The 57,588-nt window shown below is 61.9% G+C and carries 51 protein-coding genes; 32 read left to right on the plus strand and 19 right to left on the minus strand.

Annotation, left to right across the window (positions count from 1 at the left end; genetic code table 11):
• The 3 genes from phnD to ACTIE1_RS12530 form a co-directional block, all read right to left on the minus strand.
• Positions 1-512 (minus strand): phosphate/phosphite/phosphonate ABC transporter substrate-binding protein (gene phnD, locus ACTIE1_RS12520; RefSeq protein WP_439563425.1); only part of this gene is annotated, 512 nt, incomplete at its 3' end.
• 300 nt (positions 513-812) lie between these two features.
• On the minus strand, positions 813-2,240 hold the full coding sequence (locus tag ACTIE1_RS12525) for a mannose-1-phosphate guanylyltransferase/mannose-6-phosphate isomerase (RefSeq protein WP_439562753.1): 1,428 nt from the start codon (positions 2,238-2,240) through the stop codon (positions 813-815).
• Between the two features lie 180 nt (positions 2,241-2,420).
• On the minus strand, positions 2,421-2,969 hold the full coding sequence (locus ACTIE1_RS12530; protein WP_439563426.1) for a hypothetical protein: 549 nt from the start codon (positions 2,967-2,969) through the stop codon (positions 2,421-2,423).
• On the opposite strand from ACTIE1_RS12530, the gene ACTIE1_RS12535 reads away from it, so the two are divergent.
• From ACTIE1_RS12535 to ACTIE1_RS12555, 5 genes are all read left to right on the plus strand, one after another.
• A complete protein-coding gene (locus tag ACTIE1_RS12535; RefSeq protein WP_439563427.1) occupies positions 2,968-3,327 on the plus strand; it encodes a hypothetical protein in 360 nt (119 codons plus the stop codon). The two genes, ACTIE1_RS12530 and ACTIE1_RS12535, sit on opposite strands and share 2 nt — an antisense overlap.
• Before the next feature lie 39 nt (positions 3,328-3,366).
• Complete coding sequence (locus ACTIE1_RS12540) at positions 3,367-4,098, plus strand: PIG-L deacetylase family protein (RefSeq protein WP_439562750.1); 732 nt, start codon at positions 3,367-3,369, stop codon at positions 4,096-4,098.
• Between the two features lie 14 nt (positions 4,099-4,112).
• Complete coding sequence (locus ACTIE1_RS12545) at positions 4,113-5,093, plus strand: VOC family protein (protein ID WP_439562749.1); 981 nt, start codon at positions 4,113-4,115, stop codon at positions 5,091-5,093.
• A 3-nt stretch (positions 5,094-5,096) separates the two neighbouring features.
• Positions 5,097-5,768 carry a 4-carboxy-4-hydroxy-2-oxoadipate aldolase/oxaloacetate decarboxylase gene (locus ACTIE1_RS12550; RefSeq protein WP_439562748.1) on the plus strand — a complete coding sequence of 224 codons (672 nt, stop codon included), beginning with the start codon at positions 5,097-5,099 and terminating at the stop codon, positions 5,766-5,768.
• 88 nt (positions 5,769-5,856) lie between these two features.
• Complete coding sequence (locus ACTIE1_RS12555; protein ID WP_439562747.1) at positions 5,857-6,945, plus strand: 4-oxalomesaconate tautomerase; 1,089 nt, start codon at positions 5,857-5,859, stop codon at positions 6,943-6,945.
• Between the two features lie 27 nt (positions 6,946-6,972).
• On the opposite strand, the gene ACTIE1_RS12560 is transcribed toward ACTIE1_RS12555, so the two are convergent.
• The gene (locus ACTIE1_RS12560; protein ID WP_439562746.1) at positions 6,973-7,851 is read right to left on the minus strand and encodes an amidohydrolase family protein; all 879 of its coding nucleotides are present in this window, start codon (positions 7,849-7,851) and stop codon (positions 6,973-6,975) included.
• A gap of 51 nt (positions 7,852-7,902) precedes the next feature.
• On the minus strand, positions 7,903-8,694 hold the full coding sequence (locus ACTIE1_RS12565; protein WP_439562745.1) for a crotonase/enoyl-CoA hydratase family protein: 792 nt from the start codon (positions 8,692-8,694) through the stop codon (positions 7,903-7,905).
• A 135-nt stretch (positions 8,695-8,829) separates the two neighbouring features.
• On the opposite strand from ACTIE1_RS12565, the gene ACTIE1_RS12570 reads away from it, so the two are divergent.
• The 11 genes from ACTIE1_RS12570 to ACTIE1_RS12620 all read left to right on the plus strand — a co-directional run bounded on the left by ACTIE1_RS12570 (position 8,830) and on the right by ACTIE1_RS12620 (position 21,061).
• Entirely contained in the window at positions 8,830-9,294 is a 465-nt protein-coding gene (locus ACTIE1_RS12570) for a MarR family winged helix-turn-helix transcriptional regulator (RefSeq protein ID WP_439562744.1), read from the plus strand.
• 51 nt (positions 9,295-9,345) lie between these two features.
• The gene (locus ACTIE1_RS12575; protein ID WP_439562743.1) at positions 9,346-11,130 is read left to right on the plus strand and encodes a feruloyl-CoA synthase; all 1,785 of its coding nucleotides are present in this window, start codon (positions 9,346-9,348) and stop codon (positions 11,128-11,130) included.
• Positions 11,131-11,220: 90 nt separating this feature from the next.
• On the plus strand, positions 11,221-11,739 hold the full coding sequence (locus ACTIE1_RS12580; protein ID WP_439562742.1) for a MarR family winged helix-turn-helix transcriptional regulator: 519 nt from the start codon (positions 11,221-11,223) through the stop codon (positions 11,737-11,739).
• Positions 11,740-11,798: 59 nt separating this feature from the next.
• A complete protein-coding gene (locus ACTIE1_RS12585; RefSeq protein ID WP_439562741.1) occupies positions 11,799-12,887 on the plus strand; it encodes a C4-dicarboxylate TRAP transporter substrate-binding protein in 1,089 nt (362 codons plus the stop codon).
• A 64-nt stretch (positions 12,888-12,951) separates the two neighbouring features.
• Positions 12,952-13,482: a TRAP transporter small permease gene (locus ACTIE1_RS12590; protein ID WP_439562740.1), complete on the plus strand. Its 531-nt coding sequence runs from the start codon at positions 12,952-12,954 to the stop codon at positions 13,480-13,482.
• Positions 13,479-14,795, plus strand: a complete 1,317-nt coding sequence (locus ACTIE1_RS12595; RefSeq protein ID WP_439562739.1) for a TRAP transporter large permease — start codon at positions 13,479-13,481, stop codon at positions 14,793-14,795. Before ACTIE1_RS12590 ends, ACTIE1_RS12595 begins: the two co-directional genes overlap by 4 nt.
• A gap of 306 nt (positions 14,796-15,101) precedes the next feature.
• On the plus strand, positions 15,102-16,142 hold the full coding sequence (locus tag ACTIE1_RS12600) for a hemin-degrading factor (protein WP_439563428.1): 1,041 nt from the start codon (positions 15,102-15,104) through the stop codon (positions 16,140-16,142).
• Positions 16,139-16,981 carry a heme/hemin ABC transporter substrate-binding protein gene (locus ACTIE1_RS12605; RefSeq protein ID WP_439562390.1) on the plus strand — a complete coding sequence of 281 codons (843 nt, stop codon included), beginning with the start codon at positions 16,139-16,141 and terminating at the stop codon, positions 16,979-16,981. The genes ACTIE1_RS12600 and ACTIE1_RS12605 overlap by 4 nt, the downstream gene beginning before the upstream one ends.
• A gap of 4 nt (positions 16,982-16,985) precedes the next feature.
• Positions 16,986-18,074 carry a FecCD family ABC transporter permease gene (locus ACTIE1_RS12610; RefSeq protein ID WP_439562391.1) on the plus strand — a complete coding sequence of 363 codons (1,089 nt, stop codon included), beginning with the start codon at positions 16,986-16,988 and terminating at the stop codon, positions 18,072-18,074.
• Positions 18,075-18,080: 6 nt separating this feature from the next.
• Entirely contained in the window at positions 18,081-18,869 is a 789-nt protein-coding gene (locus ACTIE1_RS12615; RefSeq protein WP_439562392.1) for a heme ABC transporter ATP-binding protein, read from the plus strand.
• Between the two features lie 89 nt (positions 18,870-18,958).
• Positions 18,959-21,061, plus strand: a complete 2,103-nt coding sequence (locus ACTIE1_RS12620; protein ID WP_439562393.1) for a TonB-dependent receptor domain-containing protein — start codon at positions 18,959-18,961, stop codon at positions 21,059-21,061.
• A gap of 81 nt (positions 21,062-21,142) precedes the next feature.
• Here the strand turns inward: ACTIE1_RS12620 and ACTIE1_RS12625 are convergent, their stop codons facing one another.
• Genes ACTIE1_RS12625 through ribA form a run of 5 tightly spaced genes read right to left on the minus strand, consistent with a single transcriptional unit; the run spans position 21,143 to position 25,276 of the window.
• Positions 21,143-21,967 (minus strand): RibD family protein, encoded by an 825-nt coding sequence (locus ACTIE1_RS12625; protein ID WP_439562394.1) that lies wholly within the window; start codon positions 21,965-21,967, stop codon positions 21,143-21,145.
• Positions 21,960-22,763 (minus strand): methyltransferase domain-containing protein, encoded by an 804-nt coding sequence (locus tag ACTIE1_RS12630; RefSeq protein WP_439562395.1) that lies wholly within the window; start codon positions 22,761-22,763, stop codon positions 21,960-21,962. The genes ACTIE1_RS12625 and ACTIE1_RS12630 overlap by 8 nt, the downstream gene beginning before the upstream one ends.
• A gap of 3 nt (positions 22,764-22,766) precedes the next feature.
• Entirely contained in the window at positions 22,767-23,162 is a 396-nt protein-coding gene (locus tag ACTIE1_RS12635; protein ID WP_439563429.1) for a 6-pyruvoyl trahydropterin synthase family protein, read from the minus strand.
• A gap of 15 nt (positions 23,163-23,177) precedes the next feature.
• Positions 23,178-24,128 carry a zinc-dependent alcohol dehydrogenase gene (locus ACTIE1_RS12640; protein WP_439562397.1) on the minus strand — a complete coding sequence of 317 codons (951 nt, stop codon included), beginning with the start codon at positions 24,126-24,128 and terminating at the stop codon, positions 23,178-23,180.
• Positions 24,125-25,276, minus strand: coding sequence for a GTP cyclohydrolase II (gene ribA, locus ACTIE1_RS12645; protein WP_439562398.1), 1,152 nt, complete (start codon positions 25,274-25,276; stop codon positions 24,125-24,127). The genes ACTIE1_RS12640 and ribA overlap by 4 nt, the downstream gene beginning before the upstream one ends.
• A 190-nt stretch (positions 25,277-25,466) precedes the next feature.
• Here ribA and ACTIE1_RS12650 point away from each other — a divergent pair, with 190 nt between their 5' ends.
• Positions 25,467-26,201, plus strand: a complete 735-nt coding sequence (locus ACTIE1_RS12650; protein ID WP_439562399.1) for an FkbM family methyltransferase — start codon at positions 25,467-25,469, stop codon at positions 26,199-26,201.
• 61 nt (positions 26,202-26,262) lie between these two features.
• Here the strand turns inward: ACTIE1_RS12650 and ACTIE1_RS12655 are convergent, their stop codons facing one another.
• The 4 genes from ACTIE1_RS12655 to ACTIE1_RS12670 are packed head-to-tail and all read right to left on the minus strand — an operon-like array spanning position 26,263 to position 30,399.
• Entirely contained in the window at positions 26,263-27,096 is an 834-nt protein-coding gene (locus ACTIE1_RS12655; protein WP_439563430.1) for an inositol monophosphatase family protein, read from the minus strand.
• Entirely contained in the window at positions 27,093-27,998 is a 906-nt protein-coding gene (locus tag ACTIE1_RS12660; protein WP_439562401.1) for a lysylphosphatidylglycerol synthase transmembrane domain-containing protein, read from the minus strand. Before ACTIE1_RS12660 ends, ACTIE1_RS12655 begins: the two co-directional genes overlap by 4 nt.
• Positions 27,995-29,608, minus strand: coding sequence for a sulfatase-like hydrolase/transferase (locus ACTIE1_RS12665; RefSeq protein WP_439562402.1), 1,614 nt, complete (start codon positions 29,606-29,608; stop codon positions 27,995-27,997). The genes ACTIE1_RS12660 and ACTIE1_RS12665 overlap by 4 nt, the downstream gene beginning before the upstream one ends.
• A 5-nt stretch (positions 29,609-29,613) precedes the next feature.
• Positions 29,614-30,399 (minus strand): CDP-alcohol phosphatidyltransferase family protein, encoded by a 786-nt coding sequence (locus ACTIE1_RS12670; RefSeq protein WP_439562403.1) that lies wholly within the window; start codon positions 30,397-30,399, stop codon positions 29,614-29,616.
• Between the two features lie 127 nt (positions 30,400-30,526).
• Here ACTIE1_RS12670 and ACTIE1_RS12675 point away from each other — a divergent pair, with 127 nt between their 5' ends.
• The 4 genes from ACTIE1_RS12675 to ACTIE1_RS12690 are packed head-to-tail and all read left to right on the plus strand — an operon-like array spanning position 30,527 to position 36,175.
• Positions 30,527-31,090, plus strand: coding sequence for a cytochrome b (locus tag ACTIE1_RS12675; protein WP_439562404.1), 564 nt, complete (start codon positions 30,527-30,529; stop codon positions 31,088-31,090).
• The gene (gene mdoH / locus ACTIE1_RS12680) at positions 31,090-33,552 is read left to right on the plus strand and encodes a glucans biosynthesis glucosyltransferase MdoH (RefSeq protein ID WP_439562405.1); all 2,463 of its coding nucleotides are present in this window, start codon (positions 31,090-31,092) and stop codon (positions 33,550-33,552) included. The genes ACTIE1_RS12675 and mdoH overlap by 1 nt, the downstream gene beginning before the upstream one ends.
• Entirely contained in the window at positions 33,549-35,108 is a 1,560-nt protein-coding gene (locus tag ACTIE1_RS12685) for a glucan biosynthesis protein (RefSeq protein WP_439562406.1), read from the plus strand. The genes mdoH and ACTIE1_RS12685 overlap by 4 nt, the downstream gene beginning before the upstream one ends.
• Positions 35,105-36,175, plus strand: a complete 1,071-nt coding sequence (locus tag ACTIE1_RS12690) for a glycosyltransferase family 4 protein (RefSeq protein ID WP_439562407.1) — start codon at positions 35,105-35,107, stop codon at positions 36,173-36,175. The genes ACTIE1_RS12685 and ACTIE1_RS12690 overlap by 4 nt, the downstream gene beginning before the upstream one ends.
• A 39-nt stretch (positions 36,176-36,214) precedes the next feature.
• Here the strand turns inward: ACTIE1_RS12690 and ACTIE1_RS12695 are convergent, their stop codons facing one another.
• Positions 36,215-37,744, minus strand: coding sequence for a gamma-glutamyltransferase family protein (locus tag ACTIE1_RS12695; protein WP_439562408.1), 1,530 nt, complete (start codon positions 37,742-37,744; stop codon positions 36,215-36,217).
• The gene (locus tag ACTIE1_RS12700; RefSeq protein WP_439562409.1) at positions 37,741-38,388 is read right to left on the minus strand and encodes a TetR family transcriptional regulator; all 648 of its coding nucleotides are present in this window, start codon (positions 38,386-38,388) and stop codon (positions 37,741-37,743) included. The genes ACTIE1_RS12695 and ACTIE1_RS12700 overlap by 4 nt, the downstream gene beginning before the upstream one ends.
• Before the next feature lie 216 nt (positions 38,389-38,604).
• On the opposite strand from ACTIE1_RS12700, the gene ACTIE1_RS12705 reads away from it, so the two are divergent.
• The 6 genes from ACTIE1_RS12705 to ACTIE1_RS12730 are packed head-to-tail and all read left to right on the plus strand — an operon-like array spanning position 38,605 to position 44,626.
• Positions 38,605-40,110: an ABC transporter substrate-binding protein gene (locus ACTIE1_RS12705; RefSeq protein ID WP_439562410.1), complete on the plus strand. Its 1,506-nt coding sequence runs from the start codon at positions 38,605-38,607 to the stop codon at positions 40,108-40,110.
• 56 nt (positions 40,111-40,166) lie between these two features.
• A complete protein-coding gene (locus ACTIE1_RS12710; protein WP_439562411.1) occupies positions 40,167-41,171 on the plus strand; it encodes an ABC transporter permease in 1,005 nt (334 codons plus the stop codon).
• Position 41,172: 1 nt separating this feature from the next.
• Positions 41,173-42,060 (plus strand): ABC transporter permease, encoded by an 888-nt coding sequence (locus ACTIE1_RS12715; protein WP_439562412.1) that lies wholly within the window; start codon positions 41,173-41,175, stop codon positions 42,058-42,060.
• A gap of 15 nt (positions 42,061-42,075) precedes the next feature.
• A complete protein-coding gene (locus tag ACTIE1_RS12720; RefSeq protein ID WP_439562413.1) occupies positions 42,076-42,441 on the plus strand; it encodes a RidA family protein in 366 nt (121 codons plus the stop codon).
• 2 nt (positions 42,442-42,443) lie between these two features.
• Positions 42,444-42,815, plus strand: coding sequence for a Rid family hydrolase (locus ACTIE1_RS12725; protein WP_439562414.1), 372 nt, complete (start codon positions 42,444-42,446; stop codon positions 42,813-42,815).
• 23 nt (positions 42,816-42,838) lie between these two features.
• Entirely contained in the window at positions 42,839-44,626 is a 1,788-nt protein-coding gene (locus tag ACTIE1_RS12730; protein ID WP_439562415.1) for an ABC transporter ATP-binding protein, read from the plus strand.
• Between the two features lie 51 nt (positions 44,627-44,677).
• Here the strand turns inward: ACTIE1_RS12730 and pheT are convergent, their stop codons facing one another.
• Both pheT and ACTIE1_RS12740 read right to left on the minus strand, forming a co-directional pair.
• Complete coding sequence (pheT, locus tag ACTIE1_RS12735) at positions 44,678-47,098, minus strand: phenylalanine--tRNA ligase subunit beta (RefSeq protein WP_439562416.1); 2,421 nt, start codon at positions 47,096-47,098, stop codon at positions 44,678-44,680.
• A gap of 52 nt (positions 47,099-47,150) precedes the next feature.
• Positions 47,151-47,933 carry a DUF1013 domain-containing protein gene (locus ACTIE1_RS12740; protein ID WP_439562417.1) on the minus strand — a complete coding sequence of 261 codons (783 nt, stop codon included), beginning with the start codon at positions 47,931-47,933 and terminating at the stop codon, positions 47,151-47,153.
• 145 nt (positions 47,934-48,078) lie between these two features.
• Between ACTIE1_RS12740 and ACTIE1_RS12745 the strand changes: the two genes are divergently transcribed.
• On the plus strand, positions 48,079-48,726 hold the full coding sequence (locus tag ACTIE1_RS12745; protein WP_439562418.1) for a ribonuclease T2 family protein: 648 nt from the start codon (positions 48,079-48,081) through the stop codon (positions 48,724-48,726).
• A 112-nt stretch (positions 48,727-48,838) separates the two neighbouring features.
• Here ACTIE1_RS12745 and ACTIE1_RS12750 read toward each other — a convergent pair whose 3' ends face one another.
• Positions 48,839-51,043: an ATP-binding protein gene (locus tag ACTIE1_RS12750; RefSeq protein ID WP_439562419.1), complete on the minus strand. Its 2,205-nt coding sequence runs from the start codon at positions 51,041-51,043 to the stop codon at positions 48,839-48,841.
• Between the two features lie 218 nt (positions 51,044-51,261).
• On the opposite strand from ACTIE1_RS12750, the gene carB reads away from it, so the two are divergent.
• From carB to ACTIE1_RS12770, 4 genes are all read left to right on the plus strand, one after another.
• On the plus strand, positions 51,262-54,594 hold the full coding sequence (carB, locus tag ACTIE1_RS12755) for a carbamoyl-phosphate synthase large subunit (RefSeq protein WP_439562420.1): 3,333 nt from the start codon (positions 51,262-51,264) through the stop codon (positions 54,592-54,594).
• A gap of 229 nt (positions 54,595-54,823) precedes the next feature.
• Positions 54,824-55,588, plus strand: a complete 765-nt coding sequence (locus tag ACTIE1_RS12760; protein WP_439562421.1) for a WecB/TagA/CpsF family glycosyltransferase — start codon at positions 54,824-54,826, stop codon at positions 55,586-55,588.
• Between the two features lie 93 nt (positions 55,589-55,681).
• Positions 55,682-56,674, plus strand: a complete 993-nt coding sequence (locus ACTIE1_RS12765) for a hypothetical protein (RefSeq protein WP_439562422.1) — start codon at positions 55,682-55,684, stop codon at positions 56,672-56,674.
• Positions 56,671-57,504 carry a glycosyltransferase family 2 protein gene (locus tag ACTIE1_RS12770; RefSeq protein ID WP_439562423.1) on the plus strand — a complete coding sequence of 278 codons (834 nt, stop codon included), beginning with the start codon at positions 56,671-56,673 and terminating at the stop codon, positions 57,502-57,504. The genes ACTIE1_RS12765 and ACTIE1_RS12770 overlap by 4 nt, the downstream gene beginning before the upstream one ends.
• Positions 57,505-57,588: the final 84 nt, after the last annotated feature.

A 57,588-nucleotide genomic window follows, 5' to 3' on the forward strand; every position in this document is an offset into this window, starting at 1 on the left:
AGCACGGCAATGACTGCCTGTTCATGCCCGCCACCAAAGCCGGTGCGGCTGAAGAATTCTTCTTCAACGATACCGGCACGGCGCAATTCAAAACGCGGGACGATATAGCCCGATGTCGAATTGGGGTCGGCATAGGCCAGTGAATGGCCTTCCATATCTTCCAGTGAATGGATGTCACTGTCGGCGCGCACATACATTGGCGCAATATAGCCCAGCGATCCGTCAGCTTCCTTGGTCACGAAGATCGGTTCGACCGCGTCCGCATCCTGAAGGTAAATGCCCGCATAGGCCGACGCACCCAGCGCTGCATATTCCAGCTGGCCTGCCAGCAGGCCCTGCATCACACCGGCATAATCGGGTGCGGGGAACATCTCGACCGGAACACCAAGGCGTTCGGACAGGGCGTTGGCCATACAATCGTTGTTGCGCAGGCGGTCGGCTTCATTCTCGCCGCCCAGCAGACCAATGCGGAAGGTGGGCATGTCAGCGCGCCAGTCGGCGCTGGCAGTCATGGGAAGGGTGCTGAGTGCGGTTGACGCAACAAGCAATGTAGCGAGGGCCTTGGTGGTCATATGTGTGATCTCCGGATCAAGGTGGCAGCTTTGGTCCCGTATTCGGGAGTGCCGCCCTGATCGCAGGAGTTTGTAACACTGCGGTGAGGGAAATATGAAATTTCATGCAATCACACGCGCCCGCCCCGCCCGAAACGGCGCCGACTGACGCAAAGCTGTTGCATTATGCTCGCGGCGACGATTGCCCGCACGCGGGGCACATGTATCAGTCACACGGCAGGTGACAGACCGCGCGCCCCGTCAGTCCCGCGCATAGACATCATCATAGCGGATGATGTCATCCTCGCCCAGATAGGCGCCGGTCTGCACCTCGATCAGGGTCAGGGGCAGTTTGCCGGGGTTTTCCAGCCGGTGCATGGCACCAAGCGGAATATAGACGGACTGGTTTTCGGTCACCAGACTGACCGTGTCATCCACAGTGACCTTCGCGGTGCCTTCGACCACGATCCAGTGTTCGGCGCGGTGGTGATGGCTTTGCAGCGACAGTGCCGCGCCGGGATGGACCACAATGCGCTTGACCTGAAACCGTGTGCCCAGCACCAGACTTTCATACCACCCCCAAGGGCGATAATCGCGCGGCAGGGTTTCCGCCTGCGCGATGCCCTGCGCCTTCAGGGTGGACACGGCCAGTCTGACCTGTTGCGCCTGATCCTTATGGGCAATCAGCACGGCATCGGGCATGGCCACAGCGACAATGTCGCGCAACCCGATACCAACCAGTTGCTGGCTGTCGGCCTCGGCGCGCAGCAATGTGTTGTCACATTCCAGCGCATGGGCAGGGCCATGGGTGACCACACCGCGCGCATCCGGCCCGCCTTCGCGCCAGACGGCTTCCCAGCCGCCAAGGTCGGACCACCCGCCACGATAAGGCATGACCGACAGGTTTGTGGCCTTCTCCATCACCGCATAATCAATCGAGATATCGGGGATACCTGCCCAAGGTTGCGGGGCCAGCCGTGTGAAGCCAAGATCCCTTTGCGCGGCGTCCAGTGCCGCGCGCGCACCGGCCAGAATTTCGGGCGCATGGGTTTCAAAAGCCTTCAGGATCGTCGCAACCGAGAACAGGAAAATGCCCGCGTTCCACAAATGGCGGCCCCCGTCCAGCATGGCTTGCGCCGCCACCGCATCTGGCTTTTCGACAAAGCGCTTCAACCCCAACGATTCGCCCGCCCCGTCCGGCGTGCCATCGGGTTCCAGCCAGCCATACCCTGTTTCCGCGCGGTCGGGTTGTATGCCGAATGTCACCAACCGCCCCTGCCGCGCGGCTGGCAGCGCATCTGCGATGGCCGCGCGAAACGCCTGCGCGTCAGGGATAACGTGATCGGACGGGGCCACCAGCATCACCGCATCCGGACTGGTGCGTTCCAGTGCCAGCGCTGCTGCACAGATCGCGGGCGCCGTGTTGCGCCCTTGCGGTTCAATCACAATCGCGGCCGGCGCAATTTCCATGGCTGCAAGCTGTTCGGTGACGACGAAGCGGAAATCCTGCGCCGTGATGACCATGGGCGCTGCAAAACCGGGGGCTGACAGGCGCTGTGCGGATGCCTGAAACAGACTGACATCATCCAGAATGCGCGCAAATTGCTTGGGATAGCTTTTGCGCGACAGCGGCCACAGGCGCGTGCCGGAACCGCCACATAACAAGACCGGATGAACAAGTGTCGACATTTACATATACCTTTGTCCAGAAGTGCAACAGCGCCCGCGCAGGTGGCTGCGTAACTATTGCACAGCTTCGGCCAATACAAAATCCTTTAAGGCTATGACCTTGCACATCATGCGACCTGTTTCCCGCCCGAAGGAACCAGCCTTCGTTCCAGGTTTTGCAATCGCACGCTCCCTTGCGCCCTAGCCGCAAGAAATGTCAATAATCCGCCCGTTTTCGGACAAGAAGAAGGTTATGCGGTCTGCGTGTTCCTGCGCTGCGTCCTCGCCGTGTTCGATGACACGGTAGGGACGCGAGAATGTCCGGTCGTCAATCGCTGAACGAGGCTGGTTCATGGTCTCCGCATAGGACGCCACATCGCAGCTGGCCTGATCCGGTGCCGCCGCCGGTTGCGGTTCATTCCGCCCCGACTGCGGCGCACGTCCGTCCGCCCTGCGCGCCTGCCGGTTTGCGGTTTCGGTATTTTGCTGGCGGTTCTGGGCGCTGGACGGGGCAACCTCTGGCGCGGGGGGTGCGGGAAAACTTATCACCTGCGGTTCAACCTGTGATGTGCCGGAATTGCCATTGATGCAACCGCCCGTAACCGCCAGCATCAGCCCCAAGAACATACCCTTCACGCCGGACCGGACAAAACCCGACACCCGCCCCCTGCCAGACGCGGCTGCGGCACACGCGGCGCGCGCCCCGCGTGTGCAAGGGACGGCAAGCGTTGGTTTGTCCGCCAGAACCATGGTGATCCGTTTCTTCCGCCTGTTGCCCCATGCCATCATGACTTCACTGTCCCGTTTGCACAATGCAATTTCTATCCCCCGAGCTGTCGCATTCAAGACGCGCGGCACCACTGACAACCTGTGCCCCCACCAACCCGCAGCCAAAGAGGGCAGCAGGCTTTTGATTTCAAATGGCTTTATTTATTCGATCCTGTCAACATGCTTGCAAACGCATCGCGGCAACCGGTCGGACCGGCCTGCCGGTTGCGCGCACAAGGGCCGCGCCGCGCCGCATGCCGGTTTCCAAGCCAGTCACGCGCCCAGCTATAGCCATTTATTATCCATGCAAACACGCTTCAAAATTGCATATGGGCCGTGAAAGTGGGATCACTAAAGCCCATTTTCCACGGAGGTTCCCATGACTGCGCCCAAAACCGCGCTTGTGATTTCTGCCCATGCCGCCGATTTTGTGTGGCGCTGCGGGGGGGCAATCGCATTACATGCCGAGATGGGCTATCAGGTCACTGTCGCCTGCCTGTCCTTTGGCGAGCGGGGCGAAAGTGCGCGGCTGTGGAAGGATGGCAAATCCCTTCAGGAGGTCAAGGATATCCGCCGCGCCGAGGCGGAAGCGGCCGCAGACGTGTTGGGCGTGCACCATCTGGAATGCTTCGATCTGGGCGATTACCCGCTGCATCTTGAACAGGCGGACAAGATGCGTCTGGTAGACCTGATCCGCAAGGTGCAGCCGTCCTTCATGCTGTGCCACAGCCAGTATGACCCCTATAATACCGACCACATGTATACCACCCAGATCGCCCTTGAATGCCGCATGATCGCACAAGCCTGGGGCCATAACCCGGGCGAGAAGGTTCTGGGCGCACCCCAGCTTTACCTGTTTGAACCGCACCAGACCGAACAGATGGGCTGGAAGCCCGACACGTTTCTGGACATCACGCCTGTGTGGGACAAAAAACGCGCGGCGATGGAACATATGAACGGGCAGGTCCATCTGTGGGACTATTACACCCGCGTGGCCCAGCAGCGCGCAAACCATTTCAAGCGCAATTCGGGGGGCATGTCAGGCGGGCGTGATTGCAAATATGCAGAAGGGTTCCAGTCCATATTCCCCCGCACTGTAGATGAACTTTGACAGCGGAGGGACGCATGAGCACGGCCACGACCCCAAGTTACGACATCGCCCATCTGGGCCATGTCGAAATGCTGACCGACAGGTTTGACGAAAGCCTTGATTTCTTTACCCGCATCTACGGGCTGAAACTGTCGGGTCAGGATGAAAACAGCGCCTATTTGCGGGCATGGGAAGATTATGAATATGCCAGCCTGAAACTGACACGCGCGGCCACCACAGGCGTGGGGCATATCGGGTATCGCGCCGCCAGCCCCGAGGCATTGGCGCGGCGTGTGGCGGTGATCGAGGCGTCGGGCTACAAGGTGCATGGCTGGGTTGAGGGGGATGACAGCCATGGCCGCGCCTTCCGTTTTGAAGACCCGTTCGGCCATATATTCGAGATCTATTATGACACGCGCCGCGCCGAACCCGACGCGGCCGACAAACCCGCGCTGAAGAACATGGCCAGCGCGTTCACGGGGGCCGCGCCGCGCCGGATTGACCACCTGAACCTTCTGGCCGCCGATGTGCGTGAATTCCGGAAATTCATGGAAACCTGTCTGGGCAGCCGTGTGACCGAATACATCCAGCTGGACAACGGCCGGATCGGGGGGTGCTGGTTCACCATCAACAACAAGACCTATGATCTGGCCTGCACCGAAGAACATGGCGGCGGGCCGTATTTTGAGGGCGGCGGGCGGCTGCATCATGTCACCTATGCCACCGACCAGCGCGAGGATATCTTGCGCGCCGCCGATATTTTCCTGCAAAACGGGGTACATATTGAAACGGGCCCGCACAAGCACGCCATTCAGGGCACGTTTTTCCTGTATGTCTGGGAACCCGCAGGCAACCGGGTGGAACTGGCAAATGCGGGCGCGCGCCTGATCCTTGCACCCGATTGGGAACCCGTCTGCTGGACCGAGGCCGACCGCAAGAAAGGGCAGGCCTGGGGGTTGAAAACCATCGAAACCTTCCACACCCATGGCACCCCGCCTGTGCCGCAGAAAGGCTGATCCATGTCCGTTGTCGTCCAGAACATCCCGCGCGCGGACAGCGCCGTTATCGACACGCTTGGCCGCGCGGGCGTGGCAACCGTGCACGAAGCGCAAGGGCGCACTGGCTGCCTAGCGTCCTATATGCGGCCCATCTGGCGCGGCGCGCGGATTGCGGGATCTGCCGTGACCATCAGCGCGCCACCCGGTGACAACTGGATGCTGCATGTCGCGATCGAGCAGTTGCAAACCGGCGACATTCTGGTGCTGGCCCCAACCAGCCCCTGCGACAACGGCTATTTCGGCGATCTTCTGGCCACCAGTGCCATTGCACGCGGCTGTCGCGGGTTGATCATTGATGCGGGCGTGCGCGATGTGGCCGATTTGCAGGACATGGGCTTTCCGGTCTGGTCCAAGGCAATTTCGGCACAAGGCACCGTCAAGGAAACACCGGGATCGGTGAATGTGCCCATTGTCTGCGCGGGTCAGGCCATACAGGCGGGGGACGTGATTATTGCCGATGATGATGGCGTGGTCGTCGTGCCCCACGCGCAGGCCGCCGGTGTGGCCGCCAAGGCGACGGCGCGGCTGGACGCGGAAGAGGCCAAGCGCAAGAGACTGGCGGCGGGCGAACTGGGGCTGGATATCTACGACATGCGCGCAAGGCTGGCCGAAAAGGGGCTGAAATACATCTGATGGATAAAAGGGGGGCTGTCTGCCCCCCTCTTGGGCTGCGCCCAATTCACCCCCCGTGAGTATTGACCTGCAAGATGAAAGGGTTGCCATGCACAAGGCCGAGCATCAGGGGATTCCCTGCCTGTGGATGCGGGGGGGCACATCGAAAGGCGCCTATCTGCTGGCCAGCGACCTGCCGGAAGACCCTGCCGCGCGCGATGCGCTGTTGCTGCGCCTGATGGGCAGCCCCGACCCGCGCCAGATTGACGGCATGGGCGGGGGGGACCCGCTGGTGTCGAAAGTTGCGATCCTTGCCCCGCCAAGCCGTGCCGATGCGGATGTCGATTATCTGTTCCTGCAGGTTTTTGTCGATCAGGCACTGGTGTCTGACGCCCAAGGCTGCGGCAATATTCTGGCCGGTGTCGGACCTGCCGCCATTGAGCGCGGGTTGGTTCGGGCGCAGGATGGCGAAACGCCCGTGCGCATTCACATGCGCAACACCGCAGAAGTTGCGCTGGCGCGCGTGCAAACACCCGAAGGCAAGGTTTCCTATGACGGCCGCACCGCCATAGACGGTGTTCCCGGCCGTCATGCCGCCCTGCCCTTGTTGTTTGAAAACATTGCCGGGTCCATGTGCGGTGCACTTCTGCCCACTGGAAATGCCGTCGATACGGTAGAGGGGGTAGAGGTCACCTGCATCGACAATGGCATGCCGATTGTGGTGCTGCGCGCCGCTGATTTCGGCATCACCGGACAGGAAAGCCGCGAGGAACTGGACGCCAATGCCGACCTGAAATCGCGGCTGGAGGGGATACGGCTGGCCGTTGGCCCGATGATGAATTTGGGCGATGTGCGCGAAAAATCCGTGCCCAAAATGACGCTGGTGTCTGAACCGGTTGCAGGCGGCGCGATTTCCACGCGCAGTTTCATCCCGCATCGGTGCCACGCGACAATCGGTGTTTTCGCTGCTGTATCGGTGGCCACGGCCTGCACCATTGCGGGCAGTGTGGCCTATCCTTTGGCGCGCAGGCCCGATGACGGCCAATACAGCATAGAGCACCCGACTGGTGCCGCGGATGTGTTGATCGAGACAGATGCAAACGGAACCGTGGCGCGCGCGGGCGTCATGCGCACGGCCCGCAAGATTTTCGACGGGCTGCTATTTCCCGCGCCGCCACGACAGGACGCCGACGGATGAGAAAAGGGGCCACAAGGCCCCTTTTTGCTACTTCAGTTTCAGCAGGCGCGCGGCGTTTTCCTTCAGGATCAGCGGGCGCACCTCCTCTCGGATGTTCAATTCAGCAAAGTCGCTTAACCAGCGGTCCGGCGTTATGGCGGGCCAGTCCGACCCGAACAGCATTTTGCGTTTAAGAAGCGTGTTGGCATAGTGGATGAAGATCGGCGGGAAATATTTCGGCGCCCAGCCCGACATGTCGATATAGACATTGGGTTTATGCTGCGCCACCGACAGCCCCTCTTCTGTCCATGGGAAAGACGGGTGCGCCAGCACGATTTTTGTGTCGGGAAAATCCACCGCCACATCATCGATATGCATGGGGTTTGAGTATTTCAGCCGCATGCCCATTCCGCCGCGCATACCGGAGCCGACACCTGTTTGCCCCGTGTGAAACAACATGACCGCATCTTCTTCGGCAATCGCCTCGTACAAGGGATAGGCCATGCGGTCATTGGGAAAGAAACCCTGCATGGTCGGATGGAATTTGAACCCCTTGACCCCGAAATCGCGCACAAGACGGCGGACTTCGCGCGCGCCCAGCTTGCCCTTGGCCGGATCGATCGAGGCGAAGGGGATCAGGATGTCGGAATTTTCGGCGCAATGCTGCGCGATTTCTTCGTTGCTGTGCCGATAAAAGCCGGTTTCACGTTCGGCATCGACCCCGAAAATCACCGCTGCGATCTTGCGCTCGCGGTAATAGGCGGCGGTTTGCGGCACGGTGGGCAACATGCCATCGACGCCTGCGGGGTTCTTGAAATAGGCCGCCATCCCTTGTTGGAATTCATTATATCCGTCATCGCGGTGGCAGTTGCAGGGTTCTTCTGCATGGGTGTGAAAGTCGATTGCGACAATCTCGTCCAGGTTCATGGGCTGATCCTTTGCAGGCAATTTGAATTTTCGCAGCACGCGCGGGGCGCGTTAGGGCGCGTCAGGGGCTTTCAGGCGGGCGGTGCGCTTTTCCAGAAAATCACGCAGGCGTTGCTTGGCTTCGGGTGTCTCCGATGTAAGCGCCGAGACAACCGATTCGGTGAACAAGCCATCCTCGACCGACATTTCGGCAATACGCGGCAGGGCGTTCAGCACTGCGTAGTTCGACATTGGCGCGTTCGATGCGGCCTTGCGCGCAAGATCCATGGCAGTGTCCAGCGCGCGCCCTTTTTCCACAACATAGGACACGCCGCCCCATTGTTCCATCTGGGCAGGCGACACGGTGCGTCCTGTCAGCATCATGTCTGTCATGCGCGCGGCCCCGATCAGGCGGCCCACGCGAACAGACCCGCCGCCGCCCACAAAAATACCGCGCTGCCCTTCGGGCAGGCCGAAGAAGGCGGTTTCATCCGCCACACGAATATGGGTTGCTGCGGCCAGTTCAAACCCGCCGCCGACCACGGCACCATGCAATGCAGTTATGAACGGGATTTCACCGCGTTCAAACTCGGTAAACACCGCATGCCAGCGCCGCGACCCCTGAATGGCCTCGAACAGGGGCTTTTCCCGATGCTCGGCCAGATCCAGCCCTGCGCAAAAATGATCGCCCGCGCCGTGAATGACCGCCGCGCGCGCTTCGGATCTGGCGCGTGTGGCGGCCACATGCAGCGCTTCGACCAGCCGGTCGGAAATTGCGTTGCGCTTCTCGGGCCGGTTCAGCCCGATGACGGCAATTTCGCCCTGAAGCTCATATGTCACAAGCGTTTGCGTGGTGCCGTCCATTACTCTCTCCCGTCTGGTCAGGTTTCATATTGCAGAAATACGTTACATAGTAAACAGTATTGTAAGGTAACTATCAACCTGCTAATCCTTATCCATCTTCAAATGCAATACCCGATGAAACCGCCGGAAAACAAAATGACCATCACCACGGGCCCAAAAGCAGATCACAGCATCGATTCGCTGTTCGGGTATAACCTGAAGCGCGCCTATATGATCTTTCGGGATGATTTCCGCCACGCGGTCGAGGGGGCAGGCATGTCACCACGTTCCATGACGGTTCTGGCCCTGATCGTTGACTGCCCGCAGATCACCCAAAGCGATGTTGCGCGGCAACTGGGAATCGAGCGGTCGGGCATGGTGGCCATCATCGACGATCTGGAACAAGGCGGTCTTGTGCGTCGCGAAGCCGTGCCGGGCGACAGGCGGTCGCAGGCGCTGCTGCCCACCGATGAGGGGGTCCGGAAACTGGACACCATCATGGCGCAGGCCCGCGCCCGCGAAGAAGATTTGCTTGCAACCTTCAGCCCGCAGGAACAAGCGCAGTTCCTTGATCTTCTGCTTCGCCTGCGACGCAGTTGCGAGGATATACAGACGTCCTGACCCGTACTGCACCCTGTTAGCGGCCCCAACACATCCGGAGAATGCCCGCATATGAACGTCAAACCCCAAGCCAAGGCCCGTTTCTGGTCACCTGTTTTCGACTATGAACACCGTCCCGACGGAACAATCCTGATGCGTCAGGTGGACCCGTTGCCAGACCATATGCCGCTGGTCGCGGATTATCTGGACCATTGGGCCGACACCACGCCCCAAGCCACATGGATGGCACGCCGTGAAGGTGGCGGGGACTGGCGGCGCATCAGCTACGGGCAGGCGCGCGACATGGCACGCCATATCGGGTCGGCGTTGCTGGGTTTGGGGCTGGGGCCGGATCGTCCGCTTCTGGTGCTGTCGGAAAACAGTCTGGAACACGCGCTTCTGGGCCTTGCCTGCACCTATGCGGGCATTCCCTATGCGCCCGTATCACCGGCCTATTCGCTGGTGTCCAAAGACCACGGAAAACTGCGCGACATTGCCGCGCTGCTGCAACCGGGCGCGGTATTCGCCGATGACGGCGCGGCATTTGCGCCTGCGCTTCAAGCCATTGCCGCAACGGGCCGCAAGGTGATTTCCCTGCATGGTGGCGGTCCGGAAACTGTTGCCTTCGAGACATTAATTGCCGCCGACCCTGCCCCCGCAATTGCGGCGCGTGCGGCCCTGACACCGGATACCGTTGTCAAATACCTGTTCACATCAGGGTCCACCGGCAGCCCGAAGGCCGTGACCAACACCAACCGCATGATCTGCGCCATGGCGGCAATGATGCGCGACTGCTACCGTTTCCTGACATGGGAACCGCCCGTTGTGCTGGACTGGGCACCGTGGAACCATACGGCTGCAGGAAACAAGGTCAATTATCTGGTGTTGACCAATGGCGGCAGCTACTACATTGACGATGGCCGCCCCGTTCCCGGCAAATTCTCCGAAACCCTGCGCAACCTGCAAGACATCTCCTGCACATGGTATTTCAACGTGCCCGTAGGCTATGACATGCTGATTGACGCGCTGGAACAGGACGAGGCGCTGGCGCAGAAATTCTATGCCAAACTGGGCATGCTGTTTTACGCCGGTGCGGGCATGGCACAGCACACATGGGACCGCCTGTCCGCGCTGGGGCGCAAGGTGACAGGGCGCGATGTGCTGCTGGCCACAGGGCTGGGCGCCACGGAAACCGCACCCTTCGCGCTGGCCTGCACCCATGTTCAGGACAAGGCGGGCAATCTGGGTGTGCCGTCACGCGGGCTGACGCTGAAACTGGTGCCATCGGGCGACAAGCTGGAAGCGCGCCTGAAAGGGCCGACCATCACGCCGGGATATTTCGGCGACCCTGCGCGCACCGCCGATGCCTTCGATGACGAGGGGTTCTATTGCCTTGGCGATGCGCTGCGTCCCGCCGATCCGCAAGACCTGTCCAAAGGGTTCTATTTTGACGGGCGTGTGGCCGAAAACTTCAAGCTGTCCACCGGCACATGGGTGTCGGTCGGCGCGGTGCGCGCGGCGCTGGTCGATGCCATGGGCGGGTTGATTCGCGATGCGGTGATCGTGGGCGAAAACCAGCCCGAACTGGGCGCATTGCTGTTGCTGTCGGACAAGGCCAAGTCCATGCCGGAAGGGGATCTGGCCGATATGCTGCGCGACCGCCTTGCAGCCTCCGCCAAACGCGCCACCGGATCGGCCAGCCGCGTGCGCAGGGTGCTTGTCGTGGACACAACCCCCAGCTTCGACAAGGGCGAGGTCACTGAAAAAGGCAGCCTGAACCAGCGCGCCATGCGTGACAGCCACGCCGGAAAAATAACAGAACTGTATGAAAACAAGGGCAAGGTTATCACTGCATAGAAAATCCGGAAGCCAGCAATATAATGCAAAAGAAACAGTTTGATTTGGAACAGTTAATAGCATAACATTTCTTGCAGAGGGGGGAGTGTCATGCTGGGACAGATCAGAAAACCGGGCATTCCGACGCAGGGCGGCAGCGCTGCGCCATCCCCGGAAGACGGGCTTAATTTCGGGGGGTTGCGCGACAATACCGGCTTTTTGCTGCGCATCGCATGGCTGCAAGTCCGCGAAGCGCTGGACCAAAGCGAACCTGCCCTGTGCCTGAGTGCGGCGGAATACACCATTCTTCAGGTCATCGCGCAGACGCCCGGCGTGCAACAAGGCCAACTTGCACGCGCGCTGTATATAAAACCTGCGGCCATGACCCGCCTGATACGCGGGTTTGAAGATCGCGGACTGGTGCGGCGCACGATACCGCCGAAAAACCGCCGCATCGTGAAACTGTCGATCCTGCCGGACGGGTTGGCAGCGATAGAAGGCACGCAGGCGCTATACGGGGCCGAAGCGCCCCATGAACGCGGCGGACTGACACGCGCGGAACAGAAGGATCTGAACCGCCTGCTTCGGAAATATTGCGGAATTGGCCCGATGGATGGGACCGGCACTTAAAGAACCGAACCACCCTGACGGACAATATATAACGGTCAACACCTGGGAGGAAACAGACCATGAAACTGACGAAAACACTGATGATGGGCGCGGCATTTGCCGTTGCCGCAACAAGCGGCGCACAGGCCCAGAACCTGCGCGGGGCCGCTGGCGCATCGCAGGCGCACCCCTCGACCTATATGTATGAAAAATTCGCCACCTATCTGGAAGAAGAAAGCGGCGGCAGCATGAGCCTGACGCTGATCGGCCCGGAAGTCGTGTCCCTGACGCAGGTACCCGATGCGCTGCAATCGGAACTGATCAATGTCGGCAACCTGCTGCCGCTGTTCTTCCCTGCGGATTTCACGCGCACCAATGTCGCCGGTGACATGGCGCTGATCGGGCGCAACTCTCATGCCATGGCGCTGGCGATGACCGAATTTGCGGTGAATTGCGAACCCTGCCAGCAGGAATTCAGCAGCAAGGGCATGGTGTTTCTGGGCGCGGGCGCATCCGACCCCTATGTGCTGATCACCACATCGCCCGTGCGCACCGCGGAAGACCTGCAAGGTCTGCGCCTGCGCTCTGGCGGGGCGCCCTTCTCGCGTTGGGCCGAAAATTTTGGCGCAACGCCTGTGAACATGCCTGTGGGCGAACAGTTCGAGGGTATGAACCAGGGCACGATTGACGGCTCCATGGCGTCCATCGTGGACATGCTGTCCTTCCGTCTGGTCGATGTGGCACGCTATACCACCAGCGTTCCGCTGGGCACATATCATGTGACCTCGAACTTCACTGTGAACCAGTCCACATGGTCCGGCATGAGCGAGGAAGACCGCGCAACCTTCGTGCGCGCAGCCAACCGCGCGAACCCGACACTGACCGACCGCTGGGGCTTCCAGCTGCCCGAAGCCGCGCGTAACGCTGTCGCGGACGCAGGGATCGAAGTCATTACGCCCGACGACTCGCTGCTGGAAGCGTCAAACGCCTTCGCCGAAGCAGATGCCGAAGCGCGTATCGCCGCAGACGATCTTGCAGGCCAGTTCGCGGAATATGTCGCGAAATGGACTGCCATCGTCGAGGAACTGGGCGACGATCCGGAAGCGCTGGCCGCCCGCGCGATGGACGAAATCTGGGCCAATGTCGATCTGTCCACTTACGGGCTTTAAGACCTGCGCATGATACTCTCCCCTTTGGCCATTTCCGGCCAAAGGGGTTTTCGGGGTGCCTGATATGATTTTACTGATCAAGCTGGCCGTGGGCCTGTGTCGGGGCCTGTCCCTGATCGGGGCAGCTGCTGTGGTCCTGATGATGCTGCATGTCAGTGTCGACGTCGTCTTGCTGAATGTGTTTCGCCTGTCCATGAACTCCACGCCCGAAATCGTGGCGCGGTATTACATGGTCGCAGTGGCCTTCCTGCCGCTGGGCTGGCTGACATTGCGCAACCAGATGATTGCGGTTGAATTGCTGGATTTCGCCATATCGCGCCCCGTGAAACTTGCCTCCGATTTCGTGATCTATATCGCCGCCGCCGGCATCTATGCTGTCATCACCTATGCCAACTGGACCAAGGCCCTGCGCGAAGCAAATTCGGGCACATTTGTCGAACTGGTCCGCTACCAGATGCCGGTGTGGCATTCCTATTTCATTGTACCGGCAGGCTTCGCCCTTGCCACTTTGGCCTGCGTGTTGATGGCGCTGGCGATCCTGTCCGCCAGCGTGCGCCATGCAATGGACACTATAACAAAAGGCGATGAAACATGAGCGTCGAAATCGGTCTTTGGGGCGTGGCCATCCTGATGGGGTTGCTGGTGCTGCGCCTGCCTGTGGCGCTGGCATTGATTGTGGTGTCCTTCGGGGGCATCTGGGCCATGATCGGCTGGAACCCTGCCATGGGCATCTTGTCGAACACCCCCTATTCCTTCGCGGCCAAATGGACCATGAGTGCGGTTCCCATGTTCCTGCTGATGGGGTTCATTGCCTATCATACCGGTCTGACAGGCGGGTTATTCGAGGCCGCAAAAGCCCTGCTTGCCAGATTGCCGGGCGGGCTGGCCATCTCATCCGTCTTTGCCTGTTCGGGCTTCGCGGCTGTGTCCGGCTCCTCTCTGGCCTGCGCGGCAGCAATGGGACGGATCGCCATTCCCGAAATGGTCAGGGCGGGGTACCGCCCCTCGATCGCATCGGGCTGCATCGCGGCGGGGGGGACCATCGGCGCACTTATTCCGCCCTCCATCCTGATGATCATCTATGGCGTGATCGCCGAAACCTCGATCATCGAGGTGTTTCTGGGCGGCATCACCATCGGGCTGCTGACGGCCCTGTCCTATTGTATTGTCGTGCTGATCATCGCATGGTTGCGCCCCGACATCATTCCGCGTCAGGCCCCTGTTGAATCCACCGACCTGTGGCGCTCTCTTGCACAGGTGGCCCCCATTCTGGCGCTGATCGTCCTGATCTTCGGCGGCCTGTTCTCGGGCTTGTTCACGGCAACACAGGCAGGCGCGGTGGGCGCATTGGGTACGGTCATTCTGGCCGCATCCATGGGGCGCCTGACCCGCAAGGCCTTCACGGATTCGGTGACAGAAACAGTCATCACCACAAGTTCCCTGCTGATCATCGGCATTGGCGCCACCATGTTCACGCGTTTTCTGGGACTGTCAGGCGTGTCCAACCTGATCTCCTCCTTCGTGGCCGGCTCTGGCATGACCTATGTGACCGTGCTGCTGGTCATCATCATCATTTACCTGATCCTCGGCACCTTCATGGAACCCTTCGGCGCCATGCTGGTCACCCTGCCCATCTTCCTGCCCCTGATCGACGCCCAAGGGCTTAGCCTTGTGTGGTTCGGGGTTCTGGTCGTCAAGCTGCTGGAGGTCGGCATGATAACGCCGCCGGTCGGCATGAATGTGTTCGTTATCAAGAATGTGGCCAGTAAGTATGTCACTGTCACCGGCGTATTCCGCGGGGTTCTGCCCTTTATTCTTGCAGATTTCGTCGTCGTGGCGCTGATCGTGGCCTTCCCCGCGATGGTCCTGTATCTGCCCGACCTGCTGTCCACCAACGCCACCAGATAGCACGCGCACGACCTTCCAGCGGCATCATCTTTCATTCTGGTACAAATATCCCGCAAACAGGGTTTCTCAAGGGGGCGGGATGCCCCCTTGAGGCGGGGGGCTCGGGGGGCAGCCGCCCCCCGACCCCGCTCCAAGGGGATCACCGCGACGCATCAAGCATCGACGGGGAATTTACCCTTGAACTGCGCGCGACAATACCCTAGTGAAACCATCAAGAATGAAGCGGCGCTGCCGTTTCGCGCCATCCAGCTTGCTGCCAGACACGCGCCAGACCCGAATATGACGCGCACTGACAGGAGCACTTCCATGACGCTTGACCTGGTGTCCCGCCCTACCCCTGCCGATTTGCGGCAGGCCCGCCTTGACCACCCCAAAACCCGCGCCCGCGATCTGGCCAACACCATGGCCGTGACCGAAGCGGCGCTTGTCGCCGCCCATGTGGATGGCACGCATGTGGTGCGTATTGATCCGGCGCTTGAACGGCTGGTGCCTGCGATCCAGACGCTGGGCGATGTCATGGCGCTCACGCGAAATGCGTCTTGCGTGCATGAACGCAAGGGCAGCTATGAGGCGTATCACGCAGGCGCACATGCCTCCATGGTGCTGGGCGCAGAGATTGACCTGCGCATGTTCCCGCGCCACTGGGTTCACGGCTTTGCCCTGCTGGACGGGCCGCGCCCGTCCCTGCAGGTGTTCGATGCCGCGGGCGATGCGGTGCACAAGGTCTTTCTGACCGAAGCCTCGGACCACGCGGCCTTTGAGACGCTGGTTGCCAGCCTGCGCCTGGCCGATCAGCCCGACACATTGGCGCTAGCGCCCCGCCCCCCTGTCGAGGGGGCAAAATCCCGCCCCGAGAAGCTTGAGGAGTTGCGCCGCGACTGGGCGGCCATGACCGACACCCATCAGTTCTTGCGCATCGCCTCCAGACTGAAGATGAACCGCCTTGGGGCGTATCGTATTGTCGGCGGGGACTGGGCGCGGCCCCTTGCACCCGATGCCGTGACCAGCCTGTTGCATCTGGCAGCGACCAACGCCGTGCCGCTGATGATATTTGTGGGCAATCAGGGCTGCATCCAGATCCATGGCGGCACCATTGAGCAGGTCAAGCCAATGGGACCGTGGATCAATGTCATGGACCCGCGCTTCAACCTGCATCTGCGCACCGATCACGTCGCCGAGGTCTGGCTGGTGTCCAAACCCACGCGCCACGGCATGGCCCATTCGGTCGAGGCATTTGACGCGGATGGCGCGCTGATTACGCAGATTTTCGGCAAACGCGACCCCGACACCGCCGCCTTTCGGGCGCTGCTGGACAAGCTGCCGCTGGCGCAGGGGGGCGGGGCATGATCCGCGCTGCCTTGCTAACCGCGCTGCTGGCCACCCCCGCCGCCGCACAGGACCGCGTGGTGGTCATAGGCGGCGGGCTGGCCGAGATTGTCTATGCACTGGAACAGGAACACCGGCTTGTGGGGCGCGACACGACCGCCAGCTACCCGCCCGCCGTCAATGACCTGCCCGATGTGGGCTACATGCGCGCGCTGTCCCCAGAAGGGTTGTTGCAGCTTGACCCCGATCTGATTCTGGCATCTGACGGGGCCGGCCCGCTGGAAACCGTCCAGATCATGCAGGCAGCGGATGTGCCCTTCGTCCAGATCCCCGAGACTGCCAGCATGGACGGCGTCCTTGAACGTGTGGAACAGGTCGCGCAGCACCTTCAGGCACAGGATGCGGGCGCGCAGCTGGTGGACAGGCTGCGCGCCGATTTCGCGGCGCTGGCGCAACAGACGGCACAGGTTACCACGCCCCGCCGCGTCATGTTCGTTCTGTCCGCACAAGGCGGCCGCATCAACGCGGCAGGCCGCGATACGGGTGCGGGCGCAATGATCCACATGGCAGGGGCGGTCAACGCCTTCGACGATTTCGCAGGCTACCGCCTGCTGACGGATGAAGCCATTGCCGCCGCTGCCCCCGATGCCATCGTGATGATGGACCGCGACGGCGATCACGCTCTAAGCGATACGCAGATCGCCAGCCATCCCGCCCTTGGCCTGACACCTGCGGCGCAAAACGGCCAGATCATCCGGATGAACGGGATTTACCTGCTGGGCTTTGGCCCGCGCACCGCGCAAGCGGCACAGGACCTGCACAAGGCAATCTATCCTGCACTGACGCATCAGGGGGGCTAGGGGCATGGTCGCGCTGCCCTTCACGGCCCCCCGCCGCCCCCCTTCAATGGCGGCCGCAGGCGACCGCGCCTTGCGTGCACGCGCCACAATGATCGCGCTGGTGGTGTTTGTGGCGGCCGTGTCCATCCTGTCGCTGGGTGTGGGCGCTGCAGGTGTGTCCCTGCCCGATGTCGTTCGGAAACTGGCCACAGGCGGGGCGCTGGATCTGCGTGAACGCGTGGTGCTGTTCGACATTCGCCTGCCGCGGTTGCTGACGGGCATTCTGGTCGGTGCGTCGCTGGCCGTGTCGGGCGCGGTCATGCAAGGGCTGTTCCGCAACCCGCTGGCCGATCCGGGCATTGTGGGCGTGGGGGCTGGCGCGGGGCTTGGCGCTGTGCTGGCCATTGTGCTAGGCGCGATGCTGCCCCCTGCGGTGCTGGCGGTTGCTGGCATGCATCTGGTGCCGCTGGCGGCGTTTCTTGGGGGCTGGGCGTCAACGCTGGTCCTGTATCGGGTGTCCACGCGGCGCGGGCGTACATCCGTTGCGACCATGCTGCTTGCGGGCATCGCGCTGGGGGCGCTGGCCGGCGCGCTGACGGGTATTCTGGTCTATATTGCGGATGACCAGCAACTGCGCGACCTGACCTTCTGGGGGCTGGGGTCGCTGGCGGGGGCAAGCTGGGCCAAACTGGCCGCTGCCGCACCGATCATGGTTCTGGCGCTGATCGCGGCACCTGTGCTGGCACGCGCGCTGAACGGGCTGGCCTTGGGGGAAGGGGCCGCCGCGCATATGGGCATTGCCGTGCAACGCATGAAAAACCTTGCCATTCTGACGGTTGCCGCAGCGACAGGCGCGGCTGTGGCCGTGTCCGGCGGGATCGGGTTTATCGGCATCGTTGTGCCGCATCTGCTGCGGCTGGTTATGGGACCGGATCATCGCTACCTTCTGCCAGCTGCGGCGCTGCTGGGCGCAGGGTTGTTATTGCTGGCCGATATGATTGCGCGGCTGGTCATTGCCCCTGCCGAATTGCCGATCGGCATTGTCACCGCAGTTCTGGGCGGACCGGTGTTTTTGTGGATATTGCTGCGCCGTCGCGGCATCGTGGATATGTGAACCGCCATGCTGGACGCGAAGAATATTGATGCAGCCCTTGGCGGAAAACCCGTTTTGCGCAATGCCAGCTTGCGCGCCCGCGCGGGCAGGCTGACGGTTATCGTAGGCCCCAACGGGTCGGGGAAAACCACATTGCTGCGCGCAATCACCGGCGATCTTGCGCATTCCGGTTCCGTGCATCTGAACGGGCAGGACACGCGCCGGATACCCGCATGGGCACTGGCGGAACTGCGCGCGGTGCTGCCACAGGCCAGCCAGCTTGCCTTTCCCTTCACCGTGCATGAAGTCGTGCGCTTGGGGCTAGTGGGCGCCAATGCCTTGCGCAGTGATTCCGCAATATTGCCTGTCCGCGCATTGGAACGGGTGGGGCTGGCAGGCTATGGCGGGCGGTATTTTCAGGAACTGTCGGGCGGGGAACAGGCCCGCGCGCAACTGGCCCGCGTGTTGCTGCAAGTCTGGCAACCGGTGGTGGACGGGGTGCCGCGCTGGCTGTTTCTGGACGAACCTGTTGCGGCACTGGATATCGGCCATCAGTTGCAGGTCATGGCACTGGCCCGCGATTTTGCACGCGCGGGCGGCGGCGTGATTGCTGTCATGCATGATCTGAACCTGACGGCCATGTTTGCCGATGACATAACACTGATGCTGGACGGGCAGGTTCTGGCGCATGGCGGCGTGCGTGATGTGCTGACCGATGCGAACCTGTCGCGCGCGTATGGCTGCGCGCTGCGCGTATCCACCCTGCCCCGCAGGGATGAGGCGTTTGTTCTGCCACAGGCGGCGGAAATTGCCTGAGCATTGTTGACTCTTTTACTAAGCATTAGTAACGAGCATGTCAGAACGCCAGCGGTATCGCCAGCCAGATAACCACCAAGGGGATACCGATGGACAAGACCAAAAGGCGCTACGGGCGCCTGCTGACCGCTATTGCCGTTCCGGCATTTATGGGCGTTTCACTACCGGCACAGGCGCAGACCAGCGCGGACCCGACCGCCGCGCCGGGGTCGTTTCTGGGCCGTGTCATTCTGGGCTTTGGCCGCGCGCGCACAGCGATTGACACGCCGCAAGCCGTCAGCACGCTGGAGCAGGACGACATCGACCGCGAACAGGCCGCCACACCCGGCGATCTGTTGCGCACTGTGCCCGGTGCCACAGTGCAGGGCGGCGACCGGATGACAGGCCAGCGCTACAATATTCGCGGCGTGGGCGGGGACGCCTCCGACCAGAACCGCATTATCATCAGCGTGGACGGCGTCGAAAAATACGGCGAGCTGTATCAGGTGGGCCAGTTCTTCGGCGAGCCGGAACTGTATCGCCGCGTCGAGGTTCTGCGCGGGCCGGCATCATCGGCGCTGTATGGGTCCGGCGCTTTGGGCGGTGTTGTCGCGTTCGAGACCAAGGACGCCGCCGATTTCCTGCAAATGGGCGAAACAACGGCATTGCGCGTGAAAGCGGGCGCAAACAGCAATGGTGGCGGCACGCTTGGGTCGGTCATACTGGCGCAGCGCTTCGGAGAGCGGGTCGAGGTGTTGGCCGCGCTGACCCATCGCAATGAAGGGGATTACAAATCAGGCGACGGCACGCGGGTCACCGGATCGGGCATGGCGGGAACGTCAGGCCTGCTGAAGGGCACCTACCGCTTCGGGGACGGGAATGAACAATCGCTTAGCCTGTCGCTGTCGCGCTGGCGCAGCGATGAGGATGGCGCGAATTATTCATCTGTCGCCGATATTCCGGATTTCGGCACCGTCGACCGCAGGGCACAGGATGACACCGCAACACTGGTCTGGACCAATCCGGCCAGCGGCAACCCGTGGCTGGACAGCCGTGTGCAGCTGTCCTATTCGCGCACGCTGATCGATCAGGAAAACGCGGTTCCCGGTAACCCGTTTCTGGCGAACAACCCGCTGTTCGAGGATGCGTTCTATCAATACCGCACACTGGCCCTGCGCGCGGAAAACCGCTTCACCTTTTCCGGCGAAGGGTGGGAAAACTACCTGACACTTGGTGTCACCGCATCCCGGCAAACACGTGCGGCGCAGCGCGAATCCGGTGCGATTGCCTTTCATCCCGAAGGGACGGACCGGCGCTATGGCGTGTTCCTGCAGAACGAATTCATCTGGGATGACCGGCTGACCGCCGTTCTGGGCCTGCGCGCTGACAGGATCACGCTGACACCGTCAGATGATGTGGTGGGCGGCGCACAGCGCAGCCATACCGCGCAGGTTGCCTCGCTCGCGCTGCATTACAGGTTCAATCAGGACTGGGCAGTGTTCGGATCACTGGCGCATACCGAACGCGCCCCGTCGATTGACGAGGTGTTTGACGTGGGAACCGGCGCGGGCAAGACGGCCTCGCTGGAGCTACGGCCGGAACGCGCGCGCACAGTGGATCTGGGCTTCTCCTATGCGGGGCGCGATGTTGTCGTTGATGGCGACAGTCTGGACCTGAAGCTGACGGTGTTTTCAAACCGCGTCCGCGACAAGATCGACCGCTTTTCAGGCCCTGGTCCCACCTATGCCAATATCGCGCGCGCGCATATTCGCGGGCTTGAACTGGAAGGGGGCTATGATGCCGGAAACCTGTTTGGCAAATTCGCCTATTCCCGCATTCTGGGCACCGACCAGATAACAGGGTTGCAGCTTACCTCCACGCCAGCGGATGAACTTGTGCTGGAACTGGGCGGGCGCGCGTTCGAGCAGACGCTGGAATATGGCTGGCGCGGCACATTTGCGCGCAAGTCAAAACGTTGGAACGCCAGCCCTGCGCCGGGCGCCTATGAACACCTTCCCGGCTACGGGGTGAATGACCTGTATGCCACCTGGCGCCCCGATCAGGGCGCGCTGGCCGGGGTAGAAGTGCAACTGGCAGTCAACAATGTGTTCAACAAGCAATACCGCAACATTCTTGACGGCGGGCTGGCCAATAACGAGCCGCGCCGCGGGCGTGACCTGCGCATGAGTGTCGGACGCAATTTCAGCTGGTAGGCGCACAAGCACCATCACAGCAAACGCCAGCGCATTGGCTTGCGCTGGCGTTTTTGCATTCCGTTCCGGCGCAAGCGGCCCTTACCGCATTTGGCGGGCAAGCCCGTGCCATGGCGCTGAAATAATGTCCTGCGCCGGACCCAGACCGCAATCGAACAGGATATCGGACCCAATATCGAACACGCGCGTATCAGGGCGCATGGCATCGGACAGCTGCGCCACCGGATTGGGGGTGTGAAACCCTTGCGGCCCGCCCCCGATCAGCAAGGGTGCGACCGCCACATGCAGCCGTGTCAGCAAACCGGCCTGAAAAAACCACGCCACGGTAATACCGCCGCCCTCGATCAGCACTGTGTTCAGCCCTGTGCCTTGCAGGGCGCGCAGGATCTGGCGGGGCGACATGCTGCCTTCGGCGACGGCTGGCAGGCGAATAACCTCCACACCGTCAGGGCGGGCCGTGTCGCCGTGCTGCAATACGATACGCCGCGCGCCATCATCGGCAAAGACCCGTGCATCATTGGGCAACCTGCCACGCGGGTCGATAACAACACGTGCTGGGTTGCCCCCCTCGCACAGGCGCACGGTCAGGCGCGGGCTGTCATGCAGCGCGGTGCGCACGCCAATGACGACCGCATCGCAAATGGCGCGCAGGCGGTGCAGGTGCTTTAACCCGTCCGGCCCCGATATATCGCGCGCATCGCCTGCAACTGTGGCCACGCGCCCGTCCAGCGACTGCCCGATCTGGCCAATGGTGACAGGCCCCATGTCACGGCGCGCAAGCGGCGCATATATGTCCAGCGCCGCGCGTTCCGCGGCGGTCCACTTCCCGCAGCACGCACATCCCGCCCCATTGCGAATGTCCAGAATGCGCTGCCATACGCGCGGGCTGACAAGGGCCTTATCCATCCGCACCCCCATGACCGTCCAGCAGCGCAACCCGACCTGTCGGCACCGCCAGAATATCCACATGGCCAATGGTGCAGGTCCCCTGTGACACCAGCGCCTGACGTGCGGCATTCCAGACATCCGCGCCGCCATGGCCCGCACGCGCGGCCGCGCCCGCAATCCCGTCCAGCAGGTCCGCCTGCAACTGCGCGTGCCGGTGCGTCAGCACCCACGGGGTTTGCGCCAGCATGACATGATAACCCGCCTGTTCAAAAAGCGTTTTTGCCATAATGCCAGATGCCGCCCCAAGTGCGGGGCCAAACCCCTTGTCCGTGCATTGGTCGCGGTTGAATGCCGCCGTGATGTCCGCATCATCCGCCAGTTCGGGCTGCCACTGCATGACCCCGTCATAAGACAGCGCCGCATAAAAGGGTAGCTGGTGACGGACCAGAATATCGATCAGGGCCCGCAACCAGCGTTCGGAGACAAGATCCAGCAGCGCGGATGCAGATACCAGCGTCGTATCATCAAGCGGCAGATCCGCAAGGCGGTTCAGATCAAGCTGGCAGGCTTGTGCATTGGGGTGGTTTGCCACCGCAAGCGCCAGCAGCGCTGCATCATTGTCCACCAGATGCCAGCGCGCGGCATCGGGCAAATGGCCGGTCAGCGCCCGCACGGTCGCGCCAGTGCCCGCACCCAGATCGACAACGACAGGCGCCGCCCCTGCAAGACGTGCTGCGGCCGCAAGCAGCGCATCATCGCGCGCTGCGCGATCTGCCGCTTCCCTTAGGGCCAGCCATTGCGGCGCGAACCCCATGGATTACACCTCGCCCTCGAACCATGCGCGGGCCATATGGCTTTCGTGCAAGGTGATGCGCAACCGCCGCACGCGGCCACCATCCTTCAGCGTGTCCGCAACGATTTGGGCGCGCATCCGGTCAAAGATATGCTTGCACAGGAATTCGGTCGTGGTGAATTTTCCGGCAAATTCGGGGATTTCATCAAGGTTCTTGTAGCGCAACGGGTTCAGTGTATCGGCCAGCGCCTCAACGGCCAGCCCGATATCGACGACAAGGCCATGCGCGTCCAGATCCTCGGTGAAGAACGCGGCATCGACGGTGAATGTCGCACCGTGCATGCCTTGGGCTGGCCCGAATACAGGCGATGGCAGCGAATGGGCGATCATGATGTGATCTTTGACTTCGACGGCGAACATTGGGGTCCTTTCTGTTCAGTCATAACGGATGCGGTGACACAGCGTGTCCGGCGCATTCAGGATACGGGGGTAATCACGGGGCAGGTCATCAAAGGCGCTCTCGCCGGAAACCAGCACATCAAGGCGGTCATCGCATAGCAGGTCCAGCGCCTTGGCCAGTCGGCGGCGGTAGTCCCAGCGCGGCAGGCGCGCGGGCGGCAGATTGCCGACCTGCGAACTCAGCAGCCGCAAACGCTGGCTGTGAAAGGCACCGCCCAGCGGCAAGGCGACCATGCCATCACCGTGCCAGCTGGCCTCGACCACCGTCGCACCCATGCCTGCAACCGCCAGCGCGCGTGCAAGCCCCTTGGCCGATGCGCTGGTGTTGATGACCACGTCCTGAGCTTCGGGCAGGTCCTGCGGCGCGGCAAAGGCACCGCCCATGTCCTGCGCCAGCGTAGCGCGGGTTGGGTCGATATCACTTAACGTCACCTCGCAGCCGGGGATGCGCGCACACACATATGCCACCAAGGCCCCGACCACCCCTGCCCCGATCACACTGACCCTGTCACCTGCCGAAACACCGCTGTCCCAGATGATGTTCAGCGCCGTTTCCATATTCGCACCCAGCACGGCACGCGCGGGCGGCAGCGCTGCGGGCAAGGGGGTGAACTGCCCTTCCGGCAGGCAAAACCACGTCTGGTGCGGGAACAGCGCGAAGACGGGCCTGCCTGCCTGCGGGCCTTGTTCTATCTCGGCTATTGTGCAATAGCCGTATTTGACCGGATAGGGGAAATCACCTTCCTGATGGGGCGCGCGCATCCGGTCGTGTTCGCGCACCGGCACCTTCGCGCCAAGAACCAGCCGTTCAGTCCCGCGACTGATGCCGGAATACAGGCTGCGCAAGCGGATACCCGCGCCGGCCGTTGCAGGCCGTATTTCTGCACAATCGGGGGCCACCACCCACAAGGCACGCGGGTCTGTCATGTCAGGATATGCCCGGATTTCAGCGCTTTCGTCGCAAGGTAATGCGCGTTCTGACGGGTTTGCCCGACCTGAAGCGGAACGCGTTCGACGACTTCGACACCGTGACTTGCCAGAATGCGCATTTTGGCAGGGTTGTTTGTCAGCAAGCGCACTTGCCGGACACCCAACATGGACAGCATGGTGGCGCCCACGCGGAAATCCCGCTCGTCATCCTCAAAACCAAGCTGGTGGTTGGCCTGCACCGTATCAAGGCCCGCATCCTGCAAGGCATAGGCGCGCATTTTATTGGCGAGCCCGATGCCGCGCCCTTCCTGATTCAAGTAGATCAGCACGCCCCCACCGGCCTGTGCCATCGCATCAAGTGCCGCATGCAATTGCGGTCCGCAATCGCATTTCAGACTGCCCAGAACGTCACCGGTGAAGCAGGCGGAATGCAAGCGCGTCAAGACCGGCTGGTCAGGGTCCACGTTGCCGATTGTTATGGCGTAATGCTCTGGCCCGCCATTGTCGGGGCGGAATATCTGCACGGCCCCCGCATCCGAGCAGACCATGGGCAAGGCCGCAGCACTGACCGCGCCGAAATCGCGGGCGCTGGACAATTCGTCAAGCGCAACCTGTGCCGCGACATAGGCCAGCCCCTGCCGCAGCAATGTATCGCGTGCGGATACCGGAATGCGCCACAACATCATGGCGGGCAACAACTGCGCGGCTTTCGACAAGGCCAGCGCCGCATTCATCAACGGCGCGGCGCATGTGACGGGGGCTACATCAGCAGGCACCACGCCCTTGCCAATATCCGCGCCACCCGCAATCTGGCGGATCAGGTCCAGCGGGGTGCCCGCGCCCAACCCAAGCGCATATGCCGACGCCTCAACCGACGGCGCATCGGGCATGAGTGCGGCATATCTGCGCGCAGACAGGACAAGGCAAGGCGCGCCAAACGCCTGAAGCTGTGCAAAGCGGTCCGCGCGCAGCGTCTCGACGGGTGCAATTACAGCCATGTCGACACCATCACCAACCAGAACCGGCAAACCAAGGCGCGTGTCACAGACCAGCCGCGCCACTTTTTCGCTGGTATCCAGACCAAGTGTGTCCGGCCCAAGGCCGGTCGCTGTCTTTGCGGAGTTGATAGCAATGGGGATCGTCACGGCACCTACCGAAGCTGGGATTGAACAGGCAATGTTTCAAACCCAACTAGGGCTGTGCGATAGAAAACAAGTGTAACACAGTTTTTTCCTTCAATGCATGCCGTGCCTTAGGAAGATTTTCCTGCGCGCGCTCTGGAAAGCTGTCTGACTGCGCTATTTGTCGCAAAGGCGTTGTTTGAAAGGTGTTAGAATGTCTTTGCGCGTGGCCTTGGGTGTGTGCCGGTCGGTTTTGATCTATTTCAATCCTGCACTGATGCGCCGGACAAGACAGCTTTATAACGGAATTTTGAACACGGGTGATCTGGTCTTTGACGTGGGCGCGCATGTGGGCACGCGTGCGCGGGTCATGCGCAAATGCGGCGCAAGGGTGGTTGCCTTTGAACCGCAGCCAGCCTTCGCCCGCTTCTTGCGCAAAACACTTCCGCGTGACGTGGTCCTTGTTGAGGCAGCCCTTGGCCCGACCGAGGCCCGCGCGCAGATGGCAGTGTCCTTGCGCCACCCGACAGTGTCATCCTTGCGCACCAGCCTGCCCGATGAAGCCCGCGCCATGCCGGGTTTCGAACATGTGCAATGGGACGCAAGCGCCGATGTCGCCATGACGTCACTGGACCGCATGATCGCGCAGCACGGGCTGCCGCGCTACATCAAGATTGATGTCGAAGGGTTCGAGACAGAGGTTCTGTCAGGGCTGTCGCATCCGGTCGCGCTGATCTCGGTCGAGTATCTGCCGGGCCTGCCCGATGTCAGCCAGCAGGCCATCGCCATGATAGCGCAGCTTGGCACATATGAATTCAATGTCGTGCGCGGTGAAAACGCGTGTTTTGAATGGACACAATGGCGCGATCTGGGCGCAATGCAGGACTGGCTGGCGGCCCTTGCCCCCGATGCGGGGTCGGGCGACATTTACGCGCGGCTGCGCGCGTAGGGCTGCACAAACGCGGCGCGGGCCAAGCTGGCGCGCGCCCTGCGGCGCGATATGCGGGACGCTACACGCCGGTGTTGCGCAAGATTCTGGCAAACGGGTCAAAAAGCAGCGGTGTCGCCGCAAGAACCGTTCCGGTTTCCTCTGGCCGCTCGGCCGGGTCCAGCCCCTCGATGCGCACACCGGCTTCGTGCAGCAGAACCAGCCCGCCCGCAATATCCCACGGCTGCAACCGCCGTTCCCAGAACCCGTCCAGCCGTCCGCAGGCCAGATAGGCCAGATCCAGCGCCGCAGCGCCCATCCGGCGCACACCGGCGCAATGCGGCATAAGTCGCGCAATATCGGCCGCGTGGTCATCAATGCCCGCCATCCCGCCGAAGGGAATTCCCGTGCCGAACAGCGCATCTTGCAGCCGCGGGGTCGATGCCCCCTGAATTCCGGCCCCGTTCAAATAAGCGCCCGCGCCCCGCAACGCAAAGAAGGTTTCCTGACGCACCGGATCATGCACGACGCCCAGAACACGCACACCACCCACCTGCAAGGCGACGGATACCGCCCAATGCCCGATTCCGCGCAGGAAATTCGTTGTCCCGTCCAGCGGGTCAACGATCCATATGCGGCGCGCGGTATCAAGGCTGTGTGCGCGCGCCGTCTCCTCGCCCAGCCAGCCGTCACCTTGCTGGCACAAGCTGTCGCGCAACAGGTCTTCGGTGCGTTTGTCTGCCACGCTGACAAAATCGCCCGCGCGCTTTTGCTGAACAGTCAGGGCGGCGCGATCCGACCAGAAGTCCATCAGACCATTGCCCGCCTGTGTCACTGCGCCAATCACACGGACCAGTTCGGGACCATGCGCAAGACCGTGCAGATGCGGGGGAACGAATACGGGTGTCAGGGTCATTTCCTTTCGCGATCAGGTGTGGCTGGCAGGGGTTGGCGTCCGAACCCAAGCTGCACAGCCCAAGGAAAAACTGCAAGCAGCGCCGCACCAAGGGCCGCAAGTCCGAAACTGATACTGGCGGCCACCGCTTGTGGACCGGCAACCCCCACCAGTGGCCACAACGCCAGCGCCACCCCTTCGCGCAACCCCCAGCCATTGACGGATACAGGCAATAACATCGCCAGCAAGGTCAGCGGTATCACGAACAACGCCGCCGCAAGGTCAAGCTGGACCCCCACCGCCTGCGCCGCGGCCCAGACCCCACCCAGATTGCAGCACAGGATCACACCGGTATAGGCCAGTTGCGGCACGATCACACGCGGCGACAGCCAAGCCGCCGCCAGCGCATCGCGCACCGCAACCGGCAGCCAGCGTGCCCCCGCCACGACCAGCGCCAGCACAGCCGCCCCCGAGGCCGCGACAACCCCCGTCAGCGCCACGCCGTAGCCAGCCATCGCCCACCACGCAACCCCCGCAATCGCGGCACAGGCCAGCGCGACCTGTCCCGCCAGCCGTTCGATCACCACCGACCCCACCGACAGACCCCAGCCGCCATAGGCGCGCATCCGGGCAACGCGCCCGACATCACCCAACACGCCCCCCGGCAAGACCGTGTTGCCCAGAACCGACAGATGGTATTCGCACAAGGCCCACAATGTCGGCAACCGCACACCAAGTGCGCCCGCCGTCAACTGCCAGCGCAGCGCCGAAACGCCCACCTGCGCGCCCAGAAGTGCAACCGCCAGCGCCATCCAGCCCGCATCCAGCCCGCGCAGATGCGGATGCAGGGACGCAGGGTCCACAAGCCAGACCACCCCCGCCAACGCAGCCAGCGACGCCAGCAACCGCAAGCCGCGTGTCACGGCGCAGCCCCGCTGCCAAGGCGCGACAGCAACACGTCACGCAGACGATCCATGCGCATGGACGGGATATCGGGCTGCGGGATCATCCCTTCGGTCCAGCCCAGATCGGCGAACTGCTCGACCAGATCGGCAGGGCCTATGACATGGACAGGCACATCGAACCCGTCCACCCCCGACACGAACCGCGCAGGTTCATGGTCCCCCAGCACGACCATCAGCGGCGGGTCGCCCGCATGACGCGCCGCCCATGCCCCCACCGATTGCAGGCTGTAATCCACCGCCTGCCGGAACTGGTCGCGCACACGGTCATGATCGCGCCAGACCACCTCGGGCGGGTCGCCCGACAGGGCCCATTGGTCAAAAATGGTGCCGGTGCCGATATCATCCCAATCCACCAGTTCGGGAATGGGCACCCAAGGCGCATGCGACGACACCAGCGCCACCTGCACAACCAGCGGCGTGCGGTCGGGATCGCTGCGTTCCAGCCTGTCCAGCGCATGTAGGGTGAACTGGTCGGGCATAGTCACCCAGTTGAAAGGTTGCCCTTCATAGCCCAGATCAGCGGCGTTATAGATCGCATCAAAGCCGAAATAATCCCCTTCCGGCCAGGGAAAGACATGCGCGGGCTTGATGGCGACAGTGCGCCGCCCCGCATCCTGCGCATAGTGGAACAGCGTCCGGCGCGGACTGGCAATCAGCGCACGGTAGCGCGCCTGTGTGTCAAGCCACAGTCCCGATGCGACACTGCCATGGGCAAGCCAGCTTTGGCCGCCCACCATCGGCGCGCGCGCCCAGCCCGACCGCATGGCCAGACCACGCGCGGCCAGATCCCCCTCTATGCGTTGCAACGTTGCCGTATGCGTCGGAATATATAGCGGGTTTTCGAAACTGGACCGCCCGTAACTTTCGACATAGACCAGCACAAAGTCGCGATTGCCCAGCCTGTCGAACATGGGCGCCACATTGCGCATGCTGTCTTGTTGCGCGGCGGTCCGGAAATTCGCCAGATCGGCGCGGGTGGTGCGGATCTGCTCCACACGTTCCAGTCCGACACGCGCGGTGAATGCCGCCCCCGGAATGGCATTCGACAACGCGGGCGGCAGAAACCACGCCCGCCGCGCCTGCCCGATCTCGGCCACGGCAAGGGCCAGCGCGGGCAGCAACAGCACAGCCGCCGCAATGCGCGGGCGCCTGCCCGCCATGGTCCCTGCGATGACCCCTGTCGCCCACCATAAGGCCAGCGCCAGCAAGACAACCAACCCAACCGCCCCAGCCACCGCAAGCCCCGCCATCGGCAGACCGAAACTGCCACGCGCCAGTTCCCATGCCGCAGGCAGAAGGTTATAATCGGCAATAAGGTTGAAACCGCGATTGAACGCGATGAACGTGCCGAAATCAGCAAGTTTCAGCAAGGCGATAACGATCAGGGCCAACACAAGCACAGCCCGCAGAACCGCACCTGCCCGACCTGCACCCAGGACAACCAGCGCCGCCACAATAACCGGCAATTCCAGCGGAAAAACCGCCAAAGCGCCCCATGTCATCGCCGCAGGGTGGTTCGGCTGGATCAGCACAAGATACAAAAGGCAAACCGCAAGGGCGATGCGCATGACCCTCATTCCTGACGCTTCCCTTTGGATATGGCCGCACGGATATCGACCGCAAAGGACCACAGCACCACCGCCAGAACCGCCGCGCCCAGCATACCGGACACGGGGGGCACAAGCACTGGCGCAAGCAAGGCCACCTGTGCGCCCATCTGCGCCCCCGCAACAAAGCGGCGGCGCTGCGCAGGCGGAAGCGGCGCTGCCAGAACCGGCCACAGCCGCGTTGCCAACAAAAAGGACGGGCGCATCAGCCCCAGCAATAGAAACCACATTCCGACCTTGCCGGCAGCGACCGCCAGTGCCGCCATGACAAGCGCGAAGGCCACGTCGGTTTCCACATCCAGCCGCGCACCGAAGCTGGATATAAGCCCCGCGCGGCGCGCCGCCCATCCGTCAACAGCGTCCAGCGCAAGTATGGCACAAGCCAGCGCGACCATCGCCCAGCCCACACCCTGCGCCAACAGATGCGGCACCGCCAGCAGACCCGCCATAGCGGCAATGCCCGCAGCGCGCAGGATGGTGACGACATTGGCACTGCCCAAACGGTCATGCGGGAAATATTCAGCCCGCAGCCCCGACATGATCATCACTGCGCCTGCGATCCACAAACACCCGGCAAGTGCCGCGCATAAAAGCGCCTCATTCGCGGATGCACCCGCAAACTGCCCCAGCGCAAACGCACCCGCCACCGCTCCGCCACCGGCACCAGCCAGCAGCGTGACCGCGTGGGCGCGCACACGAGAGATGGAGACAGCGTGTTTTGAAATCGTTACATGGACCATGCGTGCGGACATAGCGTTGTTCAGGCCAAGTCAAATCATTTCAAGATTTGCGCTGCTTTCATGACGGGTGTTTTCTTGCCTTTTGCACAATCGCCCTATGATTTGGGAATATGCGTGTTGTTCACATGAAAGTCGCCAGATGAGTGCCGGACCAAAAAAACTGCAGCGCTATGCGCCTGTCACACGCCTGTTGCATTGGGTCGTGGCCGTGATGGTTCTTGCGACTTTCCCCGTAGGCGTCATCATGCTGGCAGAAGGGCTTGCGCGTCCGACGCAGGATCTGCTGTTCATCCTGCACAAGAACGGCGGCGTCATAATCCTGTTGCTGGTGCTGCTGCGGCTTGTCTGGCGGGTAATTTCCCCTGCGCCCCCGATGCCCGCCACAATGCCGCCCCTTCAGGCCAGACTTGCACGCGCCGCGCATTGGGCACTTTATACGCTGCTGCTGGTAATGACGATCAGCGGCTATGTCCGTGTGCGCGCAGGCGGCTTCCCCATCGAGATGCTTGACGCCATGGGCGTGCCCGTTTTCGTGCCCCGATCCGACACGCTGGCAGAGACCGCGAAATTCGTGCATGCCAATGCGCGGTTTGCACTGGCGCTGCTGATTGTGGGGCATATCGGGGCAGGAGTGCATCATTTGCTGCGCAAGGACGGGGTTTTTGCGCGCATCTGGCCGCCCCTTGGCAAAGGGCCGCAGTGATGTTGACCCCGTTGCGGCGGTTGCATGTGCTGGCCAGTCTTGGCCTTGGCGGCGCACTTAGCGCGGTCTTGTGGTACGGGCTGGATATTGCGGCGACAAACCCCGTGCTGGCTGGCCTTGTCATAACCTTGTTCGCCGCAAATGCGCTGTGGCTGTCTGCGGCGGCTGTTGCCGCGCTGATCGGGTTCTGGACACTGCGCCAGCCTGCCGCCCCCCAAGGCCAGATGGACAGCGTGCAGGACATGAACCGCCAGCGCTGCGCGATTTTATGGCTGGTCTGCGGCGAGCCGCCGGAACCCATGGCAGAACGCATTGCCGCCATGTTGCGCGGGCTGGACCACACCGGACAGGCGCAATCCTGCACAGTATTCGTATTATCCGACACGCAGGGGCATGATGCCGTCGCGCGCGAACGCGCCGCGCTTGCGCCGCTGGGGGACCGCATCATCTGGCGCAATCGCACAGCCCCCGAAGGCCGCAAACCGGGCAATCTGCTGGACTGGCTGCAAGGCTACGGGCAGGATTTCGACACAATGCTGGTTCTGGATGCCGATAGCAGTTTCAGCGCCGCGCGACTGGCCGCGATGCGGGGCTGCATGGCCGGTGATCCGCGCCTCGGGCTGGTTCAGGCGGCAATCAGGTTGCGCCCCGGCACCAGCCGGATGGCCGCGATGCAACGCCTGTCAGCGCGGCTGTGCGGTCCTGTGTTCGTGCACGGGCTGGCACGGCTTAGCGGGGATGCGGGCAATTACTGGGGCCATAACGCCCTGTTGCGGGTTCAGGCGTTTTCGCAGGTCGCAAGGCTTGCGCCGCTTTCCGGTCGCCCGCCCTTCGGCGGCCCGATCCTGAGCCATGACTTCATCGAGGCCGCCTTCATGCGCGCGGCGGGCTGGCATGTCCGGATCGTGCCGGATGCGCGCGGCAGTTTCGAGGATGCCCCCGAAACCGTGTCCGGCCATCTGCGTCGGGACAGGCGTTGGGCACAGGGCAATTTGCAGCATCTTCGCCTGATCGCGCGGCGCGGGTTGCACCCAGCAAGCCGCCTGCACCTGCTGGCGGGCATTCATTCCTACCTGTCGGCCCCGATCTGGCTGGCGCTGGTTGTGCTGATGGGATCCGGTGCCGTTCATGCCAGTGCTGCGGCCATATGGTCGCTGGCAGGTGCCCTCTCCTTGTTGATGGTGCCCAAATTCGCGGGGCTGGTGGCGCATCGCCGGACCCTGCGCAGCGCTGGTCGCAAACGCATCCTTTGGCGCGCATTATGGGCTGAATTATGGCTGACAACGCTGTTTGCCCCCATTGGCATGATCCGGCGCAGCGGCTTCCTGCTGGCGCTGGTGGCGGGCAGGGATGCGGGCTGGAAACCATCGGGCCAGATTGGCCGGCGCGCAGCGTTCACGGGGCGCGGCGAGCAGATTTCCGCGCTTGTCATCCTGACGGCGGTAATTTCACCCCAGTTGCTGATCGGCACAAGTGCAACAGCGCTGCTATCGGCGGCGATGGTGATGCCGGTTACGGGACCGCTGCTGGCGGCGCCATGGCTGATACGCTGGCTGGATGCCGCACCAAAACAAAACGCGGTCGCGCAATATTACGATGCAAGTACCGCGCGTTTTCTGGCCGTGGGGGGCAGTGGCGCGGCACTGGCCATCCACCGCCCGCTTTGGGCCGAGGGGATCACCACCCCCGAAGCCGCCGCCGCCCATGCCAACGACCTGATTGCCAAGGCTGCGCTGTCCGCATTGGGGCGCGCGCCCGATCATGTCTGTGATCTGGGTTGTGGCGTGGGGGGCAGCGTGTTCCATCTGGCGGCATTGTGGCCAAACGCCCGTATGGCAGGCATCACGCTTAGCGCGCAACAGGTGCGACTGGCACGTTTGCATGCCACCGCGCGCGGGCTGGGGGACCGCTGCCAGTTCATACAATCGGATTTCACCCTGCCCACCACGCTGCCACGCGCAGATCTGGTTCTGGCGATTGAAAGCCATGTCCATATCGACAGCGCTGCGCGGTTTCTGGATGCGGCGCGCGCGCATCTGGCCCCCGGCGGGGTGCTGGTGGTCGTGGATGACATGCTGGCGCGCGCCGACACCAAGCTGTCAAAACGCGAACAGGCGCTGGTGGGCGCGTTCCGGCGCGGCTGGCGGCTGGGGCATGTGACCCCGCGCAGCACCTTCGTCACGCAGGCGCAGGAACTGGGCTATGACACGCTTGCCCAACACGACCTGAACGCGCTGCTGCGGCTGGACCGCATGCGTGACCGCGCCTTGCGCTTTGCCGGTCCGGTGGCGGACTGGCTGGGCCTGACACGGTTTGCCGTCTTTGCAAATATGGTGGGGGGGAATGCCCTGACCCAGGCCTACCGCGCGGGTATCATGAGCTACAGCATGGTGGTTTTACGCGCCCCCGATCCCGGCCAAAGCGGACAGGGCCAACAGCCACACCGAAAGGACGCCGCATGAACCGACGCCATTTCCTGAACGGTGTTTGCGCCGCAGCCCTTGCGCCTGTTCTTATGCCCCGCCCTGCACGGGCGGGCGCATCATCCGGCCCGACCACGCCCGACGCGCTGATACAGGCCGCGCGCGATCTGGCCAGACACCCCTATGCGCCGCGTCCGCAGGTTCTGGCCCCGCCCTTTGACGGGTTAAGCTATGACAGCCATCGCGGCATTCGCCCGCGGTCCGGCTATGCGGCCGATCTGGCGCTGGGGCCGGAATTCGTGGCGGATCTGCTGCCGCCGGGCTGGCTGTTTGCCGACCCTGTCAGCATTGCGCTGCCCGGCCATGACACTGATTTTTCTGCGCAGATGTTCAGTTTTGACCCGCGCTATTTCAGCCCGCCGCCGGAACAGGGCCATTTGCCTGACATGGGGTTTTCGGGGCTGCGACTGCGCCATCAACTGAACAGCGCGGGAAACTGGGACGAGGTTCTGGTGCTTCAGGGGGCAAGCTATTTCCGCGCATTGGCGAAAGATACGGTCTATGGCCTGTCCGCGCGCGCGCTGTCCCTTGGCACAGGTGGCCCCACAGCCGAAGAATTCCCCGTCACCCGCTATATCGCGGTATTCGAGGCGGGCAAGCGCCTGCACTTCGGTTGCCTGATCGACAGCCCGCGCGCGTCCGCCGCACTGATCGCCACGCTGGAGCCCGGCCAGACAACAAGTATGGAGTGCAGCTTGCACCTGTTTGCCCGCACCCGCATCGATGATGCGGGAATTGCGCCGCTGACCTCCATGTTCCAGCACAACGCCCTTGGGCCGGCAGCCATAGATGATTTTCGCCCCGCAGTGCATGACAGTGATGTGCTGGTCATTGACAATGGCGCGGGCGAGCGGCTGTGGCGGCCGCTGGCAAACCCCGCGCAGGTGCAGATATCGGCCTTTGTCGATACAAACCCGCGTGGGTTCGGGCTGGTCCAGATGCCCACGGCATACAACGATTTCCACGATCAGGAAGGGGCCTATCACCGCCGCCCGACAGCATGGGTCATTCCACAAGGGGATTGGGGCGCGGGCGCGGTGACATTGCTTGAAATCCCCACACCGAATGAATTCGCCGACAATATCGTCGCCTTCTGGCGTCCTGCTGCCGCGCTGGATGCGGGCGAGCACCGCTTCGACTACCGGCTGGACTGGTGCGCGCCCGGCCCTGCATCGCTGCCCGCGCAGGACTACCCGCTATTGCCGCTGCGCAGCGCATCGGGGATTGAGCCCAATCTGGCCGAAGGGCGGTTGTTCGTCATCGATTTTGCCCCTGTCGTGGCAGGTTTGGACGGTATTGCGCCTGCGCTGGTGCAACTTGACTTCGGGGATGACGACACGGGCACATATATCACGGGCGCTGCGTTCTACCGGCTGCACGCGGATGATCCGGCGTTGCGGGCCAGTTTTGTATTCACCCCGCCAGACGATATGGATGTGGCGGAACTGCGTTTGCGCCTGCGCCAGCCCGATGGCGCATTGCTGGCGCCTGTGTGGCTTTACCGCTGGACGCGCAGCCGCGAGGGGGGCGTATGACGGGGGGTGCGGCGCAGCGCGCTGTTGCCTTCGCCCTGCCCGGCGATATCCACACACGCAGTGGCGGCACCCATTACGACCGGCGGGTGATCGAGAGTCTGCGCGCCTGCGGCCAGCCGGTGCAGCATGTCGCCCTGCCCGCAAGCTGGCCCGCACCCAGTGCTGATGACACGCGCGAAACACTTGCCCGCCTGCATGCCCTGCCAGCAGGGATGCCCCTGATCATTGACGGGCTGACATTCGGCGCGATGCAAACCCGCGATGCGGCCAGCCTGAACAGGCCCGTCATCGTGATGCTGCACCACCCGCTGGGTTTGGAAACCGGACTTGCGCCCGCGCGCGCGGCGGAACTGATTGCGCGGGAGACGGCCAATCTGGACCATGCGCAGCATATCATCGTCCCCTCCGGGCATATCGGGGGGCTTTTGCAAGACCGCTTCGGGGTTGATGCCGCGCGTATTACAGTTGCGCCGCCGGGGTTTGACCGCACTGACCCTGCCCCCCCGCCCCTGCCGCCTATGGACCCGCCCCTGATACTAAGCGTCGGGCTGATCTGTCCGCGCAAGGGGCATGATATTTTACTGCGCGCTTTGGGGCAGGTGACCGACCTGAACTGGCAATCCGTGATCGTCGGCATGGTGCAGGACATGGGGTACCTGAAACAGCTGGAAGATTTACGTCACAGCCTGACGCTACAGGATCGTGTCCTGATCGCGGGGGAGTTGTCGCAGGCCGCGCTGTCACAATATTACCGCTGCGCCCATATATTCGCACTGGCCACCCGCTATGAAGGCTATGGCATCGTGCTGGGCGAGGCGCAGTTGCATTCCCTGCCCGTGGTCAGTTGTGACAGCGGCGCAGTGGGCGAAACCCTGCATGGCGCTGGTTTGCTGGTCCCGCCCGATGATCCGGATGCCTTCGCCCATGCCCTGCGCGATCTGCTGTCCGACAAGACGCTGTATGACGATTTGTCCCGCAAAAGCCATCTGGCGGGAACCGCCCTGCCCTGCTGGCAGGACACCGCGCAAATCTTCCGGCAGGTTCTTGCACGCTACATCACCCTGTAACAGGTCGGCTGTTGCGCGCCCCTGCGCCGCATACAGACCTCAGACGCGCGGATCATGCCATGCGTGAATTCCATCCACGCCGCTTTGCACCACACCGGCCAGCCCCGCCATTGGGCTTTGCGCGGGGATCACAAGGATTTCATGGCCACGCGCGGCCAGCTGCGTGCGCGTTTGCGGGTCCACATCCGCCTCCAGTTTCAGGCTGTCGCGACTGTCCGAGAAGGTGCGCCCCAGAAGAAACCGCGGACCGGCCAGCGCATCTGGTGGCGACTGGTCAAAATCGATCATCCGCGTCAATAGCATGGCAAGGGTCTGGGGCTGCCCGTCTGCGCCTTGGGTGCCGTAAACCAGTTTTGGAACGCCATCTTGCAGGGCCATCCCGGGGTTCAGGGTATAGAAAGGCAGTTTGCCGGGCGCGAAGGCATTGACATGGGCCGGATCAGCGCTGAACGCAGCCCCGCGATTTTGCCACACAATGCCGGTGTCACCCGCCACCACGCCACTGCCCCAGTCGAAATAAGTGCTTTGCAACACGCTGGCGGCATTGCCCATCTCATCAATCGCGCCCAGAAACACTGTATCCCCATGCGCCCAGACATGCGGCCATGGCAGGGCATGGGACATGGATATGTCCTGCGCCCAGCCGTCCAGCCGCGCGGGGTCAAGGTGGCGGTCTGTATCCATGGGGTGGGCGGCGGGATCGGCGATCTGGCCGCGCTGCAAGAACGCGCGTTTCACGGCCTCGACACATAGATGTATATGATCGGCGCTGCCCGCCTGCATGCGGGTCAGATCCAGCGCGCGCAACTGCCCCATGATTTGCAAGGTCGTCAGACCCTGTGTGGGCGGCGGCGGGGCCAGCAGGGTCATGCCACGATAGGACAGCGACAGGGGCCGCGCGTCGCGGCAGGTGGTGCGTGCAAGGTCTTGTTGCGATATCTGCACGCCAGCGGCGCGCAACCCGTCAACGATCTGGCGAGACAGCGCGCCTTGATAAAACGCCCGCGCGCCATCCTCGGCCAGTGCCCGCAGCGAACCCGCCAGACCTTGCTGGCGCAGCAGCGCACCTGCCTGCAAGGGCTGGCCGTTTTCCATGTAAAGCGCGGCAAAGCCCGGCCATGTCACGGCCTCCTGTGCCCTGAACCGTGACCAGAATTCCTGCGACGGGGTGACCGCAAAGCCGGTATCGGCATGGGCAATGGCTGGCGCAAGCAAATCGTGCCATTGCGCCCGCCCCCCCAACCTAGCGCGCGCGAAATCAAGCGCATGCGCCCAGCCTGCGAGCACGGCCGCACTGGTCAGGACCGATTGCGGCCCGCGCAACGGGATGGGGCCGCGCGGAAACGGACGCTCCAGCCCCTGCCCTATGGCCAGAAAGCTGCGCGCGGCCCCTTTGGCGGGGGCCACCAGCCAGACCGCATCACCGCCCAGACCGCAAAAATGCGGCATCACCACTGTCAGAACCGCGCCTGCGGCGATCAATGCCTCGGGCGCGGTGCCGCCTGCGCGCAACACCTGCATGCCCGCCGCAGTTGCCAGCGGGTGCGGCGTGGACACTGCGCCACTCATGCTGCGCCCTGCTGCAAGGACGCCAGAATAATGCCAACCACTTCTTCACGGCGCGCGGCCAGAAAATCAGGGCTGGACAGGTCACGCCCCATGACAACCTGCATTGTATGGCGGTTTGCGATATGGATGGTGCACAGGCCCAGAATGGACAGATACAGCGCACCTGCATCAGGGCGCTGCCCGAAGTCACCGTTGCGCAACCCCTGATCCAATACAGTGTTCATACGCCCGAACAGGCTGGCCGCGCGGTCATTCACATCGGCCACGGCGCGCACATGTTGTCCGTCGGCCATATTCTCGACGCGCATCAGGCCCTGAAATTCGGGGTGCTGTAGCATATAGTCGAAGGTAAAGCGCACAAGTTCCGCAATCGCGTCGCGCGGGGGGGCGTTCCAGAAATCCGCCTGCGCTTCGGCATCGCGCAAATGGCGGTAGGCGCGGGCGATACAGGCGCGATACAGGCCCAGCTTGTTGCCGAAATAATGATAAACCATGCGCACATTGCATTGTGCAGCAGCCACAATCGTTGAAATGCTGGCGCCCTGAAACCCGTGGCGGACAAATTCCGCCGTGCCTGCGACCAACAGCCGTTCCTGAACGCCAAGGGCCGAATCGTCTGGCCTGTCTAATGTCGTGCTTTCCACAATTCCCGTCCCAATTTTGCGCAGAACTAAGGCGCTTTGTTTAAATCATGGTCAACATTGCCGTGACCAGCCCAGTCTTGTCGATGAAACTGTTTTATCGCTTCCCTGTAGGTAAGTAAACGTTCACTTATTACGAGACCGCGCAAATTCGGGCGAACGGTCACTGAATAAGCAAACGCCTTGTCTGAACGACTGGCCCCAAACGGGATGACCAAGATGCGAAAAACAACTTTATCCAGCTTGAGCGTGGCTGCACTGGCCGCAACGGCCGCCCCCTTGGCCGCACAGGATTACACCGATGCGCGCGTTGCCATTGCCACAACCGAAACAATTTCGGGCTACAACCCCTATGCCGACCCTGTGGTATTGATGGGCAGCGTCTGGTGTCAGGTCTATGGCTGCGTCACGCGCTATGACTTTGACGCGGGCGAATTCATTCCCTATCTGGCAGAATCCGTCCGCGCGATTGATGATCTGACATGGGAAATAACCCTGCCCGAGGGGCTGACACGTCATAACGGTGATCCGGTTCTGGCCGCCGATATCGTGCATTCCATAGACTATATGGCCAATAACCCCGGATCGGGCAAATCCTTCCTTGTCAGTGATTGGGCCAATGTCGAGGCGATTGACGACCTGACCGTGCACATCACCACCCAGACCCCTGATGCCACGGTGCCCGACAATCTGGCCGGTGTGCAGGTCACATCCAAGGCGCTGTTTGACGAACTGGGCGACGACATGTTCCGTCAGGCCCCATACGGTGCAGGCCCTTACAAGCTGGTCGAGGTCAGCATCGGCCAGCACATGATCATCGAACGCGATGACGCCCACCCGATGACAGCACCGAACAACCCCGCGCAGATCATGTACCGCATCATGCCCGAACCCGAACAGCGTGTGACGGCCCTAGCCAATGGCGAGGTGCAGATTGCCCAAGGGGTTCCCCCGCAACTGATGCAGCGCGTGCGCGACCTGCCCAATGCCGATATTGCGACAACCAATTCGGTCGAGATGATGTTTCTGGCCATGTCGCCCAACACCCACCCGTGGGATGTGCTGGAAGCGCGGCAGGCGGTTGTTCATGCCATCAACCGCGAAGCGATTGTCCGCGCCATTTTGCAAGATCAGGCAACCATTCTGCACGGCCCCGTAAGCGAAGGTCAGATCGGCTTTGACCCAGACTTCACCACACCGTTCGACTATGACCCTGCGAAAGCGCGCGAATTGTTGCAATCGGTCGATCTGGAAGGGGTAGAAGTGACCCTGTCCACACCTGTGGGCCGCTACACTGCCGACCGCCAGATAGCCGAAGCCATGGTGCCCATGCTGGAAGAAGCGGGTTTCACTGTCACGCTGGACACGCCGGAATGGGCAACCCTGTGGGCAAATGTGCAGCAAGGCAATGTGCCCTTCTACTATATGGGGCGCGGGTCCATGATCGACCCGTCGCGTGCGCTGCACCAGTATTTCGCCACTGGCGGGTCGCCGCGCATCGGCTTTTCAGACGCGGAGCTTGACGAACTGCTGGGCGCTGAACGGTCCGAATTCGACGCGAACGAACGCGCGCTGAAGATGCAGGCCGCAATTCGCAGGCTGGTGGATCAGGCGCCGGCGGCGTTCATGTGGCAGCACCAGATGGGCTGGGGTGTGTCCAAGGACATATCGTTCCAGCCGCGCCCTGCTGACCGCGCCGACGGTTGGGAAATCTTCGTGAACTGAACATGAAACCACAGGCCCGAACCTGTTTCGGGCCTGATTTCAAAAGGAAGGCGCGTATGCTGCTATATTTCATCAAACGCCTTGCGGGTGCGGTGCCGGTGCTGATTGTCGTGTCCGGTATCATCTTCACCCTGATGCAACTTGCCCCCGGCGATGCGGTGACCATGCTGATCTCGGACGAGGCATCAGAGGCTGACAAGGCGCGCATCCGCGAGGCATGGGGGCTGGACCGCCCGCCCTTCATCCAGTTTCTGAACTTTCTGGGAAATGCCCTGACGGGCGATTTCGGCATGTCCTTCCGCTATAAAATGCCGGTCATTGAAATTGTCATGGAACGCCTGCCCGCCACCATAGAACTGGCGGTTGCGGCCACGCTGATCGCGGTGGGCGTCGGTGTGCCCTTGGGCGTTCTGGCGGCCGCCCGCCCCGGCACGGCATGGGATGCGATTGCATCGGCCTTCAGCTTCGCGGGCATATCCATGCCGAATTTCTGGCTGGGCATTTTGCTGATCCTGTTATTTGCGGGCTATCTGAATATCCTGCCATCGGGCGGGCGCGAACCCTGGGGGCTTGGGGTCGAGAGTATCACGGGGTTTCTGATCCTCGATTCCATTCTGGCAGGGCGTTGGGATGCACTGGGCGCGGCCCTGAAACACCTTGCCTTGCCCGCGATTGTTCTGGGCACCAACATGACGGGCATCATCACCCAGATGACCCGCGCACAGGTTCTGGACGCCCTGCGCGAGGATTTCGTGATGACCGCGCGGTCCAAAGGCGTAAGCGAGGCCCGCGTACTGTGGCGCCATGCCTTTCGGAACGCCATGGTGGGCGTTGTCACCATCATCGGGCTGGAATTCGGCACATTGCTGTCGGGCGCGATGATCGTGGAAACCGTCTTTGCATGGCCGGGCATTGGCAGCCTGCTTATCAACGGGATTTCATCGCGGGATTTCCCGCTGATTATCGGGTTGGTGCTGGTCTATACCGGCATGTTCATCGTGATGAACCTGCTGATCGACCTGCTGTACACCCTGATCGACCCGCGCATACGGATGAACTGACATGCAAGACGCTTCCCGAACCGCAATCCCCCTGCGCGACCGCTGGCATGGCCTGCGCACACAATACCGCCACCTGACAGGGTTCAAGGGCATCTATGGGGGTCTGACAATCGTGTTGCTGGTCGTCTTCGGCCTGTTTGCGGACCTGATTGCCCCGCATGCGCCCAACCGGCAGGACCTGATGCTGGCCCTGACGCCACCGGACTGGCGCGGCCCGCATGTGCTGGGCACCGACCATGTGGGTCGCGACATCCTTAGCCGGATCATTCACGGCGCGCGTGTGTCGCTGATCATTGCAACGGCCGTCGCCCTGCTGGCCAGTGTGGCGGGGGTGTTTCTGGGCATCGTATCGGGCTATTTTCGCGGGCGCATTGACAGTGCGATCCAGAAAGTGGCGGAAATCTTCTGGTCCTTTCCGCCGCTGATGCTGGCGATTGCAATCGTGGCCTTTATCGGACAGGGGCTGACCATCGTGATTGTCGCGCTGACCGCGCAGCGCTGGATCCCCTATTGCCGTGTAACCCGCGCCGAGAGCATGGCCCTGCGCGAACGCGAATTCATTCTGGCCGCGCAATCGCTGGGCGCGGGGCACTGGTTCATTCTGCGCCAGCATATCCTGCCCAATGTCATGCTGTCGGTCATTGTCATGACCAGTTTTGCGATGGCAAACGCCATCATCTCGGAATCATCGCTCAGTTTTCTGGGCCTTGGGGTGCCACCAAGTATTCCAACCTGGGGCGGCATGTTGTCAGATGCACGCTCCTACATCTCCAGTGCGTGGTGGATGGCGCTGTTTCCGGGGCTGGCCATTTTCCTGACTGTGCTGGGGCTGAACCTGCTGGGGGACGCATTGCGCAACCAGTTCGACCCTAAATTGAAATCCCACTAACCAAAGGACGTATTCATGATCACACGCAGCCACACCGAAACCATGGACGGCGCACATCGCGCGCTTTTGTGCAAAAGCGGCAACTGGGTTCATATGACGGGCATCCAGCCACGCAATCTGGATGGGGACATCAAGGCGCAGGCGCAAGATGCGATCGACAAGCTGGACGAATTGCTGCGCGAGGCGGGGCTGACACAGGCCGACCTGTTCACAGTGACCATCTGGCTGAAGGATATGCGCTACTTTTCCGGTCTGAATTCCGTCTGGAACCAGTGGGTAGACCCCGCCAACCCGCCCGCCCGCACCTGTGTGTCCGGCGAATTGTATCGCCCCGATCTGTTGCTGGAAATCGTGGCCGTCGCCTACAAGGCCGAGGTGTAAGCATGAGCATTCAGAAAACAGGGCGTATCGACAGTTGGGGGCCGAAAATCTTTCTTGGGTCTGCGGCGGGCGATATTGCGTCGGTCTGCCTGACCGCGCCGGACAAGGCCGCCGATTTTACGGGGCAAAGCCGCGATATTCTGGGCGTGATCGACGATTTGCTGGAACAGATGGGCAGCGGGCGTGACCGGATCGTGCAGGTTCAGGTCTGGCTGGCCGATATGGGCGACTGGCCTGCCTTTGTGCCCGTCTGGAACGAATGGGTTGACCCCAACGCCCCCCCCGGCCTGTCGGTTGTGCGCATGGATGCGTCGCGCCGCGATTCCCTGCTGGAAATCCGCGCATGGGCCATGCGCACACCCGTTTCCGCCTGAAACCGCCCCAGAAAGGACCCACCATGCCCGCTGCAAACCCGCTGCTGACCCTAGAGGGGCTGAATGTCCATTTCGGCAATGCAGCCGCACCCGCTGTCAAGGATGTGTCACTGTCCCTGTTCGAGGGCGAGGTTCTGGCACTGGTGGGCGAATCCGGTTCGGGCAAGTCGGTGACGGTCAAATCCATCATGCGGCTGATCGACCATCAGGGCGGGCAGATCAGCGCGGGCCGCATCATGCTGCACCAGCCGCAAGGTGCGGCCCCGCTTGATCTGGCGCAACTGTCACAATCGCGCATGCGCGCCCTGCGCGGGGCGCGTATCGCGATGATCTTTCAAGACCCGATGACATCGCTGAACCCCGTCATGACCATCGGCGCACAACTGGAGGAGGCGATTCACCAGCACCAGCCGGACAAGACCGACACGGCCCGCGCCACCGCCATCGCAATGCTGGAAAAAGTGCGCCTGACCGACCCCGCGGGCCGTATGCGCCAGTATCCGCATGAATTGTCGGGCGGCATGCGCCAGCGTGTCATGATCGCCATGGCATTGGTCTGCCGCCCGCAAATCCTGATTGCGGATGAACCCACCACCGCGCTGGATGTGACGGTTCAGGCCGAAATTCTGGGTCTGATCCGCAGCTTGCAACAGGAAACCGGCATGTCGGTGTTGTTTATCACCCATGATATGGGTGTGGTGGCTGAAATTGCCGACCGTGTGGCGGTCATGCTGAACGGGCGCATTGTGGAACAAGGCCCTGTGCTGGACGTATTTGATGCGCCGGCCCATGATTACACGCGCAAATTGCTGGCGTCTGCGCCGAAATTCCGGCAGGCAGCAGCCCCCGCGACGCCCCCCACCCCAACCGCGCAAACCATTGCGCCTGTCTTGTCGGTCCGCCATCTGAGCACACAATTTCCGGTACGTTCCGTCTTCTTGCGCAGGCATATTGCCAATCTGCACGCGGTTGAGGATATTTCCTTCGATCTGCACCCGCGCGAAACCGTGGCGATTATCGGCGAAAGCGGGTGCGGCAAATCCACCCTTGCCAAATCCCTGCTGCGGCTGGTGCCCAGCAAGGAAGGGCGCGCATTTCTGGACGGGCAGGACCTGTTTACCCTGACGGGTGAAGAATTGCGCCATGCGCGGCGCAATATCCAGATGATCTTTCAAGACCCCTATGCCGCGCTGGACCCGCGCATGTCGGTACGCCAGATCCTGACCGAACCGTTGCGCATTCGCGGGCTGGGACAAACCGAACAGGGCAGCGATGCGGCGCTGCAAAATCTTGTCGCCAAGGTCGGCCTGCCGAACGGCACGCTGGACCGCTATCCGCACCAGTTTTCGGGCGGTCAGCGCCAGCGTATATGCATTGCCCGCGCGCTGGTGCTGCGCCCGAAAGTGCTGATCGCGGACGAACCTGTCTCGGCGCTGGATGTGGCCATTCAGGGCCAGATTCTGGACCTGCTGGAAGGGTTGAAACACTCCGAGGATATGGCGCTTTTGTTCATATCGCATGATATGGCGGTGGTCGAACGGGTCGCCGACCGCATTCTGGTCATGTATCGCGGCAATATTGTCGAACAGGGGCCAGCGCGCAGCGTTCTGGCCAACCCTGCCCACCCCTATACCAAACGCCTGCTGGAAGCGGTGCCTGTGTCCCACCCGGGCCAGCGGTTCATTCGCAATGCCGCATCTGCGGTTACGGCGGCACCGATTTACCCGCTGGGTATGGAACGGCCACTGGCGCAATGGCAGGATCTGGGCGCGGGTCATAAAATGCGTCTGGACGCGGGGCTGGTGTCCTGATCTGCAACGGTGGCGGGAAGCTGGCCGCGCAAGGCGCGACCAGCCCGCAGTTTACGCGCGCAATGTGCCGCCTGTGGCCTTTTGCACTTTTTCAACAATCTTGCGGCTGACCTGTTCAATCTCTTCCTCGGTCAGGGTCTTGTCGCTGGGTTGCATGCGCACCGTAATCGCAAGCGATTTCAGGCCCGTACCCAGTTGCGCATCGGCTTTTGGTCCTGCGAATTCGTCAAACACCTGCACGCCCGCAATCAGCGCCTTGTCGGCCCCAAGTGCTGCATTCACAACATTCAGCGCCTCGACATCCGCGGCGACCACAAAGGCGAAGTCACGGTCCACCGGCTGCAAGGTGCTGATATTCAGCGCCTGACGTGATGTTTTGCGCGCCTTCGGCAAGGGCGGGTTTTCCACCAGAACGGTGAAGCCCACGACCGGCCCCTTGATGTCAAACGCCTTCAGCACGCGGGGGTGCAATTCGCCAAACACCGCCAGCGGCAGTTTCGGCCCAAGCGAGATGACGCCCGCACGGCCCGGATGGAACCAGTCAGGCAATTTGCGGTGTATCTGGAATTTGGACGGCGCACCAATGGCTGACAGGACCGCTTCGGCATCCGCCTTGGCGTCATACAGGTCCACCGCGCGGCGGCTGCCGAACGGGTCACGCGGCGCAGTCGCGCCAACCAGAATGCCGGCGGCCTGAATATGCTGTTCGCCCGGTTCACCACCTGAAAAGGCAGGCCCCACTTCAAACAAGGCCAGATCCTGCGCCCCGCGCGCCTGATTGCGGCTGGCGGCCTGCAACAGCCCCGGCAGCAGGTCAGGGCGCATATGCGTCATTTCCGACGAAATCGGGTTTTCCAGCCGCACATCATCCGCACCACCGCCAAACAGCGCGGCGGCAGCGCCATCAATGAAACTGTAGGTCACGCATTCATTATACCCCAAGCCCGCCAGCATGCGGCGTGCGGCACGTTCGCGTGTTTGCAAAGGCGTCAGAATGGGGCGCGGCACGCCCGATTGCATGCGCGGCAAGGGCTTGCCTTCCAGCTTGGTCAGGGACGCGATGCGGGCAATTTCCTCGACCAGATCGGCCTCGCCCTGAATGTCGGGGCGCCAGCTGGGAACGAAGGCCTGATCCCCGTCCAGCCGGAAGCCCAGCGCGGTCAGTGTGGCGCGCTGCACATCTTCGGGAATGTCCATGCCAACCAGTGACCCAACGCGCGCCGCATCAAAACGGTAGGCGCGTGTCGTGTCGGGCACGGCCCCGTCAAGGGCAACATCGGACGGGGTGCCACCGCACAGGTCCAGCACCATTTTTGTGGCCAGTTCCAGCCCGTCCAGCGTGAAGGCAGGGTCAACCCCGCGTTCAAACCGATACCGCGCATCCGAATTGATTTTCAGCGCGCGACCGGTTGCCGCAATGGTGATGGGCGTCCAATAGGCCGATTCCAGAAACACATTCACTGTGTCCCCGGTGCAGCCGGAATGCTCGCCCCCCATGATGCCTGCAATGCTTTCAACACCGTTATCATCCGATATCAGCATATGGCCTGCAGCGGGTTTGTAGGTTTTCTCGTCCAGCGCCAGAATTTCCTCATCCCCGTTGGCGGGGTGAATGCGCAATCCGCCCTGCACCTTGTCGGCATCAAACACATGCAACGGGCGGTTCAGGTCAAAGGTGAAGAAATTGGTAATATCCACCAGCGCGGAAATGGGGCGCAGGCCAATCGCGCGCAGGCGCTTTTGCAGCCACGCAGGCGACGGGCCATTGCGGACCCCGCGAATGACGCGTCCGGCAAACAGCGGACAGCCCTTTTCCTTCAGCTCTGGCGCGATTGTCACGCTGACGGGGCTGGGAAACTGCCCCGCCACGGGTTCCACGACAAGCGGCTTCAGCGTGCCCAGACCACGCGCGGCCAGATCGCGCGCAATGCCGCGCACGCCCAGCGCATCGGGCCGGTTAGGGGTGATTGCAATGTCGATCACCGGATCATTCAGGCCCGCATAATCAATAAACCGCTGCCCAAGGGGCGCATCATCGGGCAAATCGATAATACCGTCATGCGCGTCAGACAGCATCAATTCGCGTTCGGAACACAGCATGCCATTGCTGGCCTGCCCGCGAATGACACCGGGTTTCAGGTCCACGCCTGTGCCGGGAACATGGGTGCCAACGGGCGCGAACACACCGCGCATGCCGGTGCGCGCATTGGGTGCGCCGCACACGACCTGCACTTCTTGCGATGGACCATCAGGCCCGTCCGGCCATGTTTCCACACGGCACAACCGCAGCCTGTCCGCATCAGGGTGCTGGACAGCTTCGATCACGCGGGCGATCCGAAACGCGCCAAGGGTTGCAGAGGGGTCGGACACGTCTTCGACTTCCAACCCCAGATCGGTCAGCGCATCGGTGATCTGATCCAGCGTAGCATCAGTTTCCAGATGGTCCGCCAGCCATGACAACGTGAATTTCATCAGTGTTTCCCAATTTTGCGTCCCAATACGGGCAGTATCGCGCCTTCAGGCCTCAGCGGTCGCGCGGATCGGTGCTGTCGCTGTCCTCGTCCTCATCGTCTGCATCATCCGGCAGGTTGAAGAAACTGTCAGCATCGCTGTAATCGGCGGGGCGCGCCTGATCTTCATCTTCCGATTTCAGATCGCTCATCGTGAAGTTTTCCAGACCGGCAATGCCAGCGGGCATTTTGGGTTCGGGGTCCATGTCAAGCGACTGTTCGGTAGATACCAGCTTGCGGCGTTCGTCGTCGGACATGATGCCGCCTTCCGCAGCGCGCTTGGCGGCAGATTTCTGCACCTCCTTGTCCAGTTCGGACTGGCGGCACAGGCCCAGCGCAACCGGATCGATGGGTTGCAGGTTGCTTATGTTCCAGTGCGTGCGTTCACGAATGGCCTGAATCGTGCTGTTGGTGGTCCCGACCAGGCGCCGGATCTGGGCATCGGCCAGTTCGGGATGGAATTTCACCAGCCACAAGATTGATGCGGGGCGGTCCTGCCGCTTGGACAGTGGCGTGTAGCGCGGCCCGCGGCGCTTTTCCTCGCCCTCGGCGGCGGGGTTATATTTCAGCTTCAGCTTGTAGCGGACATCATTTTCGCCGCGATCGATTTCGACCTGATCAAGCTGGTTATTGGCAACGGGGTCAAACCCTTTGACGCCACCTGCGACGTCACCATCGGCGATGCCCTGCACTTCCAACTCGTGCAGACCGCAGAAATCCGCGATCTGTTTGAAGCTCAGGGTCGTATTGTCCACCAGCCAGACGGCGGTTGCCTTGGGCATCAGCGGTTTCGACATGACATGCACTCCTGTCATTTGGCGCATCCGTCATGCGCACATAAATTCTTCCCGCCGGAAAATCGGCCGCAGGGCGGACCTGCTTATCCTCGATTTCGGGGAATGGGCGCGTTATAGCGTTACTTGGCTGCAAGGGAAAGTGAAAATGCGGGCTGTGTTCGGGGTTGTGATTCTGGGGCTGGTGCTGGCTGCCTATGCCATGCTGTCGCGCCCGCCTGCGGCCGGTGCGGATGACGGGTATTTCATTCTGGCCGTCAGCTGGACACCCAGCTGGTGCGCGCGCGAAGGGGATGCGCGCAATGACGACAGATGCGCGCGCGGGTCAGGCGCAGGATGGCTTGTCCATGGCCTGTGGCCACAAAACCCCGATGGCACATGGCCAGAGTTTTGTGACACCCCGCATGCCGCCCCTTCCCACGCGCAGACTGCGGAGATGGTGGACATCATGGGGTCATCGGGCCTTGCGTGGCATCAATGGCGCAAGCATGGCACATGCAGCGGGCTGAACGCTGACGGATATTTTGACGCCACGCGGCGGGCATTTGCCACATTCCGCCTCCCCGTGCAGGCAACGCAGGCCGACCGGCGCATAGAACCAGCCGGATTGACCGGCATGGTGCAACAGGACAACCCGAACATTGGCGATGACATGATTTTTGCAACCTGCCATTCAGGCAAGCTGCAAGAGTTGCGTATCTGCCTGAACCGCGATCTGGCCCCCCGCCCCTGCGATGCGCGCACATTGCAACGCGCCTGCAATGCCGCAACACTGACCCTGCCCGCCCTTCGCTAGAGCGTGTTGCGCAAAAGTGGGAACCGGTTTTGCGCATCAAGACATGCAGAAACAATGAACCAGAACCTGTTGCGTGAAGGCGACGGAACGCGACAAGCTCTAGAACCGCGTATCAGGGGCGCGGGGTGACCAGCCGTGACAGCGCCATGACCAGATCCTCGCGTCGCAGCGGTTTTGTCAGGCAGTCGTCAAAACCTGCGGCGCGGTAGGCCGCCACCTGATGGGACATTGCATTCGCAGTGAAGGCCAGTGCGGGCGTGCGGGGCAGCCCGCGTATGCTTTCTTCTGTGCGAATGGCATTCAACAATGTCACCCCGTCCATTCCCGGCATGGAAATATCAAGCACCAGCACATCGAACGCGCCCTGCTTGAAGCGTTCCAACGCCGATAATCCGTCATTCGTCATTGTGGCCTGCGCCCCGATCTGGCCCAGCATTATGCCCAGGATCATCTGGTTGGTGCGGTTGTCGTCGGCGACAAGAATTGACAGCGGCGGCAGCGCAATATCGGCTACGGGTTTACCCTCGGGGGCGGTGGATTGACGCTTTGCGCCAGTCTCCGTCTCATCTGCCACAGGCAAGGGCAGTTTGACGACGATCCTGGTGCCCTGCCCTTCGGTGCTGTCCAGATCAACCGTGCCATCCATCATCTCGACCAGCCGCTTGACGATCGACATGCCCAGCCCCGTGCCCCCGAACCGGCGCGAGATGGAACTGTCCGCCTGGGAAAACGGCGCGAATACGCGGTCCAACTGTGCCGGCGTCATGCCGATGCCGCTGTCCTCGACGCAAATCTGTATCATGGTGTCATCAAGTGCCGACAGCCAGACATTGACATAACCCTGCTGCGTGAACTTGACCGCGTTGCTGATAAGATTGTGCAAAATCTGGGTCAGGCGCTGCGGGTCCCCAAGGCGCGGGGCATCAATCGCATCCTCGATCCGAACGCTGAAGGACAGCCCCTTTTCCGCCGCGCGCAGGGTGTGCACCTCCTCGGTGCGGCGCGCCAGATCCGACAGCAGGAACGGAACCGCCTCCAGTTCCAGGGCGTCCGCTTCAATCTTGCTCATGTCCAGCAGGTCGTTGATGATACCCATCAACAAGGTTCCGGAATTGCGCAACACATTCAGCATTTGCACGCTGGTCTTATCGGTAATGGTTTCGGCCAGAATGTCGGAAATACCCAATATTCCATTCAGCGGCGTCCGGATTTCATGGCTCATTTTCGCCAGAAAGTTCGATTTCGCCACATTTGCGCGGCGCGCTTCATCCAGCGCGACAGCGCGCGCCTGCTCGGCCTTCACAAGCGCGGTCACATCGGTCACCGCATACACCACACGCGCATCCTGCCCGTCTGCGCCCGCGATTGGTGCGGCGTTGAACGACGAATAGCGCACCCCGTCGTCACAATGCAGCGCGACACGGTGGTTCTGCACCATACGTCCGGTCTTTTGCACAATGACAAAAGGTTCGTCCTCATTCCTGACGGGTTTGCCATCCAGATCTGTCAGCTTCCATTTCGGGCTGTTATACATCTCGCCCATCATGAAGTCGCGATCCACGCCCAGAACTGTCTCAGCGGCGTCATTGGCATAAATTATGCGCCCTTCGCTGGACAGAACCACAAAACCTGTCGCGCTGGTGCTGACAATGCCTTGCAGAAACGCACGCTCGCGCGCCAGCTCTTCTTGTGCGGCGCGCACTGCCAGAACCGAATCACGGCGCAGCAGAACAGAGGTCACCACATCCGCAAACGAGCGCAGCAAATAAATCTCGCTGGGGGAAAAGAAGCCCACACTTGACACACTGTCAAACCCGACCACGCCGAACAACTCGCCATCCGGCACCATCGGAACCAGCAGCATGGAGCGGATTCCCTGCGCCTCCAGAAACTGCCGCGTATCCGAGGTTTCGGGGTAGTCGCGCACATCTGAAATATTCGCCGCCTGCCCCTGATCCAGCAAATCGCGCACTGTGTGAAATTCGTCCATAGAAATGCCCTGAAGGGCATCTTTCATCGGCTCGACCCCGGCCGCGCACCATTCATGGGTATTGTCGGCGGTTTCGCCGTGGCGCACGAACACATAGGCGCGGTCGCGTCCGGTAAAGGCGCCGATACTGGCCAGTGCATCATCAATCGCATGGTCAATATCTTCGATATTGGTGCTGAGCAGGCGGTTGATCAAACCCACCACAAGGCCCTGAATATCATTCAGGCGCGCATCAGTGCCATCAGGTGTGATATCACCAGTCATGTCGCCCTGTTTCATACCCAGCCCAAGCCAGCGCCCCTGATCGGCCTTAACGATTTCGTCCATCTAAGCACTCGGGCAATATATTAAACACAATCACGGGGTTTGCATAGCACACTGGTTTTCTGTTTCAAATCAAACAGTGCCGGACAGGAACAGGAACATTGCGCGCAGGGTGCGAACAGGGGTTGCGCCGCCGCATGCCTTGGATATAACGCGCGCAATTTACACGGTGCAATGATGCGCTGTGTTATCTGCTGCGCGCGCCATGTCAGGGGTCCATCATGCCGAAAAGAACCGATATCCAGTCCATTATGATCATTGGTGCAGGCCCTATTGTGATCGGTCAGGCCTGCGAATTCGACTACTCCGGCGCACAAGCCTGCAAGGCGCTGCGCGAAGAAGGGTATCGGGTTATTCTGGTCAACTCCAACCCCGCCACCATTATGACAGACCCCGGCCTTGCGGATGCGACATATATCGAACCCATCACACCGGAAATCGTGGCCAAGATCATCGAAAAGGAACGCCCCGACGCGCTGCTGCCGACCATGGGCGGGCAAACAGGGCTGAACACATCGCTGGCACTGGCCGATATGGGGGTTCTGGAAAAATTCGGCGTCGAGATGATCGGCGCCAAGCGTGAAGCCATCGAAATGGCAGAAGACCGCAAGCTGTTTCGCGAAGCCATGGACCGGCTGGGCATTGAAAACCCGCGCGCGACGATTGTGGCTGCCCCCAAACTGCCGAACGGCAAATACGACATCAATGCAGGCGTGGCCGAGGCGATGGCCGCAATCGAATATGTGGGCCTTCCCGCGATTATCCGGCCGGCCTTCACGCTTGGGGGCACGGGCGGCGGTGTGGCCTATAACCGCGATGATTATGAACGCATCTGCCGGTCGGGGCTGGACGCGTCCCCCATGGCGCAAATTCTGGTCGATGAATCCCTGCTGGGCTGGAAGGAATACGAAATGGAAGTGGTCCGCGACCGTGCGGACAATGCCATTATTGTGTGTTCCATCGAAAACGTGGACCCGATGGGCGTGCATACCGGCGATTCCATCACCGTGGCCCCTGCGTTGACGCTGACCGACAAGGAATACCAGATCATGCGCAACGGCTCCATCGCGGTGCTGCGCGAAATCGGGGTCGAAACCGGCGGGTCCAACGTGCAATGGGCCATCAACCCCGCTGACGGGCGCATGGTGGTGATTGAAATGAACCCGCGCGTGTCGCGGTCATCCGCGCTGGCGTCCAAGGCAACGGGCTTCCCGATTGCGAAAATCGCGGCCAAACTTGCCGTGGGCTACACGTTGGACGAATTGGACAACGATATCACAAAAGTGACACCGGCATCGTTTGAACCGACCATAGATTATGTGGTTACCAAGATCCCAAGGTTCGCTTTTGAAAAGTTCCCCGGCTCCAAGCCCGAACTGACCACCGCCATGAAATCGGTGGGCGAGGCGATGGCGATTGGCCGCACCTTCCACGAGTCGATGCAAAAGGCGCTGGCCAGCATGGAAACCGGCCTGAGCGGGTTTGACGAAATCGCCATTCCCGGCGCGCCTGACAAGGCATCCGTCATCAAGGCCATTTCTGCACAGACACCCGACCGCATCCGCCTGATCGCACAGGCCATGCGCGAAGGGCTGACCGATGATGAAATTCAGGCCGCCACTGCGTTTGATCCGTGGTTTCTGGCCCGTATCCGTGAAATCATCGACGCCGAAGCGCAGATACGCGCGGGCGGGCTGCCGGTTACCGCAGACGGGCTGCGCGATCTGAAGATGTTGGGCTTCACCGATGCACGGCTTGCAACGCTGACCGGCCGCGACGAAGATCAGGTCCGCCGCGCGCGCCGCAATCTGGGCGTGAAAGCGGTGTTCAAACGCATCGACACCTGCGCCGCTGAATTCGAGGCCCAGACCCCCTATATGTATTCGACCTATGAAACGCCGGTGATGGGGGACGCGGAATGCGAAGCGCGCCCGTCCGACCGCAAGAAGGTTGTCATTCTGGGGGGTGGTCCCAACCGGATCGGGCAAGGGATCGAATTCGACTATTGCTGCTGCCATGCCTGTTTTGCGCTGACCGATGCGGGCTATGAAACGATCATGATCAACTGCAACCCCGAAACCGTGTCCACCGATTATGACACCTCGGACAGGTTGTATTTTGAACCGCTGACGCTGGAACATGTTCTGGAAATCCTGCGGGTGGAACAGGAAAACGGCACACTGCACGGCGTGATCGTGCAGTTTGGCGGACAAACCCCGCTGAAACTGGCCAATGCGCTGCAAGAAGAAGGCATTCCCATCCTTGGCACCAGCCCCGACGCCATTGATCTGGCCGAGGACCGCGAGCGTTTTCAGGCACTTCTGAACAAACTGGGGTTGAAACAGCCGGTCAACGGCATCGCCTCCAGTCGCGATCAGGCATTCGAGATTGCGGCCAAGGTCGGCTACCCGCTGGTGATCCGCCCGTCCTATGTGCTGGGCGGGCGCGCCATGGAAATCGTGCGCGATGACGCGCATCTGGAACGCTACATTCGTGACGCGGTGCAGGTGTCGGGCAAGAACCCCGTGCTTCTGGACAGCTATCTTATTGGCGCGGTCGAGGTGGATGTGGACGCATTGTGCGACGGGCAGTCCGTACATGTCGCGGGCATCATGCAACATATCGAGGAAGCGGGCGTCCATTCCGGCGACAGCGCCTGTTCGCTGCCGCCCTATTCCCTGTCACAAGACATCATCGACGAATTGCACAAGCAGACCGAAGCGATGGCGCGCGGGCTGAATGTTGTGGGCCTGATGAATGTGCAATTCGCCATCAAGGATGATGTGATCTATGTGCTGGAAGTGAACCCGCGCGCCAGCCGCACGGTTCCTTTCGTCGCCAAATCCACCGACAGTGCGATCGCATCGATTGCCGCGCGCCTGATGGCGGGGGAACCGCTGTCGAACTTCCCGCTGCGCGCGCCGCTGGATGGCGATGTCAAACCCTCGGAACCGCTGCCCATGGGGGACCCGCTGACACTGGCAGACCCGCAAACGCCGTGGTTCTCGGTCAAGGAAGCCGTGCTTCCATTTGCCCGTTTTCCTGGGGTTGATACCCTGCTGGGGCCGGAAATGCGTTCCACCGGAGAGGTGATGGGCTGGGCCCGCAACTTCGCGCGTGCCTTCTACAAGGCACAGCTGGGCGCAGGCGTGACATTGCCCGAAAGCGGCAAGGTCTTTGTCTCGATCAAGGATTACGACAAGGGACCAATGATACTGGAAACTGCGCAATCGCTGATTGAACTGGGCTTCCAGATTGTTGCGACACGCGGCACCGCCGACTGGCTGCAACAACAGGGCGTGGCCTGTGACGTCGTGAACAAGGTGTATGAGGGGCGGCCCAATATTGTCGATCTGCTGAAAAGCGGCGAGATTGTCATGCTGCTGAACACCACCGAAGGTGCGCAAGCGGTGGAAGACAGCCGCGAAATCCGGTCCGTCGCGCTGTATAACAAGATCCCCTATTTCACCACAGCGGCAGGCAGTCACGCGGCGGTTCTGGCCATCAAGGCCCGCGAAGAAGGCGAAATTGGCGTGCGCGCCCTGCAACACTGACCTTGGGTCGGGGGCGGGCGTAATGTCTGCCCCCGACCGACAGGGCCTGCCAAGTCGTAGTATTGCACATCTTTAACCAAAAAATGGCCATGTTTTCGGTGTGAACTGTATGTGGGTCCGAACCGGCGCCCCCCCCCTTTCGGGCTTATGGGGTGTGACGGGGCGCGGGCGGAATGCATGATCAGGGTGGTCGGACCTGCGCGACCAGACACGCCGAAACGGGAAACGCATGATATTTGCGGTAGGTCAGGACAAAATACACGTCACCGGCGCATCGCGCGCGGAATTTCTTGCGCGCTTCGGCCAGATGCTGCGCGACAGGTCCGGCGTGGCGGTTGCGACCATCAATCTGGACCACCTTGTCAAACTACACGAAGACCCGCAGTTCCGCGCGGCCTATGGCGCGCATGATGTCATCGTGGCAGACGGAAACCCCATTGTGTGGCTGTCCCGTCTTGCCGGACGGCCCGTCGCGCTTATGCCCGGATCGGACCTGATTGACCCTGTATGCGCATTGGCTGCAGAACTTGGGGTTGCGGTCGCGTTTATCGGGTCCACCCAGCCCGTGCTGGACAAGGCGGCCGCGCATTTGCAATCACGCCACCCGAAATTGAAGATCGCGGCCAGACTGGCCCCGCCAATGGGGTTTGACCCCGACAGCCCGCAAGCTGCTGCACTACTTCGGCAGGCGCAGGCCAGCGGCGCGCAACTGTGCCTGCTGGCCCTTGGCGCGCCCAAACAGGAACGTCTTGCCATTGTCGGGCGCCGCCTGTGCCCGCAGATGGGCTTCTTGTCCATTGGCGCGGGCCTCGATTTTCTGGCGGGCACCCAGAAACGCGCACCGCGACTTGTGCGTCTATTCGCCATGGAATGGCTGTGGCGGATGCTGGGCAACCCAAGGCGGTTGGCATGGCGATATCTGAAATGTGCAATCATTCTGCCCCGACATGCCCTGAATGCACTACTTTTTCGACGGGCAGATCGCAAAACTTAAACCCTAACCCTGCGTGATCTTGCCAAGCCGTGCCGGATACATGCATCATGGGCCGGTATTCCGCCCGCCACACACAGAGGCGCAGAACCTTCGATGATGCCAACTTACAAATACGCGCTGATCCTGACCGCGGCACTTGTGGCCCTGTTGGGGCTGGCACTTTGGCATATGTTCAGCGACCCGCGTCCACTATCCGCAGATGATCGTGCAGCGCTTTACGCCCGCCCCCTTGCCGCACCGCAATCCAGCCAGACGGTTTACCATCTTGGGCATAGCCTGGTGGGCCATGACGTGCCCGCCTTCATTGCGCAGTTGGCGGCATCAGCAGGTTTTCCGGACCATCACTATAACAGTCAGCTGGGTTGGGGCACCAGCCTGCGCGAGCATTGGGACCCCGCGCATCCGGTCAACGGGTTTGAAGACATGAACGCCACACAAGCATGGCGCGACCCGCATGAGGCCCTGGCATCGGGTGCGTATGACAGCTTCATCATGACCGAGATGGTAGAGTTGAACGACGCCATCCGCTGGCACGCCTCCGCGCGCCATGCCGCGCTATGGGCGGCGAAGGCCCGCGCGGGCAGGCCCGATATCCGCATTTACATGTATGAATCATGGCCGCATCTGACCACATTGCAGGACTGGTTGGACCGGCTGGACACTGACCCTGAAACCCTGTGGGAAGGCACCATTCTGGCGCAGGCCATGGCGCAGCCTGATACTGGCGTCATCCATGTCATTCCCGTAGGCCGCGTCATGGCCGCGCTGACGCGCGCTGTCGCAGCACAAGGCGGGGTTGCAGGCATGGCAGACCACACCGACCTGTTCGCTCGCACCCCAAGCGGTGATCTGGACCCGATCCATCTGAATGATCTGGGGAATTATCTGGTCGCGCTGACCCATTTTGCGGTGTTGTACCATCACGACCCGCGCGGCATGCCCCGCGAATTGCGGCGCGCCGATGGCAACGCGGCAAACGCCCCGCCTGCGGAGTTGGCCAGATTGATGCAAGACAGCGTCTGGTCTGTCATCCGGTCCCTGCCGGTAACGGGGCTGGGCATGCCGCAAGGCGCCACCTTGCAATGACGCCGCATGTTTCAGTCATCATTCCTGCCAGCAATGAAGGGCAGTATATCGGCCCCTGCCTAAGCGCTGTTCTGGCCTCAGGCCCGCTGCCGCACCACCTTGTCGACGTGCTGGTTGTCGCGAATGGCTGCAAGGATGACACTGTCGCCGTGGCACGCAGCTTTCGCGATATGGCCGCGCAACGAGGTTGGTCCTTGCGCGTTCTGGATTTGCCCGAGGGCAACAAGATCAATGCCTTGAACACAGGCGAAGGGCATGCAAACGGTGATTTGCGTATCTATCTGGATGCGGATGTGGTTGTCAGTCCGGATGTGCTGCCGGAACTGGTTGATGTGCTGGCGACCGATCAGGCGCGCTATGGGGCGGCAACACCGCGCATCCCTGCGCCCGAAAGCTGGGTCACGGCGCGGTATGCGCGCTTCTGGCAACGCCTGCCCTTCGCGCGCTCGAACGCAGCGGGGTTCGGCCTTTTTGCTATCAATGCAGCGGGGCGCGCGCGGTGGGGCCGGTTTCCCGATATCATATCGGACGATACGTTCGTCAGGCTGCAATTTGCACCGCGCGAACGTGTGCAGGTGGGCGCAACCTATGACTGGCCCATGGCCGAAGGTCTGGCAAGACTGGTCCGCGTGCGCCGCAGGCAGGATCAGGGTATTGCGCAACTGGCCACCCTGTTCCCCGACCTGATGCGGAATGACGACAAGGCGCGCCCCGATATCAGGGCCTTGCTGAAAACCGATCCGGTGGGGTTTTGCGTTTATGCGGCGGTCTCGGGGCTTGTGCGGCTGACCCGCAGGCGTGACGCCACCAGTTGGGCGCGCGGGCGCTGAAGGGCGCAGGGGCATGAATGGCGTGGCAGGGCAAATACTGGCCTGAAGCTGCCCTTCGCACTTGGATAAAGCCCGCGCCATCGG

It is taken from the genome of Roseinatronobacter sp., from assembly GCF_051859525.1.
GTDB lineage: Bacteria > Pseudomonadota > Alphaproteobacteria > Rhodobacterales > Rhodobacteraceae > Roseinatronobacter.

Excerpts from the sequence above, each read along its gene's own strand:
- ACTIE1_RS12715 (WP_439562412.1), top strand. The coding sequence starts at position 41,173 with ATGCAAGACGCTTCCCGAACCGCAATCCCCCTGCGCGACCGCTGGCAT.
- pheT (WP_439562416.1), bottom strand. The coding sequence starts at position 47,098 with ATGAAATTCACGTTGTCATGGCTGGCGGACCATCTGGAAACTGATGCT.
- ACTIE1_RS12595 (WP_439562739.1), top strand. The coding sequence starts at position 13,479 with ATGAGCGTCGAAATCGGTCTTTGGGGCGTGGCCATCCTGATGGGGTTG.
- ACTIE1_RS12585 (WP_439562741.1), top strand. The coding sequence starts at position 11,799 with ATGAAACTGACGAAAACACTGATGATGGGCGCGGCATTTGCCGTTGCC.
- ACTIE1_RS12575 (WP_439562743.1), top strand. The coding sequence starts at position 9,346 with ATGAACGTCAAACCCCAAGCCAAGGCCCGTTTCTGGTCACCTGTTTTC.
- ACTIE1_RS12765 (WP_439562422.1), top strand. The coding sequence starts at position 55,682 with ATGATGCCAACTTACAAATACGCGCTGATCCTGACCGCGGCACTTGTG.
- ACTIE1_RS12760 (WP_439562421.1), top strand. The coding sequence starts at position 54,824 with ATGATATTTGCGGTAGGTCAGGACAAAATACACGTCACCGGCGCATCG.
- ACTIE1_RS12650 (WP_439562399.1), top strand. The coding sequence starts at position 25,467 with ATGTCTTTGCGCGTGGCCTTGGGTGTGTGCCGGTCGGTTTTGATCTAT.
- ACTIE1_RS12770 (WP_439562423.1), top strand. The coding sequence starts at position 56,671 with ATGACGCCGCATGTTTCAGTCATCATTCCTGCCAGCAATGAAGGGCAG.
- ACTIE1_RS12610 (WP_439562391.1), top strand. The coding sequence starts at position 16,986 with ATGGTCGCGCTGCCCTTCACGGCCCCCCGCCGCCCCCCTTCAATGGCG.
- ACTIE1_RS12615 (WP_439562392.1), top strand. The coding sequence starts at position 18,081 with ATGCTGGACGCGAAGAATATTGATGCAGCCCTTGGCGGAAAACCCGTT.
- ACTIE1_RS12565 (WP_439562745.1), bottom strand. The coding sequence starts at position 8,694 with ATGGACGGCACCACGCAAACGCTTGTGACATATGAGCTTCAGGGCGAA.
- ACTIE1_RS12705 (WP_439562410.1), top strand. The coding sequence starts at position 38,605 with ATGCGAAAAACAACTTTATCCAGCTTGAGCGTGGCTGCACTGGCCGCA.
- ACTIE1_RS12695 (WP_439562408.1), bottom strand. The coding sequence starts at position 37,744 with ATGAGTGGCGCAGTGTCCACGCCGCACCCGCTGGCAACTGCGGCGGGC.
- ACTIE1_RS12690 (WP_439562407.1), top strand. The coding sequence starts at position 35,105 with ATGACGGGGGGTGCGGCGCAGCGCGCTGTTGCCTTCGCCCTGCCCGGC.
- ACTIE1_RS12725 (WP_439562414.1), top strand. The coding sequence starts at position 42,444 with ATGAGCATTCAGAAAACAGGGCGTATCGACAGTTGGGGGCCGAAAATC.
- ACTIE1_RS12675 (WP_439562404.1), top strand. The coding sequence starts at position 30,527 with ATGAGTGCCGGACCAAAAAAACTGCAGCGCTATGCGCCTGTCACACGC.
- ACTIE1_RS12600 (WP_439563428.1), top strand. The coding sequence starts at position 15,102 with ATGACGCTTGACCTGGTGTCCCGCCCTACCCCTGCCGATTTGCGGCAG.
- mdoH (WP_439562405.1), top strand. The coding sequence starts at position 31,090 with ATGTTGACCCCGTTGCGGCGGTTGCATGTGCTGGCCAGTCTTGGCCTT.
- ACTIE1_RS12685 (WP_439562406.1), top strand. The coding sequence starts at position 33,549 with ATGAACCGACGCCATTTCCTGAACGGTGTTTGCGCCGCAGCCCTTGCG.
- ACTIE1_RS12530 (WP_439563426.1), bottom strand. The coding sequence starts at position 2,969 with ATGGTTCTGGCGGACAAACCAACGCTTGCCGTCCCTTGCACACGCGGG.
- ACTIE1_RS12710 (WP_439562411.1), top strand. The coding sequence starts at position 40,167 with ATGCTGCTATATTTCATCAAACGCCTTGCGGGTGCGGTGCCGGTGCTG.
- ACTIE1_RS12620 (WP_439562393.1), top strand. The coding sequence starts at position 18,959 with ATGGACAAGACCAAAAGGCGCTACGGGCGCCTGCTGACCGCTATTGCC.
- ACTIE1_RS12630 (WP_439562395.1), bottom strand. The coding sequence starts at position 22,763 with ATGGGGTTCGCGCCGCAATGGCTGGCCCTAAGGGAAGCGGCAGATCGC.
- ACTIE1_RS12730 (WP_439562415.1), top strand. The coding sequence starts at position 42,839 with ATGCCCGCTGCAAACCCGCTGCTGACCCTAGAGGGGCTGAATGTCCAT.
- ACTIE1_RS12560 (WP_439562746.1), bottom strand. The coding sequence starts at position 7,851 with ATGAACCTGGACGAGATTGTCGCAATCGACTTTCACACCCATGCAGAA.
- ACTIE1_RS12555 (WP_439562747.1), top strand. The coding sequence starts at position 5,857 with ATGCACAAGGCCGAGCATCAGGGGATTCCCTGCCTGTGGATGCGGGGG.
- ACTIE1_RS12740 (WP_439562417.1), bottom strand. The coding sequence starts at position 47,933 with ATGTCGAAACCGCTGATGCCCAAGGCAACCGCCGTCTGGCTGGTGGAC.
- ACTIE1_RS12670 (WP_439562403.1), bottom strand. The coding sequence starts at position 30,399 with ATGTCCGCACGCATGGTCCATGTAACGATTTCAAAACACGCTGTCTCC.
- ACTIE1_RS12750 (WP_439562419.1), bottom strand. The coding sequence starts at position 51,043 with ATGGACGAAATCGTTAAGGCCGATCAGGGGCGCTGGCTTGGGCTGGGT.
- ACTIE1_RS12540 (WP_439562750.1), top strand. The coding sequence starts at position 3,367 with ATGACTGCGCCCAAAACCGCGCTTGTGATTTCTGCCCATGCCGCCGAT.
- ACTIE1_RS12535 (WP_439563427.1), top strand. The coding sequence starts at position 2,968 with ATGGTGATCCGTTTCTTCCGCCTGTTGCCCCATGCCATCATGACTTCA.
- ACTIE1_RS12570 (WP_439562744.1), top strand. The coding sequence starts at position 8,830 with ATGACCATCACCACGGGCCCAAAAGCAGATCACAGCATCGATTCGCTG.
- ACTIE1_RS12525 (WP_439562753.1), bottom strand. The coding sequence starts at position 2,240 with ATGTCGACACTTGTTCATCCGGTCTTGTTATGTGGCGGTTCCGGCACG.
- ACTIE1_RS12655 (WP_439563430.1), bottom strand. The coding sequence starts at position 27,096 with ATGACCCTGACACCCGTATTCGTTCCCCCGCATCTGCACGGTCTTGCG.
- ACTIE1_RS12605 (WP_439562390.1), top strand. The coding sequence starts at position 16,139 with ATGATCCGCGCTGCCTTGCTAACCGCGCTGCTGGCCACCCCCGCCGCC.
- ACTIE1_RS12550 (WP_439562748.1), top strand. The coding sequence starts at position 5,097 with ATGTCCGTTGTCGTCCAGAACATCCCGCGCGCGGACAGCGCCGTTATC.
- ACTIE1_RS12635 (WP_439563429.1), bottom strand. The coding sequence starts at position 23,162 with ATGTTCGCCGTCGAAGTCAAAGATCACATCATGATCGCCCATTCGCTG.
- ACTIE1_RS12590 (WP_439562740.1), top strand. The coding sequence starts at position 12,952 with ATGATTTTACTGATCAAGCTGGCCGTGGGCCTGTGTCGGGGCCTGTCC.
- ACTIE1_RS12625 (WP_439562394.1), bottom strand. The coding sequence starts at position 21,967 with ATGGATAAGGCCCTTGTCAGCCCGCGCGTATGGCAGCGCATTCTGGAC.
- ACTIE1_RS12745 (WP_439562418.1), top strand. The coding sequence starts at position 48,079 with ATGCGGGCTGTGTTCGGGGTTGTGATTCTGGGGCTGGTGCTGGCTGCC.
- ACTIE1_RS12580 (WP_439562742.1), top strand. The coding sequence starts at position 11,221 with ATGCTGGGACAGATCAGAAAACCGGGCATTCCGACGCAGGGCGGCAGC.
- ACTIE1_RS12720 (WP_439562413.1), top strand. The coding sequence starts at position 42,076 with ATGATCACACGCAGCCACACCGAAACCATGGACGGCGCACATCGCGCG.
- carB (WP_439562420.1), top strand. The coding sequence starts at position 51,262 with ATGCCGAAAAGAACCGATATCCAGTCCATTATGATCATTGGTGCAGGC.
- ACTIE1_RS12640 (WP_439562397.1), bottom strand. The coding sequence starts at position 24,128 with ATGACAGACCCGCGTGCCTTGTGGGTGGTGGCCCCCGATTGTGCAGAA.
- ACTIE1_RS12545 (WP_439562749.1), top strand. The coding sequence starts at position 4,113 with ATGAGCACGGCCACGACCCCAAGTTACGACATCGCCCATCTGGGCCAT.
- ACTIE1_RS12665 (WP_439562402.1), bottom strand. The coding sequence starts at position 29,608 with ATGCGCATCGCCCTTGCGGTTTGCCTTTTGTATCTTGTGCTGATCCAG.